The 54,545-nt window shown below is 70.9% G+C and carries 58 protein-coding genes (2 of these 58 only partly in view); 34 read left to right on the top strand and 24 right to left on the bottom strand.

From position 1 onward, the window contains the following. On the top strand, positions 1-310 hold the final stretch of the coding sequence (locus ASG80_RS11480) for a HipA domain-containing protein (RefSeq protein WP_235508281.1). It extends 950 nt beyond the left edge of the window; 310 of the gene's 1,260 nt are visible here — the last part of the coding sequence; the start codon falls outside the window, past its left edge; it ends in the stop codon at positions 308-310. 177 nt (positions 311-487) lie between these two features. Then, positions 488-757 (top strand): 30S ribosomal protein S15, encoded by a 270-nt coding sequence (gene rpsO, locus ASG80_RS11485; RefSeq protein WP_056730651.1) that lies wholly within the window; start codon positions 488-490, stop codon positions 755-757. Between the two features lie 223 nt (positions 758-980). Here rpsO and ASG80_RS11490 read toward each other — a convergent pair whose 3' ends face one another. Further along, complete coding sequence (locus ASG80_RS11490) at positions 981-1,526, bottom strand: CGNR zinc finger domain-containing protein (RefSeq protein WP_056730652.1); 546 nt, start codon at positions 1,524-1,526, stop codon at positions 981-983. A 93-nt stretch (positions 1,527-1,619) separates the two neighbouring features. On the opposite strand from ASG80_RS11490, the gene ASG80_RS11495 reads away from it, so the two are divergent. From ASG80_RS11495 to ASG80_RS11505, 3 genes are read left to right on the top strand one after another with little or no spacing between them, the layout of a single operon-like run. Beyond that, positions 1,620-2,618: a DMT family transporter gene (locus ASG80_RS11495; RefSeq protein WP_082590163.1), complete on the top strand. Its 999-nt coding sequence runs from the start codon at positions 1,620-1,622 to the stop codon at positions 2,616-2,618. A 9-nt stretch (positions 2,619-2,627) separates the two neighbouring features. After that, positions 2,628-3,515 carry an LLM class flavin-dependent oxidoreductase gene (locus tag ASG80_RS11500; protein WP_056730654.1) on the top strand — a complete coding sequence of 296 codons (888 nt, stop codon included), beginning with the start codon at positions 2,628-2,630 and terminating at the stop codon, positions 3,513-3,515. 38 nt (positions 3,516-3,553) lie between these two features. Next, positions 3,554-4,165 carry a hypothetical protein gene (locus tag ASG80_RS11505; protein WP_056730656.1) on the top strand — a complete coding sequence of 204 codons (612 nt, stop codon included), beginning with the start codon at positions 3,554-3,556 and terminating at the stop codon, positions 4,163-4,165. Positions 4,166-4,201: 36 nt separating this feature from the next. On the opposite strand, the gene trxA is transcribed toward ASG80_RS11505, so the two are convergent. Beyond that, positions 4,202-4,603, bottom strand: a complete 402-nt coding sequence (gene trxA / locus ASG80_RS11510; protein WP_056730658.1) for a thioredoxin — start codon at positions 4,601-4,603, stop codon at positions 4,202-4,204. Positions 4,604-4,733: 130 nt separating this feature from the next. Between trxA and ASG80_RS11515 the strand changes: the two genes are divergently transcribed. Beyond that, positions 4,734-5,705, top strand: a complete 972-nt coding sequence (locus tag ASG80_RS11515) for an alpha/beta fold hydrolase (protein WP_369816249.1) — start codon at positions 4,734-4,736, stop codon at positions 5,703-5,705. 19 nt (positions 5,706-5,724) lie between these two features. Here ASG80_RS11515 and ASG80_RS11520 read toward each other — a convergent pair whose 3' ends face one another. After that, the gene (locus ASG80_RS11520; RefSeq protein ID WP_082590165.1) at positions 5,725-6,525 is read right to left on the bottom strand and encodes a glycosyltransferase family 2 protein; all 801 of its coding nucleotides are present in this window, start codon (positions 6,523-6,525) and stop codon (positions 5,725-5,727) included. Between the two features lie 153 nt (positions 6,526-6,678). On the opposite strand from ASG80_RS11520, the gene ASG80_RS11525 reads away from it, so the two are divergent. The 4 genes from ASG80_RS11525 (at position 6,679) to ASG80_RS11540 (ending at position 11,089) form a co-directional block, all read left to right on the top strand. After that, complete coding sequence (locus ASG80_RS11525) at positions 6,679-8,298, top strand: M28 family peptidase (protein WP_056730660.1); 1,620 nt, start codon at positions 6,679-6,681, stop codon at positions 8,296-8,298. Positions 8,299-8,372: 74 nt separating this feature from the next. Then, positions 8,373-9,149, top strand: a complete 777-nt coding sequence (locus tag ASG80_RS11530) for a fructosamine kinase family protein (RefSeq protein ID WP_082590206.1) — start codon at positions 8,373-8,375, stop codon at positions 9,147-9,149. Positions 9,150-9,221: 72 nt separating this feature from the next. After that, positions 9,222-10,463, top strand: a complete 1,242-nt coding sequence (locus tag ASG80_RS11535; protein ID WP_056730662.1) for an LLM class flavin-dependent oxidoreductase — start codon at positions 9,222-9,224, stop codon at positions 10,461-10,463. Then, entirely contained in the window at positions 10,460-11,089 is a 630-nt protein-coding gene (locus ASG80_RS11540) for an FMN reductase (protein ID WP_056730663.1), read from the top strand. Before ASG80_RS11535 ends, ASG80_RS11540 begins: the two co-directional genes overlap by 4 nt. On the opposite strand, the gene ASG80_RS11545 is transcribed toward ASG80_RS11540, so the two are convergent. Further along, on the bottom strand, positions 11,064-11,705 hold the full coding sequence (locus ASG80_RS11545) for a DedA family protein (RefSeq protein WP_056730665.1): 642 nt from the start codon (positions 11,703-11,705) through the stop codon (positions 11,064-11,066). The two genes, ASG80_RS11540 and ASG80_RS11545, sit on opposite strands and share 26 nt — an antisense overlap. Positions 11,706-11,774: 69 nt before the next feature. Continuing rightward, complete coding sequence (locus ASG80_RS11550) at positions 11,775-12,101, bottom strand: hypothetical protein (RefSeq protein WP_056730667.1); 327 nt, start codon at positions 12,099-12,101, stop codon at positions 11,775-11,777. Positions 12,102-12,443: 342 nt separating this feature from the next. On the opposite strand from ASG80_RS11550, the gene ASG80_RS11555 reads away from it, so the two are divergent. Next, positions 12,444-12,935, top strand: a complete 492-nt coding sequence (locus tag ASG80_RS11555; protein ID WP_056730669.1) for a hypothetical protein — start codon at positions 12,444-12,446, stop codon at positions 12,933-12,935. Between the two features lie 87 nt (positions 12,936-13,022). Here ASG80_RS11555 and ASG80_RS11560 read toward each other — a convergent pair whose 3' ends face one another. Together ASG80_RS11560 and ASG80_RS11565 are read right to left on the bottom strand one after the other, a co-directional pair. Continuing rightward, positions 13,023-13,226, bottom strand: coding sequence for a dodecin family protein (locus ASG80_RS11560; RefSeq protein WP_056730671.1), 204 nt, complete (start codon positions 13,224-13,226; stop codon positions 13,023-13,025). Positions 13,227-13,337: 111 nt separating this feature from the next. Continuing rightward, positions 13,338-17,429, bottom strand: a complete 4,092-nt coding sequence (locus ASG80_RS11565; protein ID WP_162256622.1) for a DUF3376 domain-containing protein — start codon at positions 17,427-17,429, stop codon at positions 13,338-13,340. Between the two features lie 236 nt (positions 17,430-17,665). On the opposite strand from ASG80_RS11565, the gene ASG80_RS11570 reads away from it, so the two are divergent. Then, entirely contained in the window at positions 17,666-19,777 is a 2,112-nt protein-coding gene (locus ASG80_RS11570; protein ID WP_056730675.1) for a glycosyltransferase, read from the top strand. Positions 19,778-19,913: 136 nt separating this feature from the next. Here the strand turns inward: ASG80_RS11570 and ASG80_RS11575 are convergent, their stop codons facing one another. Both ASG80_RS11575 and ASG80_RS11580 read right to left on the bottom strand, forming a co-directional pair. Further along, positions 19,914-20,105, bottom strand: coding sequence for a DUF5302 domain-containing protein (locus ASG80_RS11575; RefSeq protein ID WP_056730677.1), 192 nt, complete (start codon positions 20,103-20,105; stop codon positions 19,914-19,916). A gap of 78 nt (positions 20,106-20,183) precedes the next feature. After that, positions 20,184-20,909 (bottom strand): metalloregulator ArsR/SmtB family transcription factor, encoded by a 726-nt coding sequence (locus ASG80_RS11580; RefSeq protein ID WP_235508282.1) that lies wholly within the window; start codon positions 20,907-20,909, stop codon positions 20,184-20,186. A gap of 96 nt (positions 20,910-21,005) precedes the next feature. Here ASG80_RS11580 and ASG80_RS11585 point away from each other — a divergent pair, with 96 nt between their 5' ends. Both ASG80_RS11585 and ASG80_RS11590 read left to right on the top strand, forming a co-directional pair. Then, positions 21,006-21,572: an OsmC family protein gene (locus ASG80_RS11585; RefSeq protein ID WP_056730682.1), complete on the top strand. Its 567-nt coding sequence runs from the start codon at positions 21,006-21,008 to the stop codon at positions 21,570-21,572. A 305-nt stretch (positions 21,573-21,877) separates the two neighbouring features. Beyond that, positions 21,878-24,163, top strand: coding sequence for a polyribonucleotide nucleotidyltransferase (locus ASG80_RS11590; protein WP_056730684.1), 2,286 nt, complete (start codon positions 21,878-21,880; stop codon positions 24,161-24,163). A gap of 82 nt (positions 24,164-24,245) precedes the next feature. On the opposite strand, the gene ASG80_RS11595 is transcribed toward ASG80_RS11590, so the two are convergent. Beyond that, positions 24,246-24,461 carry a hypothetical protein gene (locus tag ASG80_RS11595; protein WP_056730687.1) on the bottom strand — a complete coding sequence of 72 codons (216 nt, stop codon included), beginning with the start codon at positions 24,459-24,461 and terminating at the stop codon, positions 24,246-24,248. Further along, complete coding sequence (locus ASG80_RS11600; protein ID WP_056730690.1) at positions 24,458-25,120, bottom strand: transcriptional regulator; 663 nt, start codon at positions 25,118-25,120, stop codon at positions 24,458-24,460. Before ASG80_RS11600 ends, ASG80_RS11595 begins: the two co-directional genes overlap by 4 nt. Positions 25,121-25,177: 57 nt before the next feature. On the opposite strand from ASG80_RS11600, the gene ASG80_RS11605 reads away from it, so the two are divergent. Further along, positions 25,178-25,717, top strand: a complete 540-nt coding sequence (locus ASG80_RS11605; RefSeq protein WP_056730692.1) for a hypothetical protein — start codon at positions 25,178-25,180, stop codon at positions 25,715-25,717. On the opposite strand, the gene ASG80_RS11610 is transcribed toward ASG80_RS11605, so the two are convergent. Both ASG80_RS11610 and ASG80_RS11615 read right to left on the bottom strand, forming a co-directional pair. Beyond that, on the bottom strand, positions 25,704-26,594 hold the full coding sequence (locus ASG80_RS11610) for a RimK family alpha-L-glutamate ligase (RefSeq protein ID WP_056730694.1): 891 nt from the start codon (positions 26,592-26,594) through the stop codon (positions 25,704-25,706). The two genes, ASG80_RS11605 and ASG80_RS11610, sit on opposite strands and share 14 nt — an antisense overlap. 7 nt (positions 26,595-26,601) lie before the next feature. After that, on the bottom strand, positions 26,602-27,066 hold the full coding sequence (locus tag ASG80_RS11615) for an Lrp/AsnC family transcriptional regulator (protein ID WP_056730696.1): 465 nt from the start codon (positions 27,064-27,066) through the stop codon (positions 26,602-26,604). A 166-nt stretch (positions 27,067-27,232) separates the two neighbouring features. Here ASG80_RS11615 and pdhA point away from each other — a divergent pair, with 166 nt between their 5' ends. The 4 genes from pdhA to ASG80_RS11635 are packed head-to-tail and all read left to right on the top strand — an operon-like array spanning position 27,233 to position 31,220. Beyond that, positions 27,233-28,381, top strand: a complete 1,149-nt coding sequence (gene pdhA, locus ASG80_RS11620; protein ID WP_056730698.1) for a pyruvate dehydrogenase (acetyl-transferring) E1 component subunit alpha — start codon at positions 27,233-27,235, stop codon at positions 28,379-28,381. Continuing rightward, complete coding sequence (locus tag ASG80_RS11625; protein WP_056730700.1) at positions 28,378-29,388, top strand: alpha-ketoacid dehydrogenase subunit beta; 1,011 nt, start codon at positions 28,378-28,380, stop codon at positions 29,386-29,388. Before pdhA ends, ASG80_RS11625 begins: the two co-directional genes overlap by 4 nt. Before the next feature lie 5 nt (positions 29,389-29,393). Beyond that, a complete protein-coding gene (locus tag ASG80_RS11630; protein WP_056730703.1) occupies positions 29,394-30,884 on the top strand; it encodes a dihydrolipoamide acetyltransferase family protein in 1,491 nt (496 codons plus the stop codon). A 27-nt stretch (positions 30,885-30,911) separates the two neighbouring features. Continuing rightward, positions 30,912-31,220, top strand: coding sequence for a 4a-hydroxytetrahydrobiopterin dehydratase (locus ASG80_RS11635; protein ID WP_056730705.1), 309 nt, complete (start codon positions 30,912-30,914; stop codon positions 31,218-31,220). A 121-nt stretch (positions 31,221-31,341) separates the two neighbouring features. Here ASG80_RS11635 and ASG80_RS11640 read toward each other — a convergent pair whose 3' ends face one another. After that, a complete protein-coding gene (locus tag ASG80_RS11640) occupies positions 31,342-31,824 on the bottom strand; it encodes a GNAT family N-acetyltransferase (RefSeq protein WP_056730707.1) in 483 nt (160 codons plus the stop codon). Then, the gene (locus ASG80_RS11645; protein WP_056730709.1) at positions 31,803-32,441 is read right to left on the bottom strand and encodes a TetR/AcrR family transcriptional regulator; all 639 of its coding nucleotides are present in this window, start codon (positions 32,439-32,441) and stop codon (positions 31,803-31,805) included. Before ASG80_RS11645 ends, ASG80_RS11640 begins: the two co-directional genes overlap by 22 nt. A gap of 103 nt (positions 32,442-32,544) precedes the next feature. Between ASG80_RS11645 and ASG80_RS11650 the strand changes: the two genes are divergently transcribed. Continuing rightward, positions 32,545-34,152, top strand: a complete 1,608-nt coding sequence (locus ASG80_RS11650) for a carboxyl transferase domain-containing protein (protein ID WP_056730712.1) — start codon at positions 32,545-32,547, stop codon at positions 34,150-34,152. A gap of 6 nt (positions 34,153-34,158) precedes the next feature. On the opposite strand, the gene ASG80_RS11655 is transcribed toward ASG80_RS11650, so the two are convergent. Continuing rightward, the gene (locus tag ASG80_RS11655) at positions 34,159-34,884 is read right to left on the bottom strand and encodes an MBL fold metallo-hydrolase (protein WP_056730714.1); all 726 of its coding nucleotides are present in this window, start codon (positions 34,882-34,884) and stop codon (positions 34,159-34,161) included. Positions 34,885-34,943: 59 nt separating this feature from the next. Here ASG80_RS11655 and ASG80_RS11660 point away from each other — a divergent pair, with 59 nt between their 5' ends. The 8 genes from ASG80_RS11660 (at position 34,944) to ASG80_RS11695 (ending at position 43,833) form a co-directional block, all read left to right on the top strand. Further along, positions 34,944-35,546 carry a TetR/AcrR family transcriptional regulator gene (locus ASG80_RS11660; protein ID WP_235508283.1) on the top strand — a complete coding sequence of 201 codons (603 nt, stop codon included), beginning with the start codon at positions 34,944-34,946 and terminating at the stop codon, positions 35,544-35,546. Between the two features lie 146 nt (positions 35,547-35,692). Continuing rightward, positions 35,693-36,469: an electron transfer flavoprotein subunit beta/FixA family protein gene (locus ASG80_RS11665; RefSeq protein WP_056730718.1), complete on the top strand. Its 777-nt coding sequence runs from the start codon at positions 35,693-35,695 to the stop codon at positions 36,467-36,469. Between the two features lie 10 nt (positions 36,470-36,479). Further along, positions 36,480-37,466: an electron transfer flavoprotein subunit alpha/FixB family protein gene (locus ASG80_RS11670; RefSeq protein WP_056730720.1), complete on the top strand. Its 987-nt coding sequence runs from the start codon at positions 36,480-36,482 to the stop codon at positions 37,464-37,466. A 504-nt stretch (positions 37,467-37,970) separates the two neighbouring features. Next, positions 37,971-39,059: a cytochrome b/b6 domain-containing protein gene (locus ASG80_RS11675; protein WP_235508284.1), complete on the top strand. Its 1,089-nt coding sequence runs from the start codon at positions 37,971-37,973 to the stop codon at positions 39,057-39,059. Positions 39,060-39,253: 194 nt separating this feature from the next. Continuing rightward, on the top strand, positions 39,254-41,317 hold the full coding sequence (locus ASG80_RS11680) for a biotin carboxylase N-terminal domain-containing protein (protein WP_235508285.1): 2,064 nt from the start codon (positions 39,254-39,256) through the stop codon (positions 41,315-41,317). Positions 41,318-41,325: 8 nt separating this feature from the next. Then, entirely contained in the window at positions 41,326-42,486 is a 1,161-nt protein-coding gene (locus ASG80_RS11685; RefSeq protein WP_056730724.1) for an acyl-CoA dehydrogenase family protein, read from the top strand. Positions 42,487-42,496: 10 nt separating this feature from the next. Next, on the top strand, positions 42,497-43,018 hold the full coding sequence (locus ASG80_RS11690) for a MaoC family dehydratase (RefSeq protein ID WP_056730726.1): 522 nt from the start codon (positions 42,497-42,499) through the stop codon (positions 43,016-43,018). Beyond that, complete coding sequence (locus tag ASG80_RS11695; RefSeq protein ID WP_056730994.1) at positions 43,015-43,833, top strand: CoA ester lyase; 819 nt, start codon at positions 43,015-43,017, stop codon at positions 43,831-43,833. Before ASG80_RS11690 ends, ASG80_RS11695 begins: the two co-directional genes overlap by 4 nt. Positions 43,834-43,896: 63 nt before the next feature. On the opposite strand, the gene ASG80_RS11700 is transcribed toward ASG80_RS11695, so the two are convergent. Genes ASG80_RS11700 through ASG80_RS11710 form a run of 3 tightly spaced genes read right to left on the bottom strand, consistent with a single transcriptional unit; the run spans position 43,897 to position 46,397 of the window. After that, positions 43,897-44,694 carry an ABC transporter permease subunit gene (locus ASG80_RS11700; protein ID WP_056730728.1) on the bottom strand — a complete coding sequence of 266 codons (798 nt, stop codon included), beginning with the start codon at positions 44,692-44,694 and terminating at the stop codon, positions 43,897-43,899. Further along, complete coding sequence (locus ASG80_RS11705) at positions 44,691-45,620, bottom strand: ABC transporter ATP-binding protein (protein ID WP_056730730.1); 930 nt, start codon at positions 45,618-45,620, stop codon at positions 44,691-44,693. Before ASG80_RS11705 ends, ASG80_RS11700 begins: the two co-directional genes overlap by 4 nt. 51 nt (positions 45,621-45,671) lie before the next feature. Beyond that, on the bottom strand, positions 45,672-46,397 hold the full coding sequence (locus ASG80_RS11710; RefSeq protein ID WP_162256623.1) for a TetR family transcriptional regulator: 726 nt from the start codon (positions 46,395-46,397) through the stop codon (positions 45,672-45,674). Between the two features lie 210 nt (positions 46,398-46,607). On the opposite strand from ASG80_RS11710, the gene ASG80_RS11715 reads away from it, so the two are divergent. The 3 genes from ASG80_RS11715 to ASG80_RS11725 all read left to right on the top strand — a co-directional run bounded on the left by ASG80_RS11715 (position 46,608) and on the right by ASG80_RS11725 (position 49,793). Then, on the top strand, positions 46,608-47,699 hold the full coding sequence (locus ASG80_RS11715) for an aldo/keto reductase (RefSeq protein WP_235508286.1): 1,092 nt from the start codon (positions 46,608-46,610) through the stop codon (positions 47,697-47,699). Between the two features lie 67 nt (positions 47,700-47,766). After that, positions 47,767-49,152 (top strand): pitrilysin family protein, encoded by a 1,386-nt coding sequence (locus tag ASG80_RS11720; protein WP_056730734.1) that lies wholly within the window; start codon positions 47,767-47,769, stop codon positions 49,150-49,152. A 38-nt stretch (positions 49,153-49,190) separates the two neighbouring features. Further along, a complete protein-coding gene (locus ASG80_RS11725; protein ID WP_056730736.1) occupies positions 49,191-49,793 on the top strand; it encodes a histidine phosphatase family protein in 603 nt (200 codons plus the stop codon). Between the two features lie 22 nt (positions 49,794-49,815). Here ASG80_RS11725 and ASG80_RS11730 read toward each other — a convergent pair whose 3' ends face one another. Beyond that, positions 49,816-50,292, bottom strand: coding sequence for a GNAT family N-acetyltransferase (locus tag ASG80_RS11730; protein ID WP_056730738.1), 477 nt, complete (start codon positions 50,290-50,292; stop codon positions 49,816-49,818). Between the two features lie 67 nt (positions 50,293-50,359). Here ASG80_RS11730 and dapB point away from each other — a divergent pair, with 67 nt between their 5' ends. Together dapB and ASG80_RS11740 are read left to right on the top strand one after the other, a co-directional pair. After that, entirely contained in the window at positions 50,360-51,109 is a 750-nt protein-coding gene (gene dapB / locus ASG80_RS11735; RefSeq protein ID WP_056730998.1) for a 4-hydroxy-tetrahydrodipicolinate reductase, read from the top strand. Continuing rightward, positions 51,106-51,546 (top strand): hypothetical protein, encoded by a 441-nt coding sequence (locus tag ASG80_RS11740; RefSeq protein ID WP_056730740.1) that lies wholly within the window; start codon positions 51,106-51,108, stop codon positions 51,544-51,546. The genes dapB and ASG80_RS11740 overlap by 4 nt, the downstream gene beginning before the upstream one ends. Here the strand turns inward: ASG80_RS11740 and ASG80_RS11745 are convergent. Genes ASG80_RS11745 through ASG80_RS11760 form a run of 4 tightly spaced genes read right to left on the bottom strand, consistent with a single transcriptional unit; the run spans position 51,521 to position 53,790 of the window. Continuing rightward, positions 51,521-52,417: a TIGR01777 family oxidoreductase gene (locus ASG80_RS11745; protein WP_369816250.1), complete on the bottom strand. Its 897-nt coding sequence runs from the start codon at positions 52,415-52,417 to the stop codon at positions 51,521-51,523. The two genes, ASG80_RS11740 and ASG80_RS11745, sit on opposite strands and share 26 nt — an antisense overlap. A 9-nt stretch (positions 52,418-52,426) precedes the next feature. Beyond that, the gene (locus ASG80_RS11750) at positions 52,427-52,849 is read right to left on the bottom strand and encodes an OsmC family peroxiredoxin (protein WP_056730743.1); all 423 of its coding nucleotides are present in this window, start codon (positions 52,847-52,849) and stop codon (positions 52,427-52,429) included. A gap of 55 nt (positions 52,850-52,904) precedes the next feature. Continuing rightward, positions 52,905-53,363, bottom strand: a complete 459-nt coding sequence (locus ASG80_RS11755; RefSeq protein WP_056730744.1) for a DUF4395 domain-containing protein — start codon at positions 53,361-53,363, stop codon at positions 52,905-52,907. Then, the gene (locus ASG80_RS11760; RefSeq protein WP_056730746.1) at positions 53,350-53,790 is read right to left on the bottom strand and encodes a thioredoxin family protein; all 441 of its coding nucleotides are present in this window, start codon (positions 53,788-53,790) and stop codon (positions 53,350-53,352) included. The genes ASG80_RS11755 and ASG80_RS11760 overlap by 14 nt, the downstream gene beginning before the upstream one ends. 115 nt (positions 53,791-53,905) lie before the next feature. On the opposite strand from ASG80_RS11760, the gene ASG80_RS11765 reads away from it, so the two are divergent. Beyond that, a protein-coding gene (locus ASG80_RS11765; RefSeq protein WP_056730747.1) for a thymidylate synthase crosses the window boundary here: on the top strand, positions 53,906-54,545 show its 5' portion. The gene runs 170 nt beyond the window's last position; only the first 640 of its 810 coding nucleotides appear in the window; its start codon is at positions 53,906-53,908; its stop codon lies beyond the right edge, outside the window.

Raw genomic sequence — 54,545 nt, forward strand, 5'->3', positions numbered from 1 at the left:
CGCGACGCTCGCGCCCGCCTACGACCTCGTGCCACTGATGCATCAGCCGAACGATGGACGGCTGGCACTCGCTGTGAACGGCGTCTACCGTCACGCCGACGTGACGCTCGACGATCTCGAACGCGAGCTCGGATCGTGGTCCCCGAGGTTGTCAGAACTCGCCCGCCCGACCCTCGAGCGAATCGAGCAGTTCGTGGAGGAGGAGGTCCCGCACCCGGAGGCATACCCGGCGCTCCGCGATGACGTGGCCCGATTCACGCGGAACCTGCTCGACGGGCGACCTGCGGGGTGGGCTCGGAACGCCGGATGACTCGATACAGCGCCCGCCGACGTCACGCCACCCCTTCGCGGGAGCGCTGCCGCGCGTCCGCCCCGCAGCATCCCCTCTGGTAGACTTCTTCGGTTGCCGTCATGACGGCCGCGCATCAAGAGAGCCCAGGCACAAGGCCCCGGGCAGCGCGCAACGAAGAGAGAGGGGATCCCATCTATGGCACTTGAAGCCGATGTCAAGAAGGCGATCATCGAAGAGTACGCGACACACCCCGGTGACACTGGATCCCCCGAGGTCCAGATCGCGCTCCTCACGAAGCGAATCAAGGACCTCACCGAGCACCTGAAGGAGCACAAGCACGACCACCACTCGCGTCGTGGCCTGCTCCTCCTCGTCGGTCAGCGTCGTCGACTGCTCGGCTACCTCGCCGACGTCGACATCAGCCGCTACCGCTCGCTCATCGAGCGTCTCGGGCTGCGCCGCTAAGCGCGACAGACCGCGCGGCTCTCGCTGACACCGCGAACTTCTTGCGAAGGCCCCCGCCCTGCCGATCGAGCAGGGTCGGGGGCCTTCGTCATTCCCGGGCGGATGCCGCGAGGCTCAGATCAGCCCCTGATCCATGCCTGCCGCGATGCGGTCGAGCATGTCCTCGGCGCCCCGCTGCGCCGTATCGGGATCGGACGGCGTCTCGTCGCTCCGGGCGGCGGGCTCAGGCCGTGCGCGCCCGGTACGCCCGCACCGCCATGCGGTTGCCGCACCGCGTGCTGCAGAAGCGGCGCGAGGCGTTCTTCGAGAGGTCGACGTAGAGGCCCTCGCAGTCGTCGGCGCCGCAGACGCGCAGGCGGTCCATCTGGTCGGAGCGGATGACGTCGACGAGCGCCATCGCCGCCTCGACCAGGATGCGCCGGGCGAGCGGGGCGTCGAGCTCCGTCGCGTGGATGTGCCAGTCGATGTCGTCGTGACGCACCAGGCGGGGGAGGGCACGCGCCTCGGCGAGCAGGGCGTTGACGGCGTCGGCCGCATCGTCGCGGTCGAGCAGCCAGAGCGCGCGAAGGCGGGCGCGGGCGTCGCGCACCTCGCGGAGCTCGCGATCGTCGCCGTCGCGGCGGCCCGAGTACTTCCACGTGTCGAGCAGGGCATGAAGCTCAGCGGGCGTCGTCAGCTCGTCATCGCCCGAATCGGATGCCTCGGGCACCGTGTCGGCGAGTGCCGCCACGAAGCCGAGGGCGGCCTCCGTGTCATGGGTGAAAAACATTTGACTCCTGACGCACCGGTCCAGTAATGTAATGAGTATAGCGAGTTTCGGGCATGACATGGTTCGACTCGCCAGCGAACGGAGGAACGCCGGATGCGTGGTTCACGCGGCATCGTCGGAATCCTGCTCGGCCTCGCGGCCGGCCTCGCGTTCGGCGCGGGCGGCGCCATCGTGAAACCGCTGCTCGAATCGGGCTGGTCGCCCGGCGCCGCGGTGTTCTTCCGCGTGACGGTGGCGGCGCTCCTGCTTGCGGTGCCCGGCCTCATCGCGCTCAGGTTCGACTTGCGCCCCCTCTGGCGCGCGAAGTGGACCGTGCTCGTCTACGCCGTCATCGCCGTTGCCGGCGTGCAGCTCGCGTTCTACACGGCGATCTCGCGCATCCCCGTGAGCACCGCGCTGCTCATCGAGTACCTGGCGCCCGTGGCACTCGTCGCGTTCGCCTGGCTGCGCACGCGTCGCGCGCCACAGCTCGTCGTGCTCGCGGGCTCCGTCGTCGCGATCGCCGGCCTCGTGCTCGTCATCGGCCCCGCCGGCGGCGCGCTCGACCCGTTCGGCGTCGTGATCGCCGCGGTCGCCATGCTTGGCGTCGCCGTCTACTACGTGCTCGGCGAACGCGCAGACGTGGGGGTGCCGCCGATCGCCCTCGCCGCGGTCGGATGCGTCATCGGCAGTCTCGTGCTCGGACTGGCGGGTCTCACGGGGCTCGTGCCGTTCGAGGCCGCATTCACCGACGTCGCGTTCTTCGGCGGCTCCGCCCCCTGGTGGGTGCCGGTGCTGATGGTCGGCGCCATCTCCACCGCATTCGCCTACGTCGCCGGCATCCAGGCGATCCGCCTGCTCGGCGCGCGACTCTCCTCGTTCCTCGGCCTCTCCGAGGTCGTCTTCGCTGCGGTCGTGTCCTGGGCGCTCCTCGGCGAGGCGATCGGGCCGGTGCAGCTTCTCGGCGGCCTGCTCATCCTGGGCGGCATCGTGCTCGTGCGCCTCGAGCGCCGCGCGCCCGCGGCGGGGGCACGCGCCGTCGATGTCGATCTGGTGTCCGTGCCCGAGCGCGTGGTCCCGAGCGTCACGGGCCGACCGGCCGACGCGTCGTAGACTCGCGCCATGCGCTTCGGCATCGTCATCCTCCCGCAGGCCGACTGGCCCGAGGCCGCGCGCAGGTGGCGCGCGGCCGAGGACTACGGCTTCGACCACGCCTGGACCTACGACCACCTAGCGTGGCGCGGCCTCGCCGGCGAGCGGTGGCACGCCACCGTGCCCACGCTCACCGCGGCGGCCACGGTGACGAGCCGCATCCGGCTCGGCACATTCGTCGCGTCGCCGAACTTCCGGCATCCCGTGCCGTTCGCGAAGGACGTCGCGACGGTCGACCAGGTCTCTGGCGGCCGGGTGCTCCTCGGCCTCGGATCGGGCGGCATCGGCTTCGACGCCTACGTACTCGGCCAGCCCGAGCTCACCCCGCGACAGCGGTTCGCGCGCTTCGCCGAGTTCGCGGAGGCGCTCGACATGCTGCTCCGGTTCGAGCAGCCCGGCTCCGGCGGCATCTCCTTCGAGGGGGAGTGGTTCACGGCGTCGGGCGCACGTATGGTCGGCGAGCCGTCGCAGCATCCGCGGATGCCGCTGCACCTCGCCGCCATCGGACCGAAGGCCCTCGCGCTGGCCTCTCGCATCGGCGACGGCTGGGTCACGACCGCCGGCGTCGTCGACGACGACGCGGCGTGGTGGCGCACTGCCGGCGAGTCCATCGAGCGGCTGTACGACGCGTGCGCCGCGGTCGGACGAGACCCCGTCACGATCAGCCGCACCTTGTCGCTCGACTCGGAGGCCATGTACAGCCTGGCGACCGTCGGCGCGTTCGAGGACGCCGTGGGGCGCGCGGCGGAACTCGGCTACACCGACGTCGTCTCCCACTGGCCTCGCGACCACGGCCTCTACGCCGGCGACGAATCGGTGCTCGACGAAGTGGCGTCCCGGCTGCCCGCGCTGCGCTGACACGGGGTGCCCGCCCGCCGGGCGATAGCCTGAATCCCATGCCCGCGCCGCGTTCGAAGCCCCTGCTCGCCTGGGAGCCGTTCCCGCTGCTCGTGGTGATCGTGCTGCTGCTGTTCACGGGCGTGATCCGCCCCGACGCGCCCCCCGTGCTGTTCTGGCCGTTCGTGCTGGTGGTGCTCGCCGCGCTCGGGTGGTTCGTCGCCTCGCTCGTGCGCGCCACCCGACGCACGAACCCCGACCAGTGGGGCGATCTCTCGAGCCTCGACGGGCTCGACGTGATCGACGCCCCACGTCGGGAGCGGGTGGTGCGCTCGGTGGTTCCGGTCGAGGACACGAACCGGCATCAGCCCGCGATCGAGCTGGCGCGCCTGTTCGGCGGACCCGAGCAGCACGCGGTGCTCGTGCCGCGCGCGAGCCGCTGGCTCTCGCGGCGGTATCGCATCGGCGTGCAGCTGGTCGGCGGCGATCGCCCGCGGCACGCCGGGTTCCTGGGCCGGGTCGCGGAGGAGCGCTGGGTCGAGCTGCTCGACGGCATGCGCGAGCGCGGCGCCTTCGTGCGGGTCCCGGCGATCGTCACCGGGGAGTCACGCCCCTACGCCGTCGAGCTCGACTTCAGCGGGCTCGAAGCGCTCGAGGCGCCCGAGGGCTGACGGCGCGCCGCGGCATCCGCCCACCGGGGGCAGGACTCAGGAGGCCTCGCTGACCTGCGACGAGCCGACCGCCTGCTCCGTCTCCTGCCGAACCAGCTCGGCGCGCACGCGGTCCATGTCGAGTGCCCGCACCTGCGAGATGAGGTCGTCGAGCATGGGGCGAGGCAGGGCGCCCGCCTGCGCGAAGACGCCGATGCCGTCCTTGAACGCCATGATCGTGGGGATCGACGTGATGTTCATGGCGGCCGCGAGCTGCTGCTGGTCCTCCGTGTCGACCTTCGCGAAGGTCAGGTCGGGGTTCGCCTCGGACGCCGCCTCGTAGTTGGGCGCGAACTGGCGGCACGGGCCGCACCACTCCGCCCAGAAGTCGACGAAGACGGTGCCGCCGCCGAGGATCGTCTGCTCGAAGTTCTCAAGGGTCAGCGCGACGGTAGCCATGCGCACAGCCTACGTGGCCTCTCTGGGCACTCGTCATGTGTTCGCTGTGCGCGACCCATGAGCGAATGCCGCGGCGCCGACCGTCGCGTGCCCGCCCACTGGGGTGGCCGCGCACCGGTATCGTGAAGCCGTGGTCGCATTCGGAGGAGTGCTCGGTTCGTTCCGTCGGCGCGGCTCGTCACCCGACGACGCTGCGACGGAGCCGACGGATGCCACCGACACGGCGCGCGCGCTCGACGAGGCGATCCCCGACCTCGACTGGCGGGCGTTCCCGCCCGAAACCGAGGCGTCGAGCTTCGAGGCGCCGAGCGGCGCGCTCGCCCGCGTCGCGCTCGGCCCGGCGACCGGCCCGCGCGTCGTCCTCGTGCCCGGCGCCACCGGCTCGAAGGAGGACTTCGTGCTGATGATGCCGCTCCTCGCGGCGGCCGGGTACCGCGTCGAGTCCTACGACCTCGCCGGGCAGTACGAGTCGTGGGAAGCCGGCCCGTGGAACCTCGACCCGCCACGCCCGCGGTACGACGAGCGGCTCTTCCTCGACGACATGCTCGCCGTGCTCGATGACGGCGCGGGGCGAGCCCATGTGCTGGGCTACAGCTTCGCGGGAACGGTCGCCGAGCTCGCGCTGCTCGAGCGTCCGGATCGGTTCGCGAGCCTCACGCTGCTCAGCGCGCCGCCCGAGTCCGGTCAGGCGTTCCGCGGGGTGAAGCGCATCGGGCCGATCAGCGGATTCACCTCGCCACGGCAGGGCGCCGGGCTCATGCTCTGGGGCATCCGCAACAACTTCAACCGCGTGCCGCCGCGACGACTCGCGTTCGTGCGGGAACGCTTCGCGCTCACCCGCCGCGAGAGCGTCGACGACATCATCGGCCTCATGATGCAGACGCCCGACGTGCGCACCCGGCTCGCGGCGTCGCCCGTGCCGAAACTCGTGGCCGTCGGGGCGCACGACCTGTGGCCGCGCGAGCTGCACCAGCGGTTCGCCCGCGAGATCGGCGCACGCTTCGCGGTCTACCCGACGGGGCATAGCCCGTGCGAGACCGCACCGCACCAGCTCGTACGCGACATGATGGCGTTGTTCGGCGAGTCCGGCGTCACGCCGTAGCGCGGGCCACCCGCGAGCTTCACACGGGCAGCGGCTCCTCGCCGTCGCCATCGGCTTCGGCCGCCTCGGCGAGGATCGCCGGCGACAGGAGGTCGTCTCCGATGCGACGCACGGCGCGGCGCTCGAACGGCGGCCACGCGCGCCACTCCACGCCGAGCGTGTGGAAGGCCATGCGCACGCGGCGCGCGAGCTCGGAGACGCTGGCGAGCGGCCGCGCGGACACGCCCACGATGAGCGCCCGGTCGTACACGACGCTCATGCCCGGCTGCATCCACCAGGCGAGGTCGAGGTCGTCGTGCAGGTCGGCCCGGTCGCGGTGCACGATCTCGCGCAGGGCGAGCCAGGCGTCGGCTCGTATCGCGTAGTTCGAGCCGAAGATCGGCGGATGCCCGAGCAGGATCCCGATCCAGTAGAAGTACCCGCCGATGTAGATGTGGCGCGCGATCCAGCGGCGTGGCGCGGTGCCGCCGTAGAAGACGCCCGACCCGGTCACCACCGTCGGTCGGTCGCGCTGCGACATCCGCCGCTCGACCTGGGCGAGCCAGTCTGGCGCGGGCACCGAGTCCGCGTCGAGGCGCGCGAGCAGGTCGCCGGATGCCGCGTCGAGGCCGGCCGCCGTCGCGGGCCAGATACCGCGCAGCGGCTGGTCGACGACGCGAGCTCCTGCGGCCTGTGCGAATTCGGCCGTGGCATCCGTGGAGCCGTTGTCGACGACGATCACCTCGTCGGCCGGGCGGGTCTGCTGCGCGAGCGCGTCGAGGCACGCGGCGAGGAAGTCCGCGTCGTTCAGGCTCGGGATGATGACCGAAATCGTGCCCATCACGGCGAGTCTAGCCATCGGCCCACGCGCCCAACGCACGATTCGTGCGTCGCGGTCCCGGATGTCGAAACCGGGGTTCCCCTGCGCCACAGGGTTTCCCTAGGCTCTCGCCTCAACGGGCTCCAACGGCGGTGCCCGTCGGAAGGAATGACGATGTACCCATCTGCACCACTTTCCAGACGCGCCAAGACCGTTGCGATCGCGACGGCGGCGGCGTTCACCATCGCACTCGTCCCGGCCGGGGCGGCAGTCGCGGCGCCGGGGGCGCCCGCGGCGAAGTGCGACAACCAGAACAACAACACCGTCGCGAAGCTGCTGGAATGCGTCGACGCCGACGGCGCCACAGAGCACCTCGAGGCGCTCCAGGCCATCGCGGACGAGAACGACGGCACTCGTGCCGCCGGGCTGCCGGGCTACGAGGCGAGCGTCGACTACGTCGTGGACGTGCTCCAGGGCGTCGGCTGGGACGTCACGATCGACGAGTTCCCCTACACCTACGTCGGGCCGTCGTCGCTGACGCAGCTCACGCCGATCGAGGCCGAGTACCCGACCGGTCCCTTCACCGGAAGCGGACCCGGGAACGTGACGGCCGCCGTGACGCCCGTGGACCTCCAGCTCGGGCTCGGCAACACCAGCACCAGTGGATGCAACGACGCGGACTTCGCCGGCTTCCCGGCGGGGACGATCGCACTGATCCAGCGCGGAGGCTGCACGTTCGCCGACAAGGCGATCAAGGCCCAGACCGCCGGCGCCGCGGGCGTGGTCATCTTCAACCAGGGCGACCTCGCCACCGATGCGCGCATGAATCTCATCGTGGGAACCCTCGGCGGCCCGAACGTCGTCGGCATCCCGGTCGTCGGCGCGAGCTACGACCAGGGCGCCGCGCTCTCGCGGGCAGACTCGAGCGCCAACATCTTCGTGCCGCTGCCCGAGTCGCGTCCGCAGAAGAACATCATCGCGGAGCTGCCCGGCGTCAACGACGGCAACGTCGTGATGGCCGGTGCGCACCTCGACTCGGTCCAGGCCGGTCCGGGCATCAACGACAACGGCAGTGGCTCGGCGGCGCTGCTCGAGCTCGCCGAGAACATCTCGAAGCTCGAGCCGCAGAACACCATCCGGCTCGCCTGGTGGGGCGCCGAGGAGAGCGGCCTGGTCGGTTCGCGCGATTACGTCGCGGAGCTGAGCCAGCAGGAGAAGGACCGCATCGCGCTCTACCTCAACTTCGACATGGTCGCCTCGCCGAACTCCATCTTCATGGTGTACGACGGTGACGAGTCCGGCTGGCCCGCCCCGGCCGGCGTGCCGATCCCCGAGGGCTCGGTGCAGATCGAGGACCTCTTCGAGAGCTACTACACCTGGGCGGGCGTGCCGTACGACGACGCGCAGTTCAGCGGGCGGAGCGACTACGACGCGTTCATCCGCAGCGGGATCCCCGCGGGCGGCCTGTTCACGGGCGCCGAGGTCCAGAAGACCGAGGCCCAGGTGGCGATCTGGGGCGGCATCGCCGGTGAGTCCTACGACCAGTGCTACCACCAGGCGTGCGACACGATCGACAACGTGAATGAGGCGGCGTTCGACGTGAACGTGGACGCGATCGCGCTGGCCGTGCTCGCGTACTCGTACTCGACCGAGTCGGTGAACGGCATCGCGGGGGTGGACATCTCGGGCGGTCTCGACCTGCCGCTGCCGGCGGGACCCAAGGGCACCGTCAACGTTCCGAGCGGCGGCGGTCTCTCCCCCGACCACGATCACGGTCCGACCGAGACGGACTGAGCCCGGATCGATCGAACCCAGCGGGGCCCGTCGCGTCAGCGACGGGCCCCGCGCTCGTGCGCGAGACTGGGTCGGTGCAGACCATCGTGAAGCGCCGCGAGGACGCACCCGACGGGTTCTTCGAGGCCGAGGCGGCGGGGCTCGCGTGGCTCGCGGCCGCCGGGGCAGTCCGAACGGTCGGCGTCGCGGTAGTCTCGCCCGGCCGCATCGAGCTGGAGCGCGTCGACGAGGCACGTCCCGACCGGACGGCGGCGGCGGCGTTCGGCTCTGCCCTCGCTCGGACTCACGCGGCGGGCGCCCGCGCGTTCGGGTCTCCGCCCGACGGATGGGACGGTCCGCTCTTCATCGGCCGGCGTCCGCTGCCCGTGGCGAGCGAGCCGACCTGGGGCGCGTTCTATGCACGAGACCGGGTGCTGCCGTACCTCGAGATCGCCGAGGAGGTCGGGAACACGACGGCGACGGAGGGTCGGCTCGTCCGCACGGCGCTCGACGCCGTCGCCGCCGGCGCGTTCGACGACGGCGAGCCGCCGGCGCGGATCCACGGCGACCTGTGGAATGGCAACGTGCTCTGGTCGCCCGACGGCATCGTGCTCATCGACCCCGCGGCGCACGGCGGCCACCGCGAGACCGACCTCGCGATGCTCGACCTCTTCGGCTGCCCGTTCCTGGACGACGTGCTCGCGGCCTACGACGCGGCGGCGCCGCTGCGCCCAGGGTGGCGTGAGCGGATCCCGCTGCACCAGCTGCATCCGCTCGCCGTCCACGCCGCCGGCCACGGCCGGGGCTACGGCATCGCCCTGGCCGCGGCCGCCGAGGCCGTGTCGGAACTGGCCCGACGGATGCGGGAATAGATCAGGTGCGGCATCCGTTCGATACGATTGCATGCAAACGCATGGAGTACGACGAAAGCCCAGGAGGGCGAGATGCAGTTCGGAATCTTCACCGTCAGCGACATCACCCAGGACCCCACCACCGGTCGCACCCCGACCGAGCATGAGCGCATCCAGGCGACCCTGACGATCGCGAAGCACGCGGAGGAGGTCGGGCTCGACGTCTTCGCCCTCGGCGAGCACCACAACCCGCCGTTCTGGTCGTCCTCACCGACGACGACGCTCGCGTACATCGCCGGGCAGACCTCCACGCTCCAGCTCTCGACGGCGACCACGCTGATCACCACCAACGACCCGGTGAAGGTCGCCGAGGACTACGCGATGCTCCAGCACGTCTCGGGCGGTCGCGCCGACCTCATGCTCGGCCGCGGCAACACCGGGCCGGTCTACCCCTGGTTCGGCAAGGACATCCGGCAGGGCCTGCCGCTGACACTCGAGAACTACGAGCTGCTCCACCGGCTGTGGCGTGAGGACGTCGTGGACTGGTCCGGCAAGTTCCGCACGCCCCTGCAGGGCTTCACCTCGACGCCGCGTCCGCTCGACGGCGTGCCGCCGTTCGTGTGGCACGGCTCGATCCGCAGCCCCGAGATCGCCGAGCAGGCCGCCTTCTACGGCGACGGCTTCTTCGCGAACCACATCTTCTGGCCGGCCTCGCACACCGAGCGCATGATCGCGCTGTACCGCCAGCGCTACGAGCACCACGGCCATGGCACCGCCGCGCAGGCGATCGTGGGCCTCGGCGGCCAGGTCTTCATGCGCAAGAACTCGCAGGACGCGGTCAATGACTTCCGTCCGTACTTCGACAACGCCCCGGTGTACGGCCACGGGCCGAGCCTCGAGGAGTTCAGCCAGCAGACCCCGCTGACGGTCGGCAGCCCGCAGGAGGTCATCGACCGCACGCTCGGCTTCCGCGACTACGTCGGCGACTACCAGCGCCAGCTCTGGCTCCTCGACCACGCCGGCCTGCCGCTGAAGACGGTGCTCGAGCAGCTCGACCTGCTGGGCGGGGAGGTCGTCCCGGTGCTCCGGAAGGAGTTCGCGAAGGACCGCCCGGCCGACGTGCCCGATGCGCCGACCCACGCGTCGCTCGTGAGGGCGAAGTACGGCGACCAGGCGCCCCGCCAGGCGACGCCGAACGCGAACCGCGGCGACAACCTGACCGTGGGTTCCCCGTACCGGGACACGGCGTCGGTCGAGGCTGCGCAGTCCGGTTCGAGCCGGCAGGCCGGCGCGGCCTTCGGGCCCGCCGCGACCCGCAAGGAGGTCGTGCGATGAACGCCAAGCGCATCGTGGTCGTCTCCGCGGGTCTCAGCACCCCCAGCTCCACCCGCCAGCTGGCGGATCGACTCGCCGCCGATGCGGTGGGGATCCTCCGAGAGCGAGGGGTCGAGGTCGACGTGCAGACGTTCGAGCTGCGCGACCTCGCGCACGACATCACGAACCACCTCCTCATGGGTTTCGCGCCGCCGAAGCTGGAGGAGGCGCTCGACGCGGTGTCCTCGGCCGACGGACTCATCGCGGTCACGCCGATCTTCACCACGAGCTACGCGGGCCTGTTCAAGTCGTTCATCGACGTGATCGACCCGCAGGCGCTCACCGATCTGCCGGTGCTCATGGGCGCGACCGGTGGCACACCCAGGCATTCGCTCGCGATCGACTACGCCATCCGGCCGCTGTTCACCTACCTGCACGCGATCCCGGTCACGACGGGAGTGTTCGCCGCGACGGGCGACTGGGGCGGCGGTGACGACGGTGTCCGATCGTTGCCCGACCGCATCTTCCGCGGCGCGAAGGAGTTCGCCGACCTCGTCGAACAGACCGACAGGTCGGACTTCGTGAACGACCCGTTCGCGCTCGAGCGCCCGTTCGGGCACCTCATCGGCGGGCTGTCGGGGGAGTAGCCCCCGGTTCGTCATCGGGGCTGGGCGCGCGCCTGGCGTCGAGCCCCGCGACGGCCCGGTCGACGACGAGGCCGAGCACGATCGCGATCGGGATGGAGACCGCGACCGCGAGGAGCGGCACATCGCGGAGGGCACTGCCGACGATCGCGCCGACTGCGACGTTGTAGCACGCCCACGCCGTGCCGGCCGCGAACGAGAGCGGCAGGTAGCGGCGCAGCGGCACCTGGCCGGCACCGGCGGCGAGGTTCACCGCGATGCGCGCGAACGGCACGTAGCGCGCCGTGAACACGAGCACGGCCGTGCGTCGGTGCACGGTCCTGCGCACGCGCTCGATGGCGGCGCCGACCCGTCCCTCGTGCTGCCACCGCCAGCGGTCCAGGCCGATGCGGTACCCGATCAGGTAGCAGAGGCCGTCGCCGAGCACCGCCCCGGCTGCGGCCGCGGGCACGATCATGGCGAGCGGGGGAGCGCCGGTGGTCGCCCAGAGTGCGCCGAGGGCGACCACGGCGGTCTCGCTCGGCAGCACGACCAGGAAGGCGTCGCAGACCACGAGGGCGAAGAGCGCCGGGACGAGCCAGGGCGAGTCCGCGAATGCAGTGATCCAGGCGTCGTCCACCCGCCCGTTCTAGCGCCCCCGGGTGAACGGGAGGCGTCGCGCCGGGGTCCGTCCGCGATGCGGTTCCCGTCACATGCCGGGCACCTCGAGCGCCTCGTGGAGCTGGATCGTGCCGACCTCCAGGTGCGGATGCCCCTCCATGAGCGCTGCGGCGGCATCCGCGTCTGCGGCCTCCACGATCGAGTAGCCGGCCACGGTCGTCGTTGGAGTGGTCGTGCCGCCGCTGGTCACCGCGCGGGCCACGCCGAGGGGCGTCCCGAAGTCGAGGAGCGCCGGTCCAGTCCTCCCTGCCCAGTCGATCCACGCCTGCATGCCGGCCTCACCGGCCTCCTCGGACTGCTGCATCTGCTCCTCCGCGCCCACGTCGGCGTGGTAGAGCACCAGGTACTTCGTCATCTGCGCATTCCCTTCATCGGGCGGGCGCCGCGCCGGCGCGATGAGTCGCCGGTGACTCGTCCGCGTGGGGTTCACGGTACGCGCGATGCGCACCCTCGGGAAGGGACGCCGAGTGTCCGTGGATGCACCCTCGCGAGGCCTCGACGCCGGCGCGCTACCCCCAGTTATGGTGAGAAAATCTCACTAACCCTTCACGCATCGCCCTGTGTCGAGTACCCTGACCAGCGGGGGCGCGGCCGATGGCCGCGAATGCCGCGCGCATTCCGATCGGGGCGGATCACGAGGGTTCACGGCCTGTGCGGCCGGGCCACCCGTTCCACAACCCGATCGGAAGGAACCACTATGTCCATCCACCGCATCGCTGCGGCTGCTGCCGCCGCGCTCGCCGCCGTCGCGCTAGCAATCGGCGGCGCCGCACCCGCGTACGCAGGCAGCCCCCACTTCATCAAGCAAGCCACGACGGCGTCGCTCGACGGGACCTCACTGGTTGTCGACTTCAAGGAGGCCGGCCTCGAGTCGGGCTCGGTTGAGACCATCCAGGCCACCGCGCACCTCGACGCGACCTACTCGTGCGTCAACGGCGGCGGCAACGTTCCGGTTGACGCGAAGAAGACGACGATCTCCTCGGATGTCTCCGAGAGCGGGACCTTCACCGCAGGCAAGAACGGCAACGTGACCGGCTCGCTGACGCTCAGCGTGCCGGCGGCGGCAGACGCGCTCGACTGCCCGAACGGGCAGACAGCGACACTGATATCGGGAACCTGGTCGGACATCTCGATCGAGGACCTCACGAGCGGTGCGTTCCTCGCCATCCCCGGAAGCTTCAGCTTCTGATCACACCTCGAGTCGCATAGGACAGGGCGGGAAGGCTGCGGCCTTCCCGCCCTCGTGCGGTCGCCGTCGGACGGCGCCGTCCCGCGGTCACTCGAGGACGAAGCTGACCTCGAGTGTCACGGACCAGCCCGTGATCTTCCCTTCCGTCGCCTCGACCTTCTGCTCCTTGACCCACGCGCCGCTGACATGCCGCAGCGTCTGTGCGGCCCGGGCGATGCCGACCGCGACGGCGTCCTCGAAGCTCGTCTCCGAGCGGACGGTGATGGTGGTGACCCTTGCGACGGATGACATGGCGTTCCTCCTCGAACAGTCCGGTGTGCTTCAAGGCCCATCGTCCTCCGTTCGGGCGTCGAGCGCGAGAGGTCGACGCACGGATGCCGGAGCCGACGCCCCATCCTCGCCTCAGCGCACGGGAGTGATGACGTCGTCGTCTGCGCCCACCTCGTCGTGGGCGTCGATCGTCGGCTCCGACGGTGAGGTCACGATGGCGGGCGACGCGTCCGCGGGGGCTTGTGGTGTGCGCTCGGTCGGAGGCTCCCCGGCTCGTTCCGCACGTCGATCAGCTCGAGCGGTACGGCGCCTGCGTCGGCCGACGGTGGGAACCCGGGTGTCCGCCCAGTCCAGGTCGTGCACTCGGTCCTCGGGGCCGTCCTTGGTTCCCGTGGCCCATCCGCGCCACCATGGCGCCCACCAGAGCGCCGTGCCCGCACACCACCCGACCACGATCACATCGGCGACCTGGTTGACCACCGGTGGGAACGGCACCAGGGCGGCGGCGACGAGGATCGAAGCGAGCCCCGCGGCCGCTGCGGTGACCGTGACCGGCACGAGGATCCGCCATCGACGGCGGAATACGCCGGCGAGCATGGTCGCCGCGATCGCGCCGCCCACGAGGGCGGCGCCGAGCGCATGCCAGCCGACCGCCGACCATCCACTCCAGCTCGCCCACCCCGCCGGCTCATGCGGCAGCGGCGCGAGATGACCCGTCACCGCGATCGTCACGAGGATCGCGGCGATACCGGCGATCCCGGCGAGCGGCGTCGGCGACGATGTGCGCGCGAGTGTCGCGGGCACGGTCTGCATGGCATGCGCCGTCGCCTCGCCCGTCGCGATGAAGGCGATGAGGAGCGCCCAGAACAGCACGTTGTCCATCCCGTAGAGGACCTCGATGACGACGAGCCCGCCGGCGAGTGCCGCTGTCGCCCCCACGAGACCTGCCCGTGCCGCTCGTGCGCGTCGCTGTGCAGTTGCGATCACGCTCCGAGTCCAGCGTCGCGTACTCGTGTGGGCCAGGATCCGGCGATCCCGCCGCCTTCGCGCGGACGCAGCGGCCACCACGCGGATCATCATGAGCGCGGCCACCGCGATCACTCCCGCGAGAGACGCCACGACGGTCGAGTCGCCGGCCGACTGGGACTCGGGTGTCCACTCGATCATCGGCCACACAGTGAGGGCTGCGCACACGAGCAAGGCGTACAGGAGGATGAGCCTCGGTACCGAGATCAACGACGGCAGAAGGACCGCGACTGGTCGAACCAGCCAGTGCAGGAATCGCTTCGGCGAGGATGCGGGCAGGCCCTGCGTGAGCGCCGTCGACGCGGCACGGAGGGTGCGTGAGGCGATCGCCATCCGGTAGGAGTCGGCGAGGGCATCCAATCCCTGAGCGCCACGGACGAAGGTGGCGCGGATATCCCTGGGTTCGTCCTCCGACATCGTGGGCGGGATCGTGAGCAGATCGCGATCCGTGACGAGTTGCCGCAACAGTTCGTCGTGCACCAGACCGAGGAGCTGCGCCTCGGCCGCATCGGGGTCGATCTCGTCGATCTCGGCGGAGGCGGGCTCCACGGCATCCTGCTTCGACACAGCAGGCCGTTCGTCGGCCACCGACGGCAACGACGAGAGGAACTCGATCACGCCGGATGCCGCATCGAGCCGCCCCCACCACCAGTCGTTGCGACGCCAGTGCGCGCTCAGGAATCCCGCGAGATTCGCGGCCCTCAGCCCGGCGAGCTTCGCGGTCGAACGCAGCGACTGTTCGTCGAGGCAGTTTCCGACCGTGACGGCATCGAGCTCGTCGGCCGTATGCGCGAGGGCGGCGCGGTAGCCGCGGAGCAGCTGGTCCTCCATGAGCTTCCGATACTCGAGCGGCTGAGCGGGCTGCACGTCCGATCCGATGCGGTGGAACCGTACCGACGAGATCGGTTGCGGGATGCCGCTGCCGCCGAACAGGAGCGGGAGCTGCCGCGCGGGAAGCGCGACTCCGTCGGGCTGCATGAGACGCGACCAGGGTGTTCGCGACCACCGCTCATGTGCCAGTTCGTCGATCCGCGACGAGACGTCGAGGAGCCACCGAACGATGTCATCGAGGTGGGCCCACCTGTCGGCGAGATCGGTGTCGTCGACGGTGTCCGCCGCCGCCCAGCGCTCGACGACCCTTCGGGCTCCGGCGAGGCTCAGTGACGTGCCCGTCGTGAACTGCTGTCGCTGCAGCACCGCCTGCGCCTTGCGGAGGGTGGAGAGGATCGCTGCGTCGCGATCTCTCGCCGCGTCGCGCATGACGCGACTCAGCTTGCGCCGGGCCAGCGAACGCGGGGCACCTTCGGGCAGCGGTCCCATGGTGATCTGATCCGACTCCGGATCGGATCTATCGTGTCTCGGCGGGCGGAGCGAGTCGTCGAGTTGCCGGTCGAGATCGACGAGTCGACCCGCCTGGAACGCCGTCTGCTCGATGGCGCGCGTCCAGCTGAGGGCGGCGAGCGTCGCATCGACCAGGGCCTGGCGCCCTCGGGCCGTGGGCACCGTATGCGGCTGCACGTCGGTGGGATCCAAGTGGATCGCGTGACGTCGGAAGGCGGTTTCGACGTGCACGATGCCGAGGCGGTCGAGGGCGACCAGCTCAGGTCGCTTGCCGAGGTCGGTGCCGAGGATCCACTCGCCCGGGTGGAGCATCGCCGGGGCGAGCAGTTCGAAGTCGCTCGCGGCACGATACCGGGCGTAGGCCCGGGCCACCTCGGCCTCCCTCTGATCGTCCATCGCCCGGCCGTCGAGGCGCACCGCGAGCACCTCATTCCGCGCCTTCGCGACACTGGTCGTGGCGCGTACGAGGTCGACCTCCTCGATCTCGTCGTCACGGGACTCGCGCGCGCTGCGCTTGCGGAGCGATGCCGTCACCGTGCTCATGAGCCTCGAACCGACGTCGTTGCGGATCGTGGACGGATCGGTGCTGAAGACCGGCTTCGTCGATGACGGACCGAGCTCGGTGGCAGCCGTGGCATCACGCAGGAGGGTCGGCCGACCCTCCTCGTACACGGTCGGACGGCGGAAGAGCCCTGCGGTCTCCTTCGGTGACGGATCGAGGTAGAGGATCGCTCGGTTGCTGTGCTCGTCGGCTGGCATGTTCCGCACCGCATTCAGGGCACGATCGATCGGTATGTTGTCGAGGATGCCGCCGTCGGCGACGCGGAACGGCTGTGTCGCGGCATCCGAACGGTGGGCGTTGAAGACCATTCGCATGTCGGGCGCGTCGAGCGCCAAGCACGGGTCGCGCGGGGCGTCCCAGCCGTGCGCGGTCGCGAGTGCATGCGAGCCCGAGTAGATCAGGGCCGGCTCGAAGACGAACGGGAACGAGGACGTCGATCGCGCGGCATAGGCGATCCGGGCGATGTCGGCGAAGTCGCGCGCGGAGAGCTCGTCTGTGCCCCGCGGCGGGATGGCGCGGTCGTCGAGTTCGTCTCGACCACCCACGAACCGGAACTGCGCCCGCCCCTCCGCCGTGGTGCGATCGCTGCTGTCGACCGCGTCCAGGAGCGTCGCGGAGAGGTCCACGACGACCTGGTCGGCGCGAAGCGGACTCCCCGGACTGCGTTGTTCGATGATCCTGGTGATCGCGGTCGAGACCTCAGGCCAGAAGTAGTCGTCACCGCGCGCCACGGAGTCGAATCGGTGCGGCTTGCCGGTCTGCAGCAGCCCCCACGCAGAGCCCGTGGTCAACCAGGTGCTGAGGATCGTGTCGAATCCGACCCCCGCCCGCTGTGCGACCCCGTAGAGCACGCCGTTCAATCCACCGGCACTCGCACCCGCGAGCACGTCGAACTCGACACGGTCGTACCCACGCGACATCAGCAGCCGGGCGTAATGCTCCGCTCGCCGGATGAGGTGCTTGTCGGGGCCGCCGGAACGCCGTTCGGCATCGTCCGTCATGTGGAGCACGAGAGCTCGTGGTTCACCGTCGTCGTCGTAGATGCGGATTCGCCGCAGGATGTCGAGTTCCGCGATCGCGCCCCCGATCCACACGGCCAGACTCAGGCCGCCCTTCATCGCAAGTGCGACACGGAGTGTGCGTCGATGCCACGGTTTCAGGTCCCATATCGCCGCGGGCAGGACGCCGTCGTCTTGCGCCCTGGCCGCGGTATCGAGTTCGTGGAATGCGGCTTCGGTCTGAGCGCCCTCGAGGCGCAGGGTCACGAATCCGACGTTGCTGGCTTGCGCGCTCATGTTCGCCTCCCACATCAAAGAACATGAGGATTCATCGTGAGTGTAGGAAGCCCACCGGGTCACCACCTCCGGGGTACCACCTATTCATCCACGGCGGCGCGACGAAGGGTGATCGCGAGCCGAGAGAGAACTCACGGGGGACCGGACGGCGAACGGCATCCGACGAGTCGATGAATCCTCGGCGATCGGGCCCGATCCGGTCGTAGAGCGGCCCGCCGGTCGCTCACGCTGGAGTCGTGAAGGTCGCCCTCCTCGCAGAATCGTTCCTCCCGCACATGAACGGCGTGACGCACTCACTGCTGCAGGTGCTCCGCCACCTCGAACGACGCGGTCACGAGGCGGTCGTCGTCGCCCCCAGGTCGGGCCCGATCGACCAGTCGCTCTTCGGTGCCCGCGCGGTGCTCCTGCCGTCGATGCCGCTGCCGAGCTACCCCGACGTGCGCGTCACGCTCGCGACCGTGCGTCGCCTCTCGGCCGTGCTGCGCGAACACGGCGCCGACGTGATGCACCTCGCATCGCCGTTCGTGCTGGGCTGGCGGGGACTCGCCGCGGCGGAGCCGCTCGGCGTGCCATCCGTCGCGGTCTACCAGACCGACATCCCGTCCTACGCCGAGAAGTACGGCGTGCCCGGTGCGGCCCCGGCGCTCACGCGTCACCTCGGCCGGCTGCACCGCCGCGCGACGCTCACCCTCGCGCCCTCGAGCTCTGCGGTCGAACGGCTCGCTGCTGCCGGCGTGGACGACGACCAGGTGCGCATCTGGCGCCGCGGCGTCGACACCGAGCGGTTCGCCCCCTCGCGTCGCAGCGAACGCTGGCGCCGGAGCATCGCTGAGTCGGGCGAGGTGGTGGTCGGCTACGTGGGCAGGCTCGCCCCCGAGAAGCAGGTGGAGGACCTCCGCGCGATCGCCGACCTGCCTCGCACCCGGCTCGTCATCATCGGCGACGGCCCCTCGCGACCCGCACTCGAGCGGATGCTGCCCGAGGCTCGCTTCACCGGCTTCCTCGGGGGCGACGCGCTCGCCGAGGCGATGGCGAGCCTCGACGTGTTCGTGCACCCCGGCGAGAGCGAGACGTTCTGCCAGACCGTGCAGGAGGCACTCGCGAGCGGCGTTCCCGTGGTGGCCACCGGTCGGGGCGGGCCGCTCGACCTCGTGCGCTCGAGTGTCGACGGCTGGCTGTACCGGCCCGGCGACCTCGCCGAGTTCCGTGAGCGGGTGCGCGATCTGGTCGGCGATGACGCGAAGCGCCGTGCGTTCGGTGCCCGCGCACGCGAGGCCGTGCGCGGACGCGGTTGGGACGTGCTCGGCGACGAGCTCATCGGCCACTACGAGGACGTGATCGGTGCGCGCACGGCTGCCGTCGGCCTTCGCCGGGGGGCCCGTTCCGAACGTGCGAATGGGCCAGGCGAGGCGACGGGGGCCGCGATCGCCACGGCACCGGCGACCACGGCACCGCGCCCGTCGGAGCTGCGCCCGTCGGAGCCCGGAGCGCCCGCGGCCGGCTTCGACCTCGGCGGCGAGGCATCCGGAGTCGCAGCCTCGCCGTCGTGGCGACGATACGTGGCCGTCGGCGACTCGCTCACGGAAGGGCTGTGCGACGCGTCGCGCATGCCGGTTGGGGAATACCGGGGCTGGGCCGACCGGCTCGCCCTGCTTCTCGCGCTCGCGAGCCCGGCGTCCGAGCCGGTCGCCTATGCGAACGTGGCGGTGCGCAGCCGCAAGGTGGCCGACGCTGTCGATGTGCAGCTCCCACTCGCCGCGGCGAACGGCGCCGACCTCGTGAGCGTGCTGATCGGCGGCAACGACCTGGTCGGCCTTCGAGCGGATGCCGCAGCGCTGGCCGCGCGCCTCGGCGACGCGGTCGGCGCGGTGCGGGCGACGGGGGCCGACGTGCTGCTCGTGACCCCGTTCATGCCGAAGCGACCCGCGTCGCGGCTCTTCGTGTCGCGGTTCGCGGCCTTCGCCGAACGGCTCGCCGCGATCGCGGACGAGCAGGGAGCGATGCTGCTCGACGTCCGCTCCAGGGCGGAACTCGTCGACCGGGCGATGTGGGCGGAGGACCGGGTGCACCTGAACTCCGCCGGGCACCGCGTGCTCGCATACGCCGCCGCGCGGGTGCTCGGCGTCCGGGACGCAACGGCGCTGGGCGCGCTCGAGCGCGCCGTGCACGAGGACGACGAGATCGGAGACCGCCATGTCGGCGACGCCGAGTGGCTCGCGCGTCACGCGGCGCCGTGGATGGCCAGGCGGCTCCGCGGGCGTGCCGCAGGTGACGGGCGGGATCCGAAGCGCCCCGAGCTCGTGTCGGTGCTCGACATCGACGCGCTCCGTCGGACGACTGGATCCTGACCCGTCATACGGGCTCGGACGCGGGGTCGTTCAGGACTGTTCGGGGCGGGGCACTTCGGTGTCGCCGGTCAACGGCCCGGCGACGTAGACCCAGTAATCGGTGAAGGCCGGTCCGACAAGGTCGGGGCCGACCCCCTCAGCCAGACTTGCGGCGGAACTCGCGCTTGTGGTCGACGGGGCCGTGCGTCTGCTGGGCGCCGCCTCCGCCGTCGAGGTGCGACTCGCCCTCGCGCTGCTTCGAGGCCTTGTTCTTGCGCTCGAGCGCCTCACGGAACTTTCGCTTGGTCTCCTCGGAGGGGCCCGTCGTGCTCTGCTCGTCGGAAGTCATGCCTTCGAGTCTCGCACGGATGCCGCGGCCTCGCGTTCGCGGCGCCGGGACGGCGATCGGTCCGGCCGCGGTGTCGAGTCATTGCGCGTTCGTTCCGGCCTCCGGCTCTGCGTTTGTGAGCGACGCGCCTGTCTCGACGGGGAGTCCCGAGGCCGCCCACTCCGGATACCCGTCTTCCAGACGGACTGCGGTGAATCCCTCGCGATGCAAGGTCCGCACCGCTTCGTCGGCGAACACGCAGTACGGGCCTCGGCAGTACGCAACGATGTTGCTGCCCCTGGGTAGATCGTCCAGCCTCGCGGCGAGATCCCGAACGGGGATCGAGACGGCGTGCGCGATATGGCCCGACCAGTACTCGGGTGCGGGTCGCACATCGAGGACCACGACATCGCCGGCGGCCATCCGGTCGCTCAGCTCCTCGCGTGTCAGAACGTCCAACGTCGACCTGTCGCCCAGATACGCCGCGGCGAGTTCGTCGAGCTCGGCCACCTGCTCAGAAGCGACGCGGCGAATCGCAGCCCACAGCTCCGTCACCGAGGGGCCGGCCAGTCTGTAGTAGATACGTGTTCCCGCGCGTCGGGTGCGAACGAGGCCCGAACGCAACAGCTGCTGCAGGTGATGAGACGTGTTCGCGGTGCTCTGCCCGATCTCCATCGAGATCTCTTCGACGGCGCGCTCGCCCTGGGCCAGCACGTCGATGATCTCCGCTCGCCGCCCACTGCCGAGGGCTCCTGCAACCGACGCGAATGCATCGAACAGTGAATCCTTGGCCGCTCTGTCTCCCACTCGTCCGTCCTCCTGCACGTTATTCAAATGAGTGCTTGACAAGCTAGCCCGTGTGGGTATGAGATTCAAGTATTCAAGTGATGATTTGACTAGGTGGGAAAGAGGGCGAGTGAGATGGGTACGACCACCAGCAGCCGCAACGGCATCGATGTCGACCGTCTGGTTGCGACGGTAGAGGCGATCCGGTCCGATCCCGCGCTGGGGAGTTTCACCTTCAGTGCGTCCAGCACCTGGCGCGACGGCACGCATAACGTGGGTCGGATCGTCGGATTCACCCATGCCGGTGAGTCCGATGCATCCAGGACGGAGGGGTTCCAGCTCGAGGGGGATGAGCCACCGGTGCTCCTGGGCAACAATGCCGGCCCGAACGCCGTCGAGTTGCTGCTGCAGGCTCTCGCCTTCTGCTACGCGGTCGGGTACGTGGCGAACGCCGCCGCGCAGGGCATCGAGATCAGCGCCTTGGAGTTCCAGGTGGACGGTGACGTGGACGTCGGACCGTTCCTCGGCCTGGAGGGTCCGCGTCCCGGATTCACTGCCATTCGCGCACATGCGCGGGTATCCAGCCCGAACGCCACGCGCGAGCAGCTCACGGAGTTGTGCAGCTACGTCCAGAGCACATCGCCGGTTCGCGACAGCTTGGTCAACCCCATTCCGATCGAGACCACCATCGACATCGTCTGAATCGAGGGCGCATGACGCCGCCTCTGGGGCGCTCGCTGCACCCTCTGCTAGAGTTGCGTAGGTTGCCCTGTGGGTTTCCACAACTTCATAGAGCACCGACGGAGCAGGCTGGCAGAATGCTGGTCCCCTGTGGTGGATTACCAAACGGGCAGGTCGCGAGAGCGACACCGAGCGGATGGTGGACTTCTACTGGTGGCCAGCGCCCGCGATTCAACCTGAACGCTGAGTTCTGCCTGTTCCCCTGCTCCTGAGTAGCACTCGCCTGCCATCTGGGCTCGCGAGCCTAAACAAAGGAGAAAGACCTCTTGGAAGGTCCTGAAATCACGTTCGCCGAGACCGTCATCGACAATGGCAAGTTCGGCACCCGCACCATCCGCTTCGAGACCGGTCGCCTCGCCCAGCAGGCGCAGGGCTCCGCCGTCGCCTACATCGACGAGGAGACGATGCTGCTGTCGGCCACGTCCGTCTCGAAGCAGCCGAAGGAGCAGTTCGACTTCTTCCCGCTCACCATCGACGTCGAGGAGCGCATGTACGCGGCGGGCCGCATCCCCGGCTCGTTCTTCCGTCGTGAGGGCCGCCCGTCGACCGAGGCGATCCTCACCTGCCGGCTGATCGACCGCCCCCTTCGCCCCTCGTTCGTCGAGGGCCTCCGCAACGAGGTGCAGGTCGTCGTCACGGTGCTCGCCATCGAGCCCGACGAGTATTATGACGTGCTCGCGATCAACGCGGCGTCGCTCTCGACGCAGCTCTCGGGCCTGCCCTTCTCCGGCCCGGTCGGCGGCGTGCGCGTCGCGCTCATCGACGGCCAGTGGGTCGGCTTCCCCAAGTACTCGCAGATCGAGGAGGCCGTGTTCAGCATGGTCGTCGCCGGTCGCGTGGTCACCGAGGCCGACGGCTCGCAGGATGTCGCCATCATGATGATCGAGGCCGAGGCCACCGACAACGCGTGGAACCTCATCCAGGCCGGCGCGGTGAAGCCCGACGAGACGGTCATCGCCGAGGGCATCGAGGCGTCGAAGCCGTTCATCAAGCAGCTCGTCGAGGCGCAGCAGCAGGTCGCGGCCACCGCGGCCAAGCCCACCGCCGACTACCCGACGTTCCCGCCCTACCAGCAGTCGACGTACGACGTCGTCGCCGCGTTCGCGTATGACGAGCTGAAGCGCGTCTACCAGATCGCCGGCAAGGTCGAGCGCCAGGACGCCGACGACGAGCTCAAGGCCCGCGTCAAGGCGGAGGTCGCCGCGAAGGTCGAGAACGGCGAGCTCCCCGAGTCCGCCAACGGCGAGGTCGCCGCGGCCTACAAGTCGGCCACCAAGCTCGTGGTGCGTTCGCGCGTGCTCGAGGAGGGCGTCCGCATCGACGGCCGCGGTCTCGCCGACATCCGCCCGCTCGACGCCGAGGTGCAGGTCGTGCCCCGCGTGCACGGCTCGGCCATCTTCCAGCGCGGTGAGACCCAGATCCTGGGCGTCACGACGCTGAACATGCTGAAGCTCGAGCAGCAGATCGACTCGCTGTCGCCGGTCACCAAGAAGCGCTACATGCACAACTACAACTTCCCGCCCTACTCGACCGGTGAGACCGGCCGGGTCGGGTCGCCGAAGCGTCGCGAGATCGGGCACGGCGCACTCGCCGAGCGCGCGCTCGTGCCGGTGCTGCCCACGCGCGACGAGTTCCCCTACGCGATCCGCCAGGTCTCGGAGGCGCTCGGTTCCAACGGCTCGACCTCGATGGGCTCCGTCTGCGCGTCGACGCTCTCGCTCCTCAACGCGGGCGTGCCGCTACGCGCACCGGTCGCCGGCATCGCGATGGGCCTCATCTCCGACACGGTGGACGGTGAGACCCGCTACGCGGCCCTCACTGACATCCTCGGCGCGGAGGACGCGCTCGGCGACATGGACTTCAAGGTCGCCGGCACGTCGGAGTTCGTCACCGCGATCCAGCTCGACACGAAGCTCGACGGCATTCCCGCCTCGGTGCTCGCCGGCGCGCTGACGCAGGCGAAGGACGCCCGCACGACGATCCTCGCCGTGCTGAACGCCGCGATCGAGGGTCCAGACGAGATGGCTCCGACGGCCCCGCGCGTGATCAGCGTGCAGATCCCGGTCGACAAGATCGGCGAGCTGATCGGCCCGAAGGGCAAGACGATCAACGCGATCCAGGACGAGACCGGCGCCGAGATCTCCATCGAGGAGGACGGCACCGTCTACATCGGCGCGACCGACGGCCCCTCGGCCGAGGCCGCCCGCGCCCAGGTCAACGCGATCGCCAACCCGACGAACCCCGAGGTCGGTGAACAGTTCCTCGGCACGGTCGTGAAGATCGCCGCCTTCGGCGCGTTCATCTCCCTGCTGCCCGGCAAGGACGGCCTGCTGCACATCTCCGAGGTGCGCAAGCTCGCCGGCGGCAAGCGCGTGGAGAACGTCGACGACGTGCTCGGCGTCGGCCAGAAGATCCTCGTCGAGATCACCAAGATCGACGACCGCGGCAAGCTCTCGCTCGCCCCGGTGCTGGCCGAGGAGGCCGACACCAACGGCCGCGAGGCCGGTGTGCACGCCGAGGAGCCCGCCGAGGGCGCCGAGGTCGAGGTCTAGTCCTCGGGTCTCACCACTCGCACGCAGATGCCCCGCCCGATACGTTCGGGCGGGGCATCCGTCGTTTCAGCTGGGAGTGCACTCAGAGCGGCAGGTACCCGGCGCTGCGGATGATCGCGTCGCGCTCGGCCAGGGCAGCCTCGGCGGCGGCCCGCGCCTCGAGTCGACGCAGCAGGCGATCGCGGTCGGTGCGACGGGTGGCGCGCTGCAGGCCCCAGCTCGCCAGGCCGAGACCGCTGCGCACCGCCCAGCCGGAGAGCAGTCCGGAGCCGGGGGAGGAGAGGAGAGCGGTGTTCATCGTTGCCCCTTCGGTGAGGTGTCGTCGGTCGGTTCCCCGCGCACGAGCGGGAAGGCGTTGATGTGGATCTGCACCGGGCGCGAACCCGGCGTGGGCGTGCGCTTGTACGCGTCGATGTACTTCATGAGCACGGCATCGAGGTCGGCGACGAGGCCGCTCAGCTGCTCGGGGGTGAGGCGCAGGTTGATGGTGTCGCTCGTCGCGATGTCGAGCCACTCGGCGCTGAAGACGTGCTCGCCCTCCGCGACGAACTCGTGGAAGTTCTGATCGCGCGAGCGGAACCACTCGTCCTCGACGAGCCTCACCGCGAGACGCTCCGCACTCCCGGGCGGCAGTGAACGGGCGTCGGGGATCGCGATCGAGCCCGGGGTGCGCTCCCACCAGCGTTCGCGGCCCTTGCCGCGCGTCGTGTCCTCGCGCACGAGGCCGGCGCGTTCGAGCTGCCGCAGGTGGTAGCTCGTCGACCCGCTCGACTCGCCGAGCCGCTCGGCGAGTCCGCTCGCGGTCAGCGGGCCGTACGCCGAGAGCTCGTCGTAGATGCGGACGCGCAGCGGGTGGGCGAGGGACTTCAGGCTCGCGCTCGGGATCACGTGATCGATGCCGGGGTGCCGTGAGCTGCTCGGCTGTGCCGCGAGGTCATCGGAGTTCGTTGTCGCCATAATGCAAAGATACCTCTGCAAAGAAACAGTTGCAAGGATGTCTTTGCAGCAGATTGTTTGCAACTTCGGCGACGGCGGGCGTGGGCGTTCGAGCGCCTGCTCGCCGGCCCCACGACGGCCGTCCGGGCGACCGCCGTCGGCGCCTACGTCGCGGCGAGCCTGCTCACGCTCGCCGGCGCCCTCCGCCTCTCGAGCCCGGGCACGCTCTCGTACATCGCGAGCCTCGACGCGGAATGGGGCCGCACCGGCTACCTCGTGATGCACCTGGTCGGCACGCAGGGTGCCACGGCAGGCGCGCGCGCCGCGATCGCCGCGTGGATGCTCGGCGTACTGGTGCTCGCGGTGCGCCGACGGGTCCTCCCCGGTGGGGTGCTCGCCCTCACGCCCGTGCCGGTCGTGCTCCTGCTCACCGTGCTCGGTCCGCTCCTCGCCGGCGCCATCGAGGACGGCGTGCTGGGCAGCATCCTCTGGCTCGTGATCATGGCCACGTTCTTCCTGGGGGTGCCCGTCTGGTGCGCCGTGGTCGCGAGCCTCGTGCTCGCCCGACGCCGCCGTGCGATGCCCGAGCCGACCGGCGAGCCGGTCACCCGCGAGTGAGCCGTGCGATCGTCGCGTCGGCGAGGCGCTCGGCGCTGCCCGGGGCGAGGTCGAAGTACAGCATCGGCTCGATGAGCTCCAGTTCGAGCACGGCGAGCCGGCCGTCGATGCGCACGACGTCGAAGCGGGCATAGAGAAGGTCGAAGGGCGGCCGCGCCAGCATCGCCTCGACCTGCGCGGCATCATCGGCGTCGGCATCCGTCGCGTCGACCGTGCCGCCGTAGATCCCGTGCGCCCGGAAGTCGCCCGAGGCGGGTCGCTTGCGCAGGACGTGGCTCAGCGCGCCGCCGACGAAGATGAACGAGAGCTCCCCCTCGTCGAGGATGGCGTCCGCGAATGGCTGCACCATCACCTCGTCGTCGGGCAGGAGCGCCCCGAGCACACGCGGGAGTGTCGCGGCGCTCGCCCGTACGACACCGGAGCCCCCCACGCCCACGGCGGGCTTCAGCACGAGCTCGTCCCAGCCCGCGTCGGCGATCGACGCGCGGATCGCGGGCGCGTCGGCGGCCGTTCCACGCACCAGCGGCACGATCGGCACGCCCAGCCGTTCCAGGTCGTCGAGGTAGTGCTTGTCGGTGTTCCAGCGCACCGCGTCCGCCGGATTGAGCAAGGTGCAGCGCGAGTGGTCGATCGCCGCCGTCACCTCGAGGAAGCGTGGCAGGTGGTCGACGTAGTCCCAGGTGCTCCGCAGCACGGCGGCGTCGTAGGCGTCCCAGTCGGCATCCCGGTCGGTCCAGGCAACGGGCTCGGCATCGACGCCCCGCCCCACGAGCGCGTCGAGGAGCCCCCGGTCGTCCGCGAAGAGGGCGTCGACGTCGGGGATCTCCCAGGTGACGAAGCTGGGGAGCCGTTGGCAACGCAGCACTGCGACGCGCATCGGGAGGTCACGTCCTCCGATCGAGCAGCGGCTTCAGGCGGAACGGGATGAGCTCGCCCATCGCGAGCGAGGTCTCGGTGCGCTCGACGCCCTCGATCGCGAGGATCTCGCCGTCGATGCGGAACAGGTCGTGAGCGTCGCGGCACACCACCCGCACGAGCAGGTCCACCGAGCCCGACAGGCCGTGCGCCTGGATGACCTCGGGGATCTCGGCGATCTCGTCCACGACCTCGGCGAGCTGCTTCTGCCGCACGTGCACCGACACGAACGCCTCGAGCGGATAGCCGAGCGGCACCGGGTCGATGCTGCGTTCGAACGACAGGAACGCACCGGATGCCTCGAGCCGGTTCATCCTCGCCTGCACCGTGTTCCGCGAGAGCGCGAGGCGGTCGGCGAGCGCGACCACGGTGGCTCGCGGGTCGGCGGCGAGCGCCGTGAGCAGCGCTCGGTCGACCGCGTCGTAGCCGTTCATATCGCCACACGATAGCACCGCTCAGGGGACGGTCAGTTGGCAACATGCTCAATCGTCCCGCCCATACTTGAGCTGAGTGAGCGATCGACGTACGCTCACGGTATCCGGCAGAGTCGCCGGGCGCGGGCAGCTCACGAGGCGTGCCCGCCGACAGCGAGGATCGACGATGACCCCATCCGACCGAGACGCGACCGGGCTCCTCACCCGGCCCGACCACTTCGTACAGCTCGTCAGCCCAGCCGGCGAACGCCGTGCCGACGCGGAGTTCGACCCGTGGGTCGCCGACGTCGACGCGGCAGCCCTCGGAAGGCTGTACCGGGACATGGCGATCGTGCGTCGTCTCGACGCCGAGGCCACCGCCCTGCAGCGCCAGGGGGAGCTGGGGCTCTGGCCGCCGCTGGCCGGCCAGGAGGCCGCCCAGATCGGTTCGGCGCGCGCGCTGCGCGATGACGACTTCGTGTTCACGAGCTATCGCGAGCACGCCGTGGCGTGGTGCCGCGGCGTCGGCCCCGCCGAGCTGCTCACCGTGTGGCGGGGGTCCGCAGCATCCGGCTGGGACCCGTTCGAACGCGGCATCGCCGTGCCCCAGATCATCATCGGCGCCCAGGCGCTGCATGCGACCGGCTATGCGATGGGCCTGACATGGGAGGGGTCGGATGCCGCCACGATCGCGTACTTCGGCGACGGCGCCACGAGCGAGGGCGACGTGAACGAGGCCCTCGTGTTCGCCGCGAGCTTCGACGCCCCGGTGGTCTTCTTCTGCCAGAACAACCAGTGGGCGATCTCGGAGCCTGTCGGCCTGCAGTCGAAGCAGCCGCTCGCGCGCCGCGCCGACGGCTTCGGGATGCCCGGCATCCGGGTCGACGGCAACGACGTGCTCGCCGTGCTGGCGGCCACCCGCATCGCGCTCGACCGCGCCCGCCGCGGCGAGGGCCCGACGTTCATCGAGGCGGTCACCTACCGGCTCGGCCCGCACACCACCGCCGACGACCCGAAGCGCTACCGCACCGACGACGAGCTCGCCGAGTGGCAGGCGCGCGACCCGCTCACGCGCGTGCTCACGCTCCTCGCGACCACCGGGATCGACGCCGACGCCCTCGAGCGCGAGGTCGCGGAGGAGGCGAACCGTGCGGCTGCGGAGCTCCGTGCGGCTGTCACGACCATCCCCGACCCCGAGCCCATGTCCGTGTTCGACCACGTGTACGCCGAGCCGAACAGTCACCTGGCACGCCAGCGGGATCACTACGCGCGCTACCTCGCCATGTTCGACGACGCGGATGCCGCGGCATCCGGTGCCGAAGGAGGCGCCCGATGACCACGCTCACCCTCGGCAAGGCCCTGAACGCCGGAATGCGGCGCGCCCTGGCCGCCGACGAGAAGGTCGTGCTGATGGGCGAGGACATCGGCACGCTCGGCGGCGTGTTCCGCGTCACCGACGGCCTGAAGGCCGAGTTCGGCGCGCACCGAGTCGTCGACACCCCGCTCTCCGAGGCGGGCATCGTGGGCACCGCGGTCGGGCTCGCCTACAAGGGCTTCCGGCCCCTCGTCGAGATCCAGTTCGACGGGTTCGTGTATCCCGCCTTCGACCAGCTCGTCACCCAGGTGGCGAAGCTCCACTACCGCTCCCGGGGCACGGTGCGGATGCCGCTCACCATCCGCGTGCCGTTCGGCGGGGGCATCGGCGCGGCCGAGCACCACTCCGAGTCGCCCGAGGCGTACTTCGCGCACACGGCGGGCCTGCGGGTCGTGGCATGCTCGAACCCCGCCGACGCCTACGTGATGATCCAGCAGGCCATCGCGAGCGACGATCCCGTGCTGTTCCTGGAGCCGAAGCGGCGCTACCACGTGAAGGGCGAGGTCGACGAGACGGCGAGCCTCGCCGACGCGAAGCCGATGGGCGTCGCGTCGGTCGTGGCATCCGGCACCGACGTCACGCTCGTGACCTACGGCGCCCTCGTGCAGACCGCGCACGACGCGGCGATCGCCGCGTCGGAGGACGGCGTGTCGATCGAGGTCATCGACCTGCGCTCGCTCGCCCCCGTCGACTACGCGACGGTCGAGGCGTCCGTACGTCGCACGGGGCGCCTCGTCATCACGCACGAGGCCGGGCAGCAGGGCGGCGTCGGCGCCGAGCTCGCTGCGAGCGTCACCGAGCGGTGCTTCGAGTTCCTCGAGGCGGCGCCGGTGCGCGTCACGGGTCACGACATCCCGTACCCGCCCGCGAAGCTCGAGCGGCATCACCTGCCCGACCTCGACCGGATCCTCGACGGGGTCGACCGCGTGCTCGGCCGCCCGAACTCGCTGAGCGGAGTGGAGGCGTGAGCGGCATGATCAAGGAGTTCCCGCTGCCCGACCTCGGCGAGGGCCTGACCGAATCCGAGATCGTCGCCTGGCGCGTCGCGGTGGGCGATCATGTCGAACTGAACCAGATCATCGCCGACATCGAGACGGCGAAGGCGGTCGTCGAGCTGCCGTCGCCGTACGCCGGCGTCATCACGGCGCTGCATGCGGCCGAGGGCGAGACCGTGAACGTCGGCGAGCCGCTCTTCTCCTGCGACACGGGCGACGGTTCCGAGACCGGCGTCACCGCGGATGGCCCGGCGGGCGTCGCGGCCACAGCCGCCGTCACCGAGGCGGATGCCGCCGGGCCAATGGCGCCGCCCGCGGCGGGCGAGGCCGCCGAGGCGCCCGCGGCGCCCGGCGCCGGTGAGCGCGACGCCGCACCCGGACCCAACCTGGTCGGCTACGGCGCGCGCGACGAGGGCGGGCCGAAGCGCCGTGCCCGCCGAACGGCCGCCCTTGCCGCCGACCTCGTGCCGGCGGTACCCGCCGGAGGCGACACCACCACCGACCTCGACGCCGCGCCGGCCGCCGGTACGCGCGAGGCGACGGTCGCGACGCCGACCGATCTCTCGACGGGCGCGCCGGAGCGTCCGCGCTCGACGCCGCCGGTGCGCAAGCTCGCACGGGACCTCGGCATCGACCTCGCCGAGGTGACCGGCTCCGGGGAGCGCGGGCTCATCACCCGCGCGGACGTGGAGGCCGCGGCATCCGGTGCCGGGGCTCGACCCGAGGGTGCGGCTGAGACAGCCGAGATGGTGCCCGGAGTGGAGCGTCCGGCCGAGACCCGAATCCCGATCAAGGGCGTGCGCAAGCACACCGCGGCGGCGATGGTGCGCAGCGCCTTCACCGCCCCGCACGTGACCGAGTTCCTCACGATCGACGTCACGGCGACCATGGAGCTGCTCCGCGGCATCCGCGAGGACCGGGCCTTCGCCGGGCACAAGGTGACGCCGCTCACGGTGGTCGCGAAGGCGGTGTGCCTCGCCGCGCGCCGCACGCCCGAAGTGAACTCCCGCTGGGACGAGGCTGCACAGGAGATCATCCAGTACGGCGGCGTGAACCTCGGCATCGCCGCCGCGACCGGCCGCGGGCTCGTGGTGCCGAACGTCAAGGGCGCCGAGCGGATGACGCTCATCGAGCTCGCCGACGCCATCGCCGCACTCGCCGAGACTGCGCGCGCCGGCCGCACGCCGCCCGCCGACCTCATGGGCGGGACCATCTCGATCACGAACATCGGCGTCTTCGGCATCGACGCGGGCACGCCGATCCTGAACCCGGGGGAGGCCGCGATCCTCGCCATGGGCGCGGTGCGCCGCCAGCCATGGGAGCATCGGGGCGAGATCGCACTCCGCGAGGTCATGACGCTGTCGTTGTCGTTCGACCACCGGCTCGTCGACGGCGAGCAGGGGTCCCGGTTCCTGGCGGATGTCGCGGCGATCCTCCGCGAGCCGGGACGGGCGCTCACCATGGCGTGACGTCTCGATCGGCGGGAGGATGAGCACATGGAAGGACGCAGCATCCTCTCGCCGAGCGACACCGCGAGCGAACTCGACGGCACGGCGTTCCGGCACACCCAGTCGCATCTGATCGGTGTCTTCACGACCGCCGACTTCGCCAGCGCGGTGCGCTTGCTCGATGCCGTCGCCGTGGTCGCCGACGAGCTGAACCACCACCCCGATGTCCGCCTCGCCTGGGGGCACGTCGAGTTCGCACTGACGTCGCATGACGCCGGCGGCGTGACGTCACGCGATCTCGACCTCGCACGGCGCATCGGCGCGATCGCCGGCGACCTCGGGGCGACCGCGACGTAGGGCGTATCCGCGGGGGCCGGTCACCAGGGTGAAGCACGACGGTGCCGGGACCGACGTCGACGACATCGTCGTCCAGACCCATCGGCCACGTCCGGCGAGGAAGACGTACGACTCCTCGCGCTCAGTCGAGCCGGTAGATCAGTTCCTCGATCTCGGCCTCCCGCGCATTCGCGTAGCTGCGCTCGCGGCCGACGCGACGGAACCCGAGCTTCTCGAGCACCGCGATCGAGGCGACGTTGTCGGCGGCCACCCGCACACGCACCGGGCGCTCATGCAGCGCGTCCAGGAAGAGGCGCACGGCGCGGGTCGCGATGTGCCGGCCCCAGTGCGGCCGGTCGATCCAGTAGGTGATCTCGGCGGTGCCGTCCTCGTACCAGCGGGCGACGCTGCCCACGATCTCGCCGTCGGCGCGCACCGTCCGCGCATCGATCGCCGGGTCGGCGAGCAGGCGCCGCCAGTGCGCGTCGAACATCGCCCGGTCGCTCGGATCGGGCGGCGTGAAGGCGGCCATCTGCACCGCCGCCTCGTCCTGCTCGATGGTGAACAGTGCATCGAGATCCCCGTCGCGGGTCGCGCGCAGGGTCACGACATGAGGCTCGCCCATGTCATCTCCTCAAGGATGCCGCGGATGGTGCCGTCGGCAGGTCGGCGCCCGGGGATGCGGGCGCTGTGCGGAGTGGAGTTCAGCAGTCCGAAGGCGGCGTGTGCCCGGAACCTGAGCTCCGTCTCGGCCCGATCGGGCCGGAGTCGGGAGAGGGTGTCGACCCAGTGCTCGACGTAGCGCCGCTGCAGCGAGCGCACCTCGTGCCGTGCGCTGCGATCGAGCTGCTCGAGTTCGCGGTCCTGCACGATGATGACGTCGGCCTCGCCGAGCGCGAAGTCGACGTGGAAGCGGATGAGTGCGCGAAGTGCCGTGGCCGGATCGGACGCGTCACGGAGCACGCGCTCGGCGCCGTCGAGGAGCGACTGGCTCGCGCCCTGGAGGATCGCGGCGAGGACGGCGGCCTTGCCGGGGAAGTGGCGGTACACGGCCGGCCCGCTGACGCCGACGGCGGCGCCGAGATCCTCGATGGTGACGCCGGGGTAGCCGCGTTCGGCGAAGAGCGTGGCGGCCGCACTGAGGATCGCGGCACGGCGATCCGCCTTCTGCCGCCCGCGCTCGGTGCGGGGGGCCGTGTCGGCCACGGGGGCGGTGCCCGCCTCGTCGAGGGTGCTTGCCATGTCGGTGAGTGCTCGCTAACATCGGGAATCGAGTTAGTGCACACTAACCGAAATGGCGTGCCGGGCACAAGTGGCGCGCCGTCGACGAAGACGGGCGGAGCGGATGACGACTCTCACGACGGGCATCGACCCCTCGACTGACGCAGCGCAGCGCAACGCCGCCGGCCACGCGGAGCTCGTGCGCGAGCTCCGCGAGAGACTCGCACAGGCCGCGCTCGGCGGTCCCGAGAGCTCGCGCGAACGGCACGTCGCCAGGGGCAAGCTGCTGCCCCGCGACCGCGTCGACCGCCTGCTCGACGAGGGGAGTCCCTTCCTCGAGCTGTCGCCGCTCGCCGCCGACGGCATGTACGGCGGGGACTCGCCCGGCGCCGGCATCATCGCGGGCGTCGGACTCGTGCACGGACGCCCGGTCGTGGTCGTGTGCAACGACGCGACCGTGAAGGGCGGCACGTACTACCCGATCACCGTGAAGAAGCACCTCCGGGCCCAGGAGGTCGCGAAGGAGCACCGCCTGCCGTGCGTCTACCTCGTGGACTCGGGGGGCGCGTTCCTGCCCCTGCAGGACGAGGTGTTTCCCGACCGCGAGCACTTCGGCCGGATCTTCTTCAACCAGGCGCAGCTGTCGTCGCTGCGCATCCCGCAACTCGCGGCGGTGCTCGGCTCGTGCACGGCGGGCGGCGCGTACGTGCCCGCGATGAGCGACGAGACGGTGATCGTCCGGAACCAGGGCACCATCTTCCTCGGTGGGCCGCCGCTCGTGAAGGCCGCGATCGGAGAGGTCGTGACGCCCGAGGAGCTCGGAGGCGGCGACCTGCACGCGCGGGTGTCGGGCGTCACCGACCACCTCGCCGACGACGACGAGCACGCCCTCGAGCTCGTGCGCGACATGGTGGCCACCCTGCCCGCGCAACCCGAGCGAGCCTGGGCGGTGCGCGAGTCCCGACCGCCGGCGGTCGACCCTGCCGGCCTCACGGCCGCCGTGCCCGTCGACGTGCAGCAGCCGTACGACGTGCGGGAGGTCATCGCGCGGCTCGTCGACGGCAGCGAGTTCTCCGAGTTCAAGGCCGAGTACGGCGACACGCTCGTCACCGGCTTCGCACGCCTCGACGGACACCCGATCGGCATCGTCGCGAACAACGGCGTGCTGTTCAGCGAGTCCGCCATGAAGGGCGCGCACTTCATCGAGCTGTGCGACCAGCGCGGCATCCCGCTGGTGTTCCTGCAGAACATCTCGGGCTTCATGGTGGGCCGCGACGCCGAGGCGGGCGGCATCGCCAAGCACGGCGCGAAGATGGTCACCGCGGTCGCGACGACGCGCGTGCCGAAGTTCACGGTCGTCATCGGCGGCTCGTTCGGTGCGGGCAACTACTCGATGTGCGGTCGCGCGTACTCGCCCCGGTTCCTCTGGATGTGGCCGAACGCGCGCATCTCGGTGATGGGCGGCGAGCAGGCGGCATCCGTGCTCTCGACCGTGAAGCGCGACCAGCTCGCGGTGCGGGGCGAGGAGTGGTCGGATGCCGCGGAGCAGGCGTTCAAGGCGCCGATCCGCGAGCAGTACGAGCACCAGGGGAGCCCGTACCACTCGACGGCGAGGCTGTGGGACGACGGCATCATCGATCCCGCCGACACCCGCACCGTGCTGGCGATGGCGCTGGAGCTCGCGAGCCGCACGCCCCTTCCGGAGCCCGCGTTCGGCCTCTTCAGGATGTGAAGGGCCTCACGACGTCGCAGTCGACGCCGCCTGGGTGACGAGGCGCACGGCCTCGTCGACTCCGCCGTTCCACGGCGTGCCGTGGCCGGGCAGCACCCACGTCGCCCCGAGGCCGACGAGGCGCTGCAGCGAGGCGATGGCGCCCGCCGGATCGTCGGTGAAGGGTGCGGGCAGGGGGCCCTCGGCGCCCGTGAGCACGTGCCGCGTCGTGAGCGCGTCGCCGACGAACACGGCGTCGGCGGCGGGCACGTGGATCGCGATGCTCCCGGGGGAGTGACCGGGCAGGGCGATGACGCGCGGTGAGCCGGGCAGGTCGAGCAGGTCGCCATCGTGTACGGCGACCACCTCCGCGACCGGAGTGGTGCGCAGCCCGTTCTTCCGCACCGCATACCAGAGGAAGCGGGTCGTCGGGCCGACCTTGACATGGCCCCACTCGGGCTTGGTCGACTCCTCGCCGCGTGCACGCGCGGCATCCGCCTCGTGCACGTACACCGGCACGCCGTGTTCGCGGCGCAGCCGCTCGGCGAAGCCGATGTGATCGCTGTCGCCGTGGGTCAGCACCACCCCGCGCACGTCGTCGACGGAGCGACCCATGGCGTCGAGCTCTGAGACGAGCTCCTTCCAGTGCCCGGCGAGCCCGGCATCGATCACGGTGACGCCCTCGGGCGTGTCGACGAGGTACACGGCGACGATGTCGTTGCCGATGCGGTGGAGGGACGGGCCGAGTTGCATCGTGGGTTCCTCGCTTTGCAGAAGTCGGGTGGTTATGATGGCTATGTTACATAGCCATCATGGCTATGGTCAATAGCCACCAGACGAACGGATCGCCGATGCCGACACCCGACCGCACCTCCCTCGACGAGATCGTCTCCACGGGCCGCGCGCTCGTGGAATCCGACGGCCTCAGGGGCCTCACCATGCAGGCGGTCGCCGACCGCGTCGGCGTGCGGGCGCCATCGCTCTACAAGCGCGTACGCGACCGACGTGAGCTCGTCGCGCTCATCGCCGACGCGACCGTGCGCGAGCTCGGCGACCGGCTCGACGCCGCCGCCGCGGGCGAGCCCGATCCGCGACGGGCGCTGGCGGCGCTCGCGCGCGCGGCGAGGTCGTTCGCGCGCGAGCGGCCGGTCGCGTTCGGGCTCGTGTTCACCCCAGGCGCCGATCTCGACCTCGATCCCGAGTCGCTCGCGCGGGCGAGCGCCGCGGTGATCCGCATCGCGGCCGAGCTCGCGGGCGAGGATCGCGCCCTCGATGCGGCGCGCACGGTGACCGCCTGGCTGAACGGGTTCGTCGGCATGGAGCTCTCGGGTGCGTTCCGCCTCGGCGGCGAGGTCGACCGCGCGTTCGAGTTCGGCATCGCGAGCCTCACGGGCGCTCTGACCCTGCGTGGGTGAGCCGCGTCAGGGGCGCCTCTTGCCATTTCAGTTAGCGGGCACTAACATCGGATCCGGTTAGTGCGCGCTAACTGTGAGCGCGCGAGGCAACGTCGCAGAGAGGCGCGGATGGTCATGCTCATGAGCACGCCCGGGACCCGGGCCCGATGAAGATCATCGTCCTCGTGAAGGAGGTCCCCGACACCTACGGGGAGCGCAAGCTCGACCTCGAGACGGGGCTCGCCGATCGCGCCGCAAGCGAGGCCGTGCTCGACGAGATCAGTGAGCGGGCCCTCGAGGTGGCACTCGCATACGCCGACTCGCACGACGACGCCGAGGTCGTCGTCATGTCGATGGCCGCCGAGAGCGCTGCGGCGACGATCCGCAAGGGCCTGGCGATGGGAGCGGCATCGGCGGTGCACATCACCGACCCCGGTCTGGCAGCCGCAGATCTGGGACTCACCGCGCGCACCCTCGCCGTGGCGATCCGACGCACCGGGTTCGATCTCGTCATCACGGGCAACCTCTCGACCGACGGCAGCGGCGGTGTGGTCCCCGCAATGCTGGCCGAGCTGCTCGAGGTGCCGAACGCGACCGCCCTCTCATCGGTCGAGATCGCGGCCGGCTCGGTGTCGGGAACGCGCAACGCCGACGGTGCCACCATGCGCGTGAGCGCCAGGCTGCCCGCGGTCATCTCGATCACCGAGGCGCTCCCCGATGCTCGCTTCCCGAACTTCAAGGGCATCATGGCCGCGAAGAAGAAGCCGTTCGAGACGCTGAGTGCCGCTGATCTCGGCATCGAACCGCACGATCTCTCGGTCGCCGTGTCGATCATGACCGCCATCGCCGAGAAACCCCCGCGCGCGGCGGGCGTCAAGATCACCGATGAGGGCGACGGTGGCACGAGGATCGCCGAGTTCCTGATCGAGAACCGGCTGGCCTGAGAGGACGATCATGACCGACTACCCCGCAGACTCGATCCTCGTCCTGCTCGAGACCACGCCGAACGGTGAGCTCGCGACGAGCGCGGCGGGCCTCCTCGGCGCCGCCTCGCGCATCGGCACGCCCGTGGCGCTCGCCGTCATCGCGCCCAGCCAGGCGCAAGCGCTCGCCGAGCAGGCTGCCGCTACCGGGGCCGAGAGGGTGCTCGTCTTCGAGACGAACTCGACGCAGGCCGAGCTGACGATCCCGCACGTCGACGCACTCGCAGCCGCCGCCGCGGTCGTCGTCCCTCACGCTGTGCTCATCTCGAACTCGATCGACGGCCGCGATATCGCAGGCCGCTTCGCAGCCCGCACGAGCGCCCCGATCGCCGTCGACGCGATCGGCGTCTCGCGCGACGACGAGGGCATCGTCGCCCACCACTCCGTCTACGGCGGTGCGTACAACGTCGACTCCGCGGCGACCTTCGGACCGCTCGTCGTGACCGTGCGTCAGGGCGCCATCGATGCGCGCGCAGAAGCACGGCCCGTTGCGCTCGAGTCGCTCGAGGTGCCGGCCTCGGGCGCGGCGTCCGCGGCCATCGAGTCGGTCGAGGCCGTGACCGAGACGTCGAGCCGACCCGAACTGCGGGGAGCGACGAGGGTCGTCTCGGGCGGTCGCGGCCTCGGCTCAGCCGAGAAGTTCGCGCTCGTCGAAGATCTCGCCGACGCGCTCGGCGCCGCCGTCGGCGCATCGCGCGCAGCTGTCGACGCCGGCTACATCCCGGCGAACCACCAGGTCGGGCAGACTGGAGTCTCGGTATCGCCGCAGCTGTACATCGCGCTCGGCATCTCGGGTGCGATCCAGCACCGCACCGGCATGCAGACGGCCAAGAACATCGTCGCCGTGAACAAGGACCCCGACGCGCCGATCTTCGAGGTCGCCGATTTCGGCGTCGTCGGCGATGTCTTCACTGTGGTGCCGCAGCTGATCAGCGCCCTCGCCGAGCGGAAGCGGTGACCAGTGGCCGCCCACGCGCGGAACCTGCGCAGGGGACTGCCTCGCCAACGCGGCGGTGACGCCTGGCCTCCACTCGGCGAAGCGCCCGGCGAACTCGTCGCTGCGTCGGCTGAGACCCCCACGGCCGCTGCGGCGCCGATTGCGGCAGCACCTGCTGCGTCGACGCCGGTCACTACTGCCGTCGTCGCCGCACCGGCATCGGGTCGTCGGCTTCGAAGCGGGCTTCCGCGGGTGGCGGGTGGCCGGCCGTGGCCGGAGGCCGGCGAGGCGCCCATTGCTGCGAACGTCGAGGCGACGGATGCCGCGGCCGTCCCGCAGCCCGCAGTCATCGCGGAGCCGACAGCGGCGCCAGCCGCGCCGATGCCGGTAGCACCGCAACCCGCCGGTGCCGCCGCGTCATTGGCGGCGACCGGCGGTGGACTTCGCCGCGGGCTCCCCCGAGTCGCCGGGGGAGACCCGTGGCCGGTGCCGTCGGCGGTCGCACCAGTCGCAGGGTCCGCGCCCGTGGCGCCGGCCGTTGCCGAACCGCTCGCGGAGGCCGTGGTGCCACATTCCGCCGCACCGTCCCGCGCGGCGTCCGCGGCAACAGAGCCTGCTGAACCCACTGAACGTGCTGAACCTGCTGAGCCCGCCGAGCACATCGCGCCGGCTGCAGCGGCGAGCGCCCCCTCACGGCCGGTCACGAAGCGGTACGGCCCGCTGACCCCCAAGCAGTGGGTGGGGGCATCCGTCGTCGGCATTCTCGCGATCATCGGCGCCGCGACCATCGTCGTGCAGCTCACGCGGTGGTTCATCGGGCTGGACTTCATGCAGGACTTCCTCGCGAGCTACCCCGGCGAGACGCCCCTGCCCGAGGGCGCCCCCGTGGGCTTGCCGGCGTGGCTCGGATGGCAGCACTTCTTCAATGTCTTCCTGATCGTGTTGATCATCCGCTCGGGGTTGCAGGTGCGCACCGAGAAGCGACCGGCGGCGTACTGGACGCCGCGGTGGTCGAAGAGCGGGCAGGGCAAGATCAGCCTGAACCTGTGGTTCCACCAGTCCCTCGACATCCTGTGGCTGGTGAACGGCATCATCTTCGTCGTGCTGCTGTTCGCGACCGGTCAGTGGATGCGCGTCGTGCCGACGAGTTGGGCGGTCATTCCGAACGCGGTTTCAGCCGGCCTGCAGTACCTCTCGCTGGACTGGCCGCTCGAGAACGGCTGGGTCAACTACAACAGCCTCCAGGTGCTGACCTACTTCGCGACGATCTTCATCGCGGCGCCGCTCGCGGCGCTGACCGGGGTGCGCATGTCGGGGTTGTGGCCGAAGAACGCCACGGCACTCAATCGCATCTATCCCGTGGAGTGGGCGCGCGCCGTGCACTTCCCGGTGATGCTGTACTTCGTCGCCTTCATCGTGGTGCACGTCGCGCTCGTCTTCCTGACCGGGGCGCTGCGCAACCTCAACCACATGTACGCGGCTCAGGACGCCGAAGACTGGCTGGGCTTCTCGATCTTCGTCGCCTCGCTCGTGGTCATCGCGGCGGCGTGGATCGCCGCCCGTCCGACGCTGCTCGCGCCGATCGCGGGGGTGTTCGGCAAGGTCGGCCGGTAGCCCCGCGGCGAGACCCACGAAGGGTGTGCATCCGCGACGCGCCTGCCTCGAGGTGGGCGCCCGTGGACCTCCCGGTGATCGAGTCGACGCGGGCGCTTGTCATTTCAGTTAGCGACCGCTAACATCTACTCCAGTTAGTGCGCACTAACTGGAGTCGCGCGGACGAGGTCGCAGAGAGGCGGATGGTCACGCTCATGAGCCCGCCCGATCGTGCATCCGAACCGATGCCGCACGCCGCCCCGCGCCCCTTCGACCGAGTGCTCGTCGCCAACCGCGGCGAGATCGCCGTTCGTGTCATCCGCACGCTGCGCCGCCTCGGCATCCGATCGATCGCCGTCTACTCCGACGCCGACGCCGACGCGCCGCACGCGCGGCTCGCCGACGAGGCCGTGCGCATCGGGCCGGCGCCTGCGACCGAGAGCTACCTCGACCCTGAGCGAATCATCGCCGCCGCCCTCGAGTCAGGAGCAGAGGCCGTTCACCCGGGCTACGGATTCCTCTCGGAGCATGCCGGTTTCGCCGAGGCTTGCCGCGATGCGGGCTTGGTGTTCGTCGGTCCGGGCATCGAAGCGCTCGAGGTGATGGGCGACAAGATCCGCGCGAAGCGGCACGTCGAGGCATCCGGTGTGCCGACCGTGCCCGGCGTCGCCGACGCCGCACTCGACGACGCGGCCCTCGTCGCCGCGTCCGCGTCCGTGGGCTTCCCGCTGCTCGTCAAGCCGTCGGCCGGCGGCGGCGGCAAGGGCATGCAGATCGCCCGCGATGCCGACGAACTCGCCGCCGCACTGCCTGCGGCCCGCCGCATCGCGCTCGCCGCCTTCGGCGACGACACGCTCCTCATCGAGCGTCTCATCGAGCGGCCGCGCCACATCGAGGTGCAGGTGCTCGCCGACGCCCACGGCGCCGTCGTGCACCTCGGCGAGCGCGAGTGCTCGCTGCAGCGTCGTCACCAGAAGGTCATCGAGGAGTCGCCCTCGCCGCTACTCGATGCCGCGACGCGGTCGCGCATCGGACAGGCCGCGTGCGACGCCGCCCGCAGTGTCGACTACCTCGGCGCGGGCACGGTCGAGTTCCTGGTGTCGGATGCCGCGCCCGACGAGTTCTTCTTCATCGAGATGAACACCCGGCTCCAGGTCGAGCACCCCGTGACGGAGCTCGTCACCGGCGTCGACCTGGTGGAGCAGCAGCTTCGGATCGCCTCTGGCGAGCCGCTCGCGTTCACGCAGCAGGAGATCCGGCTGCAGGGGCACGCGATCGAGGCCCGCGTCTATGCGGAGACGCCGCACCGCGGTTTCCTGCCGTCCACGGGTGCGGTGCTCGCATGGCGTGCCCCGCAGGGCGAGGGCGTGCGAGTCGACGCGGGCATCGACGAGGGCCTCGAGATCACCGCCCACTACGACCCGATGATCGCCAAGGTGATCGCGTACGGCTCCGACCGCGCACAGGCCCTCGACCGACTCGACCGCGCACTCGCCGACACCGTCGTGCTGGGCGTCGACACGAACATCGCCTTCCTCCGGCGCCTGCTCGCCGATACCGCGGTGCGCTCCGGCGACCTCGACACCGGACTCATCGACCGGATGCCCGAGGGCGATCTCGCCGGCCTGTCGCCTGCGCTCGTCGACGCGGCAGCGCGCCGATTCGCGCGTGAGGAGGTCGCCGACCGGCTCGCGTCGGCCGCCACCGGACCGAGGGCTTGGCAGTCGGCGACGGGCTGGCGTCCGGGATCCGTACACCGGCCCGAGGTACTGATCGCCCCGCGCGATCATCCGCACGACATCCGCACGGTCGTGGCGGAGCCCGATGGCGCCGCACCCACCCGCCCCGGCGACGAGGTCGTACGGGTCGGCGACGACCGTTCGGTCTGGGTGCACCGCGATGGCGAGTCGGCCGCCTTCGTGCGCATCGACCGTCGTGCCCACGCCGAGCACCGCCGCGCCGCGACCGAACGCGGAGGCGGCCTCGCCGCCGAGCCCGACCTGCGCTCACCCATGCCGGGAACCGTCACCGCGGTCTTCGCCGTGGACGGCGACACCGTCGAGGAGGGCGACGCCATCGTCGCCATCGAGGCGATGAAGATGGAGCATCGCGTCGTCGCCACGTTCGACGGCATCGTGCGGCTCAGCGTCGCCGTGGGCGACCTCGTGAGTCGCGACCAGGCGGTCGCACGCATCGAGCCGCACTCCGTGGCATCCGAACCCGAGTCGATCGACGGCCCTCACGAGGGCGCCGTCGCGAACGCATCCCACCAGGAATGAGGAGCACCATGCAGGACCTGACCGACGAGGAACAGCAGCTGTACGACATGGTCTGCGAGTTCGCCGACACCGTGGTCGCGCCGCAGTCGTACGAGGCCGACCGCACCCACACGCTGTCGATGGACGTCGTCGCGCAGATGGGCGAACTCGGGCTCTTCGGCCTGCCGTTCCCCGAGGAGCACGGCGGCCAGGGCGGCGACTACATGGCGCTGTGCCTCGCGATCGAGGCCCTCGCCCGCGTCGACCAGTCGATCGCGATCACGCTCGAGGCGGCCGTCGGCCTGGGTGCCATGCCGATCTATCGTCACGGCACCGACGAGCAGAAGGCCGAGTACCTTCCCGACCTCGTCGCCGGGCGCGCACTCGCCGGGTTCGGCCTGACGGAGTCCGAGGCCGGGTCCGACGCCGGGGCGACCCGCACGACGGCGGTGCTCGACGGCGAAGAGTGGGTCATCAACGGCTCGAAGCAGTTCATCACCAACTCGGGCACGCCGATCACGAAGTTCGTCACGGTCACGGCGGTGACCGGCGAGCGCGAGCGCCCCGACGGCTCGGTCTCGAAGGAGCTCTCGACGATCATCGTGCCGAACGGAACGCCGGGATTCACCGTCGCGCCGGGCTACGACAAGTCGGGCTGGCGCGCCTCCGACACGCATCCGCTCACGTTCGACGACGTGCGGGTGCCGGTCGCCAACCTGCTCGGCGAACGCGGTCGCGGCTTCGCCAACTTCCTGCGCACGCTCGACGAGGGTCGGATCGCGATCGCCGCGCTGGCGACCGGCGTCGCTCAGGGCTGCCTCGACGAGGCGCTCAGCTACGCCAAGACGCGCAACGTCTTCGGCGTGCCGATCGCGTCGCACCAGTACGTCGCCTTCACCATCGCCCAGATGCAGGCCCGCGTCTACACCGCACGGCTCGCCTGGCACGACGCCGCCCGCCGCGTCGATGCAGACCTTCCGTTCAAGAAGGAGGCCGCGATGGCGAAGCTCATCTCGAGCGACGCCGCCATGCTCAACTCCCGGGACGCCACGCAGATCTTCGGCGGCATGGGCTTCATGAACGAGAGCCTCGTGGCGAGGCACTACCGTGACTCGAAGATCCTCGAGATCGGCGAGGGCACGAACGAGGTGCAGCTCATGGTCATCGCACGCGAGCTGGGCATCGGCTAGGAGGTTCACCATGACGGATGCCCCAATGCGCGAAGTCGTGCAGCGCGGGCTCTGGTACGAGGAGTTCGAGGAGGGCGTGCGCTACCTGCATCGCCCAGGACGCACGGTCACCGAGGCCGACAATGTGCTGTTCACCACCCTCACCATGAACCCGCAGCCGCTCCACCTCGACGCGGCGTGGTCGGCCGGTCAGCCGTTCGGGCAGCGACTCGTGAACTCGCTCTTCACGCTGTCGACGCTCGTGGGCCAGTCGGTCGGCCAGCTCACGCAGGGCACGCTCGTGGCGAACCTCGGATTCGGCGAGGTGGCGTTCCCGCACCCGGTCTTCGTCGGCGACACCCTCTACGGCGAGAGCGTCGTCACGTCCAAGCGCGAATCGGCGTCGCGCCCGGGCCAGGGGCTCGTGGTGCTCGCGCACACGGCGCGCAACCAGGACGGCGTCGTGGTCGCGACCGCATCGCGCACCATGCTCGTGTGGACGCGCGAGGCCGGCGAGCGGCAGCCGGCCGCAGGCGGCGCGGCGAGCGCATGACGCATCCGCCGTTCCGATTCGGCCCGGCGCTGCTCTTCTGCCCGGCCGACCGGCCCGACCGCTTCGCGAAGGCGGCTGAGCGATCCGACGCGGTGATCCTCGACCTCGAGGATGCTGTCGCCGACGACGCCAAGCATGCCGCCCGGCTCGCGCTCCTCGCAGCGACGCTCGACCCCGAGCGCGTGATCGTGCGCGTGAACCCAGCGTCCAGCGCCCACTTCGCCGACGACGTCGCCGCCCTCGCGACGACGGAGTACCGCACGGTGATGCTCGCCAAGTGCGAGGACACCGCCGACCTCGTCGACCTCGAGGAGTTCGAGGTGATCGCCCTGTGCGAGACCGCCAGGGGCGTGCTCGCCGCGGTTGAGGTCGCGGCCCTGCCCAACGTGTCGGCGCTCATGTGGGGGGCAGAGGACCTCGTCGCGTCGCTCGGCGGATCGTCGAGCCGTCACGCCGACGGCCGCTACCGGGATGTCGCGACGCACGCCAGGTCCCAGGTGCTGCTCGCGGCGGGTGCGCACGGCGTCGCCGCGATCGACACGGTCCACCTCGAGATCGCCGACGCCGCGGGCCTGCGCGCCGAGGCGGAGGACGCGGCCGCGCTCGGATTCGCGGCGACCGCCTGCATCCACCCCTCGCAGGTCGCGGTCGTGCGGGAGGCGTACCGCCCCGATCCCGAGCGGCTCGAGTGGGCGCGCGCCGTGCTCGCGACCGCGGCATCCGAGCCCGGGGTGTTCGTGTTCCGCGGGGACATGGTCGATGCTCCGGTCCTGCGGCAGGCCGAGGCGCTCGTCCGGCGTGCCGGGCGGCCCTGACCGCACGCCTCAACGAGCGGATGCCACGACGCGACGCCGCGGCATCCGCTCGGTCGAGGCCTCTCAGATCGCGACGTCCCGTCGCCGGAACACGAGCCAGCCCACGAGGAGGAAGAGCGCGGCAACGCCGTAGACGAGCCAGATGCGCCAGTCCCACCCCTCGGTGACCGGGTCGGCGCCGTAGGCCCAGCTGAACGGCGAGAATTCGTGCAGCCAATTCAGGTCCTCGGTCTGGTTGCCGAGCGCGTTGACGGTGTAGCCGTACACCGCGACGGCGGCGCCGGCGCCGAGCGACCAGCTGCGTCGCCCGGTGACGCCGCCGACGGCGATCGATGCCGACGCGGCCAACAGGCCGAGGCCGACGAACGCCCCGGCGGCGGCGAACAGCGGAGCGACCTCGACCCCGAGGTCGCTCGGCCCGTTCAGCGCGAGCACCATCACGACGGCGACGAGGCCCAGCCATGCCAGCTTGACCGCAACCGCCGCCGTCCGCTCGGCGTAGAGCTGGCCGCGCGTGACGCCGTGCGCGAGCGTGAGCTCGAGTTGGCCGGTCTCCTCGTCGTTCGCGATGGCGCCGGTGCCCCAGCCGACGGCGGCGATCGAGATCATCACCAAGCCGACGAGGCCGAAGAACGTGGCCTGCACGTATCCGGCGCCGGTCGCGATCTGGTCGTACCCGAGCGTGTTCACGAGCTCGGGCGGAAGCGAGGCGATCATCTCCTCGAACTGCCCGTTCGAGGCGAGCGACGAGTAGACGGGCAGGTAGATGGCGAGGATGGCGACGATGCCCGCGCTCCAGCCGAGGAGCCCGCGCCAGCCGTCGAAGAGCGTGCGGCGGAAGAGGGGCAGCACGCGCTTCATCGGACTTCATCCTCGCCGTAGAACCCCAGGACGGCTTCCTCGAGGTCGGGCTCCTCGATCGTCACGTCGATCACGTCGAGCGTGGCGACCGCCTTCACGAACGCGTCGACGTGCGAGTTGAGCACCGCCATGAGGGCGACGGCGCCCTCGCGGTCGAGTCGGGTGGTCAGCTCCTCGAGCCCCGGCACCCGGGCGAGCACGGCTCGCGCGCGCGGCACCTGCGACTCCTCCACCACCACGCGCACCCGACGCAGCGCCGTCTCGCGCAGCTCCGCGACGGTCGCCTGCTTCACGATGCGGCCCTCGCGGAGGATGGCGACCTGGTCGGCCGTCTGCTGCACCTCGCTCAGCACATGCGAGCTGAGGAACACGGTCTGCCCGGCGGCCTTCGCGTCGCGCAGCATGCCGTGGAACTCCTGTTGCACGAGCGGGTCGAGCCCGCTCGTCGGCTCGTCGAGCACCAGCAGCTCGGGCTCGTGCATGAACGCCTGGATGAGCCCGAGCTTCTGCTTGTTGCCCTTGGAGAGGCTGCGCGCCGGCCTGGAGAGGTCGAGGTCGAGCCGGTCGGCGAGATCCTCCGCCGCGCCGCGCCGCACCGGTCCCGAGATCTCGGCATAGTGGGCGAGCAACTCACGCCCGCGCACCCGGCTCGCGAGGTGCAGCTCGCCCGGGAGGTAGCCGATGCGGCGGCGCAGCGCCGCACTGCCGGCCCGCGGCGCCTTGCCGAGCACGCGGACCTCGCCGGCGGTCGGACGGATGATGTCGAGCAGCAGGCGCATCGTGGTGGTCTTGCCGGCGCCGTTGGGGCCGATCACGCCGAACACCAGCCCGCGGGGGATGTCGAGGTCGATGCCGTGCAGGGCCGGGGTCGAGCCGTAGCGCTTGGTCAGGCCGCGTGTCGAGACGGCGGCAGTGGGTTCGGTCATCTCTGGTCCTTTCAGGGTCGAATGAGGGACGGATGCCGCGTTGCGGGCCCCTCACCAGGTGTCGGGTCGACCGTGCGTCGGGGGATCGGGGTCCTGGTTCGGGTTGCCGGGTCCCTTGTCGGATCGCGGTTCGCTCCCCGTCGGGGCGACACCCCTGAGCGCTTCGTCGGCGGCGTCGAGCATGCGGGAGTCGGCGTAGAGGCCGTGCGTGTAGAGCTCGAGCATGGGCCGGGTCATCCGCCGGATCGTTGCAGAACTCGCGAACGGCGTGCCCATCGCGCGCGCGAGCTGGTCGCGCAGGAGCAGCGGCGCGAGACCGTGGACGGTGATGATCAGGGCCCGCATCCCGGGATCGGAGCTCTCGCGCATCGACCCGTCGGCGACGCCGGCGTCGAGCATCGCGGCAGTGTCGTGCACGAGACGGTCGAAGAGCCGGTTGCCGCCCTCGGTGCCATCGGCCAGCATCGTCGCGAAATAGTCGATGTAGGGCCGGAAGCGCTCTGGGTCGTCGAGCCACTCCCGGATGGTGGCGGCGACCTCGGGCGCCGCAACCCGGGTCTTCTCGCCGATGAGTTGCGTCGCGAGCCAGTCGTCGCACGCGTGCCGCAGGGCCTCCTTCGACCCGAAGTGGTGGATGACGAGGGCCGGGCTGACGCCCGCGTCGGCGGCGATCTCCCGGACACTGGTGCGGTCGTACCCCTGCGCGCCGAAGCGCGCGATCGCCGCATCCCGGATCCGGGCCGACGCGGTCGCGTCCTCGAACGGGACTGAACGCACGTTCATGATCCTAAACACGTGTTCAATCCTTCGCAACCACACGTCCCCAGATCAGGGGCCATAGCATGGCGTTCGCCTCCATTTCGGGGGACACGCCGCTCAGTCAATGCAAACGATTCGGTAACGGTTGGGAAGGGTTCACCCTGTCTTCCGGGGTACAGGTACCCCGAGGACGTATTCTCAGAGTCAATCCTGGGGAGGAGGGGGCGCGTGGCACGACGGCACAGCTACCGGGCCCACGCGGCGAGCGTCGCGGGGGCGACGCTCGTCGATGGCGTGATGACGGCGTCGATGGACGACACGACGAGCGTCACGGCGTCACCCACGCCGACCCTGCGCGTCGAGACCGTCGAGTCGAACACCCTGTCGGGGCCGATCACGGTGCCGGTGCGCACGACGCTCGGAGGGACCGATCTCGCGGCGCACCCGCTCGCACTCGGCGGCAGCACATTCGGGTGGACGCTGGGGCCGGACGACGCGTTCGCCGTGCTCGACCGCTTCGCCGGCACCGGCGGCGACCTCCTCGACACGGCCGACAGCTACGCGGCCGGGCGCAGCGAGTCGATCATCGGCTCATGGATGCGCTCGCGGCACACGCGTGACCGCATGCGGGTCATGACCAAGGTCGGCCGCCACCCCGACCACGAGGGCCTCGCCCCGGTCGACATCCGTGCCGCGGTCGACGACTCGCTGCTCCGACTCGGCACCGACCGCATCGACGTGCTGTTCTTCCACGGCGACGACCCCCGGGTTCCCCTCGAGGAGAGCCTCGGCGCCGTCGACGCCCTCATCGGCCAGGGCAAGGTGCTCGCGATCGGCGCCTCCGACTTCTCACCCGAACGCCTCATCGAGGCGCGCGTGCTCGCGGCGAACGGACTGCCGCGCTTCGAACTCCTCACGACCCGCTACAACCTCATGGAGCGACGCCCTTTCGAGGGTGCCACCGAACTCGTGGCGCACGCGCAGGGCGTCGCCGTGCTGCCGTACTTCGCGCTCGCGAACGGCTTCCTCGGCGGGCAGGTGCGGCGGCGCTCCGAGGTTCGCCGCGACGCCCGCGGCGAGCGGCTCGCCCGCCACCTCGGCCGTCGCGGTCACCGCGTGCTGGCGGCGCTCGACGAGATCGCCTTCGCGCATGGGGTCCAGCCCGCGACGATCGCGCTCGCGTGGCTCCTCGCGAAGCCCACGGTGGCGGCGCCGGTGGCGAGCGCCACGCGGCCCGACCAGGTCGACGCGCTCATCGCCGCGGCATCCGTGGAACTGCACCGCTCGGACCTCGTCGAGCTCGACCGCGCGTCCGCCTGACGCGCGCAGGCGCGCCGTTGCGCCGTCGCCCTGCCCGATCCGGCCGGGGTGACATAGGCTGGACGGGATGAACGGCGCCGTCGACCTCCCACTCGGCCAGGCCGAACTCTCCTTCACGGCAGCAGGCGACGCGCGAGTCCGGCGCAGTGTGCTCCGGTCGGGCGTTCGGGTGCTCAGCGAACAGGTGCCCGGCAGTCGCAGCGTCACCGTCGGCTTCTGGGTCGCCGTGGGCTCGCGCGACGAGCACTACGCGGATGCCACGCACCCCGCCACCTACGGCTCCACGCACTTCCTCGAGCACCTGCTCTTCAAGGGCACCACGAGCCGCTCCGCGCTCGACATCGCGATCTCCTTCGACGCCGTCGGCGGCGAGCACAATGCGCTCACCGCGAAGGAGTACACGTGCTACTACGCCAAGGTGCAGGACCGCGACCTGCCCATGGCGGTCGACGTGCTCGCCGACATGTTCACGTCGTCGCTGCTCGATCCGGTCGAGTTCGACAACGAGCGCGGCGTCATCCTCGAGGAGCTCTCGATGGCCGGCGACGACCCTGCGGACGTCGCGAACGAACGCTTCTTCGAGGCGGTGCTGGGGCAGCACCCGCTCGGCCGGCCGATCGGCGGCAGCCCAGAGACGATCCGTGCCGCAACGCGGGACGCGGTGCGGGAGCACTACCGGGCGAACTACCGTCCGCAGGACCTCGTCGTCACGGTGGCCGGGGCGGTCGACCACGACGTGCTCCTCACGGAGCTCGAGGTCGCCCTCACCAGACACGGATGGGACCTCTCGATCGAGGGAGCGCCCGTCGAGCGCCGAACCACCGAGCCCGCCGAGCTCGCGCCGGGCACCGCGCTCACCGTGGTGCCGCGCCCCACCGAGCAGGTGAACCTGCTGCTCGGCGTGCCGGGGCTCGTGGCCACCGACGAGCGGCGCTCCACCATGAGCGTGCTCAACGCGATCTTCGGCTCCGGCATGTCGTCGCGGCTGTTCCAGCAGGTGCGTGAGCGCCGCGGCCTCGCCTATTCCGTGTACTCGTTCGCGCCCGGCTACTCCGACGCGGGCCTGTTCGGGATGTACGCCGGGTGCGCCCCGGCGAAGGCCGGCACCGTCGCGGCGCTCATGCGCACCGAACTCGAGCGGGTCGCCGAGCACGGCGTCACGGCCGACGAGCTGCGTCGCGCCGGCGGACAGCTGGGCGGCGCCTCGGCGCTCGCGCTCGAGGACTCCGACACTCGGATGTCCCGGCTCGGGCGGGCCGAGCTCACGCTCGGCGAGTTCGCCGACCTCGATGAGGCCCTCCGCCGCATCGCACTCGTCACGGTCGACGACGTGCAGGCGCTGGCGGCGGACCTCGTATCCTGGCCCTTCTCGCTGGTCGCCGTCGGCGCGACCGACGAGGCGGCCTTTCGTGGTGCGGTCGACGAGATCGCACCCAGCACCGACGTCGCCTGACGCCGGCACCGATCGACGCAGTACAGGAAAGCGGAACCGTGCCCCACCATCTCTACCTCGTCCGCCACGGCGAGCAGCTCGACGCCGAGCACGGCATGCCCGACGGGCCCCTCTCCCCGCGCGGGCGCCGCCAGGCGGAGCTCCTCGGCGAGCGCCTCGGCGGCGTTCCGTTCGACAACGCGTGGCACTCGCCGTTGCAGCGCGCCGCCGAGACGGCTGCGATCATCGCGTCGAAGATGCCGGCGCTGAAGCCGGAGCCGTCGGCGCTGCTGTTCGACTGCATCCCGTCGGGCCCCGCACCCGAGACGCCGAAGGTCTACGACCCGTTCTTCGGATCCGTGACCGAGGCCGAGATCGAGGCGGGCAGCGCGCAGATGGCCGACGCCGCGTCCGAGTTCCTGCGATCGCACCGCGAGGACCGCCACGACCTGCTCATCACGCACAACTTCGTGATCGCGTGGCTCGTGCGGGAGGCCCTCGGCGCGCCCGAGTGGCGCTGGCTGTCGATCACCCAGGGCAACTGCGGGCTCACCGTGCTCACGCAGAAGTCCGGGCGCCCGTGGAGCCTGTTCGTGCACAACGACATGGCCCACCTGCCACCGGAGCTGCGCACGGGGTTGCCGGAGCAGTACGCACTCTGAGGGCCGTGCCGCCGCGGCGGGCTCAGTCCACGCGCTTGCCGTACCAGTGCGTCGCGTTCGGGTTCGCGTTGTACGGCTCGATGCCGACGTAGCCGCTGGAGCGATAGAGGCCGCCGGCGGCCTCCAGGCTCGCGTTCGTGTCGAGCACGAGCTCCTGGGCCCCGAATTCCACCGCGCGGTGCTCGAGCTCCTGGAGGAGCCGGCGACCGGCGCCCCGGCCGCGGGCGGCGGGGGCGAGCCAGAGGTGCTTCACCTCGAAACGCACCTCGTACGTGTCGGGTCGCCGCTGGATGCGGCGCACGCCGCCGCATCCGATCACCTCGCCGTGCTCCTCGACCACGAGGAACACGCCCGCCGGGGGCGTGAACTGCTGGGCCGTCGGGTAGGTCGGACGGTACTCGCCCTGCTCGGCGGGGAAGCCCGCCGCACGCTCCGCGAAGTACGCCTGCAGCAGGGCCAGCGCTTCGGCGCTCGTGACGTCGACCTCTCGGAACCGCATTCCACCAGCCTATGCGGGCCGCATGAGCAGGCCGGTCGGCGTGCGTGCGCTTGCTAGGGTGAAGCACGTGACGATACGGGTCGCCGTGGCCGGAGCCACGGGCAAGATGGGGCGTTTGGCGATCGGGCTCATCGAGGCATCCGACGACCTCGAACTGCACGCGGCGCTCGACTCGCGCTCGAGCCTCGACGAGATGCTCGGCGCCGACGTCGCCCTCGACGTCACGCACCCCGCGGCCAGCGCCGGCATCGTGGAGTTCGCCACCGGAGCCGGCATCCCGATCGTCGTCGGCACGTCGGGTTGGTCGAGCGACCGCATCGCCGAGATCGCCCAGTTCGTGCGCGGCCACGAGGACGCTGGCGCGGTGCTGTTCATCCCCAACTTCTCCATCGGCAGCGTGCTCGGCACCGCCTTCTCCGCGCTCGCGGCCCGCTTCTTCGACTCCATCGAGATCGTCGAGGCGCACCATTCGGGCAAGGTCGACTCGCCGTCCGGCACCGCGGTGCGCACCGCCGAGCTGATCGGCGATGCGCGCGCCGCGGTCGGGCCGGTGTCGGCGCCGCACGCCGACCAGCGTGCCCGCGGCCAGCTCGTCTCGGGCGTGCCCGTGCACAGCCTGCGCCTCTCGGGCATGCTCGCCGAGCAGCGGGTCGTCCTCGGGGGCGAGGGCGAGACGCTCACCATCGCGCACTCCACCGTGTCGTCGTCGGCCTATGTGCAGGGCATCCTGCTCGCGCTGCGACGCGCGCCTGCGGCATCCGGCGTCGTCGTCGGCCTCGACGCCCTGCTCGACCTGGGCCTCCCGGGCGCTTCATGACCGCCAAGGCGGGCGCGATCCTCATGGCCGTGCTGCTCGCGCTCTACCTCGCGCTCGTGGGCTGGCGTGCGGTGCAGTTCGTCGCCACGGGGGAGCCGGCCGCGGTGGGCATCGGCGTCGCGCTCATCGTGTTGCCGACCATCGCCGCGTGGGCGCTGTGGCGCGAGATCGCGTTCGGCGTGCGCTCGCAGGCTCTCGTGCGCCGCCTCGAGGCCGAGGGCGGCATCGACCTCGGCATCCCGGTGAAGCCCAGCGGCCGCCCCGAGCGCGCGGCGGCGGATGCCGCGTTCCCGGCGTTTCGCGAGGCAGCAGAGGCCGAGCCCGACTCCTGGCGCGCGTGGCTGCGGCTCGGGCTCGCCTACGACGCGTCGGGCGACCGTCGCCGCGCGAGGGGAGCGGTGCGGCGGGCGATCACGCTCGAGCGCGCGGAGCACTGAGCATCGCGTCGAGTGCAGCCTCGACCGTGACGTGCTCGAACCGGAACCCGTCGTCGATCAGGCGCTGGGGCCGCACCTTCTGGCTCGAGAGGAGGAGCTCGTCGGCGGCACGGCCGAGCGCGAGTTCGAGCATCCGCTCTGGCACGGCGAACGTGTAGGGCCGATGCATCCGCTCGGCCATCGCCGTCATCACGCGGTCCGCGGTCGCGGGCGTCGGGCCGGCGAGATTCACGGGCCCCGAGAGCTTCGAGGTGAGCAGGTGCGCGATCGCCGACACCTCGTCGTGGACCGAGATCCACGGCCAATGCTGCCCGCCGGTGCCGAGGCGGCTCGAGAGGCCGAAGCGGGTGAGGGTGCCCACGCGTTGCATGGCCCCGCCGTGCCCGACGACGATGCCGGTGCGGAACACGGCGGTGCGGGTGTCATCGGGCGCGAGGGCGGCCGCGGCCTCCCACCGCGCGACGACCTCGGCGAGGAATCCGGAGCCCGCGCTCGAGAACTCGGTGAGCAGCTCGCCGGGCCGGTCGCCGTAGAAGCCCACGGCCGACGCGCTCAGGAACACGGCCGGGGGGCGTCGCGCCTTGCGCATGGCGTCGGCGAGCGTGCGCGTCGCGGTCACGCGGGAGTCGTTGATCTCGCCGCGGTAGGTCTTCGTCCACGGCAGGCGCGCGAGCGGTGCTCCTGAGAGGTTCACGACCGCGTCGACGCGGTCCATCACCGTGAAGTCGATGATGCCCGCCCCCGGCGACCAGGCGGCCTCATCGGGGCCCTGCGCACGACGACGCACCAGGCGCACGACCTCGTGGCCGTCGGCGGTCAGTCGCTCGACGAGGGCGGTTCCGATGAAGCCGGACGCGCCGGCGACGAGCACGTGCACGGTCTAGGCGAGCTCGGCTTCGATCGTGATCGGGATGGAGAGCGCCCCCGAGATCGGGCAGTTCACCTTCGCGTCCTCGGCGATCGCCTCGAACCGCTCCTCGGTGATGCCGGGCACGCGGGCACTGACGAGCAGGTGGCTGCCGAGCACGCCCTTGCCCGCCTCGAACGTGACGGCGGCGGTGGTCTGGATGCTCTCGGGCGGGGTCCCTGCCTGTGTGAGCGCGTGTGAGAGCGCCATCGAGAAGCACAACGAATGCGCGGCGGCGAGGAGCTCCTCGGGGTTCGTCGTGTTCGCGACGCCCTCGGCACGTGCTTTCCAGTTCACTTGGAACGTCGCGAGCCCCGACGAATCGAGTGCGACGTTGCCGGAACCTTCGATGAGCGTGCCGGTCCAGACGGTCGTCGCTTCACTCGTGACTGCCATGGGATCCTCTTCCTCGCGCCGGGATCCCAGCCTAGCTCGGTGGATGCCGCAGGCGTCAGGTCCTGGGGATGACGCGCGCCCGCACGAGGAGCAGGTACAGCTGGCAGCCGAGGCAGTACCCGAACGCGGCGTTGAGGAAGGCTGCGACGAACGCGAGGGAGGCCGCGATCGGCACCGCGGCGGTGAGGCCGGCGGCACCGAGGATGACGCCGATGATCGTGACGGCGAAGCCGACGCCCTGGGCGAACGTCGGCGGGCGCGGGTCCTCCAGCTCGTCGGGCGGAGCGAGACGAGGTCGCACGAGGCGCTGGAAGACGAGGCCGAACGGATTGCGGCGCACGCCGGCGAAGGCGCTCCACGCGAAGACCGCGCTCACGATGGCCAGGAGGATCCAGGCGGCGATGTCCGCCCCGCCGAAGCCGAGCACGGCGACGACGAGCAGCAGGACGGCGGTGATCGCCGCGGTGAAGCGCGGGCCGCGCGGATCGATGCCGGCGGGCTCAGGACGTGACACGGGACCTCCCGGTGAGTGTGTCGAGGCGGTGACGCACGTCGTGTGCGCGGGGCACTCCTCCGATGCGCGCCGTGGCGGCGCCGCGGGCGTCGAGGATCAGCGTGGTCGGCGTCTGGAGCACGTGGAAGCGGTCGGCGAGGTCGGGGCGATGCGTGAGGTCGACCTCGACGTGCCGGACGCCCGTGTAGTCGCCCGCGATGGACACGAGCTGCCTGGCGGTCGCAGGGCAGCGGCTGCAGTAGGCGGTGGAGAACTGCACGAGCGTGGCGGACGCGCCGAGCGCGTCGGCGCCGAGGCCGAGGTCGGACGTGACCGTCTCGTCGCGCGCCGCGCGTGCGCGTCCGGTTCGGGACCGCCAGGCGAGGCCGATCGCCGTGGCGCCCACGGGCAGCGCGACGCCCGCGATGAGCGCCGGGAGCCAGTCCATGCCGCGATGCTACGTCGGCGCGCCGCCCGCCGGCCCCGTGTGACGGAGGATGACGCGGGGCGGCTCGCCAGCGGCATCCGCCCGCTCGTCGCCGGTCGGGGTTAGCATCGACGCGATGGCCGAGACGATTCCCACGCCCTACGAAGACCTCCTGCGCGACGTGCTCGAGCACGGTACGCACAAGACCGATCGCACGGGCACCGGCACGCGCAGCGTGTTCGGCCGGCAGCTGCGGTTCGACCTCTCGCAGGGTTTCCCGCTCGTCACGACGAAGCGCGTGCACTTCAAGTCGATCGCCTACGAGCTGCTCTGGTTCCTCCGGGGCGAGTCGAACGTCGGGTGGCTGCGGGAGCACGGCGTCACCATCTGGGATGAGTGGGCGGATGCCTCGGGCGAGCTCGGCCCCGTCTACGGCGTGCAGTGGCGGTCGTGGCCGACGCCCTCCGGCGCGACCATCGACCAGATCACGCAGGTCATCGATCAGATCCGCACGAACCCCGACTCGCGCCGCCTCATCGTCACGGCGTGGAACCCGGCCGACATCCCCGACATGGCGCTCGCGCCGTGCCACGCGCTCTTCCAGTTCTACGTCGCCGACGGACGCCTGTCGTGCCAGCTCTACCAGCGCAGCGCCGACCTCTTCCTCGGCGTGCCGTTCAATATCGCCTCCTATGCGCTGCTCACCCACATGGTCGCCCAGCAGGCCGGCCTCGAGGTCGGCGACTTCGTGTGGACGGGCGGCGACTGCCACATCT

The sequence above is a fragment of the Agromyces sp. Soil535 genome, assembly GCF_001428255.1.
Lineage (GTDB): Bacteria > Actinomycetota > Actinomycetes > Actinomycetales > Microbacteriaceae > Agromyces.

Excerpts from the sequence above, each read along its gene's own strand:
- rpsO (WP_056730651.1), top strand. The coding sequence starts at position 488 with ATGGCACTTGAAGCCGATGTCAAGAAGGCGATCATCGAAGAGTACGCG.
- ASG80_RS11490 (WP_056730652.1), bottom strand. The coding sequence starts at position 1,526 with ATGTTTTTCACCCATGACACGGAGGCCGCCCTCGGCTTCGTGGCGGCA.
- ASG80_RS11495 (WP_082590163.1), top strand. The coding sequence starts at position 1,620 with ATGCGTGGTTCACGCGGCATCGTCGGAATCCTGCTCGGCCTCGCGGCC.
- ASG80_RS11500 (WP_056730654.1), top strand. The coding sequence starts at position 2,628 with ATGCGCTTCGGCATCGTCATCCTCCCGCAGGCCGACTGGCCCGAGGCC.
- ASG80_RS11505 (WP_056730656.1), top strand. The coding sequence starts at position 3,554 with ATGCCCGCGCCGCGTTCGAAGCCCCTGCTCGCCTGGGAGCCGTTCCCG.
- trxA (WP_056730658.1), bottom strand. The coding sequence starts at position 4,603 with ATGGCTACCGTCGCGCTGACCCTTGAGAACTTCGAGCAGACGATCCTC.
- ASG80_RS11520 (WP_082590165.1), bottom strand. The coding sequence starts at position 6,525 with ATGGGCACGATTTCGGTCATCATCCCGAGCCTGAACGACGCGGACTTC.
- ASG80_RS11525 (WP_056730660.1), top strand. The coding sequence starts at position 6,679 with ATGTACCCATCTGCACCACTTTCCAGACGCGCCAAGACCGTTGCGATC.
- ASG80_RS11535 (WP_056730662.1), top strand. The coding sequence starts at position 9,222 with ATGCAGTTCGGAATCTTCACCGTCAGCGACATCACCCAGGACCCCACC.
- ASG80_RS11540 (WP_056730663.1), top strand. The coding sequence starts at position 10,460 with ATGAACGCCAAGCGCATCGTGGTCGTCTCCGCGGGTCTCAGCACCCCC.
- ASG80_RS11550 (WP_056730667.1), bottom strand. The coding sequence starts at position 12,101 with ATGACGAAGTACCTGGTGCTCTACCACGCCGACGTGGGCGCGGAGGAG.
- ASG80_RS11555 (WP_056730669.1), top strand. The coding sequence starts at position 12,444 with ATGTCCATCCACCGCATCGCTGCGGCTGCTGCCGCCGCGCTCGCCGCC.
- ASG80_RS11560 (WP_056730671.1), bottom strand. The coding sequence starts at position 13,226 with ATGTCATCCGTCGCAAGGGTCACCACCATCACCGTCCGCTCGGAGACG.
- ASG80_RS11565 (WP_162256622.1), bottom strand. The coding sequence starts at position 17,429 with ATGAGCGCGCAAGCCAGCAACGTCGGATTCGTGACCCTGCGCCTCGAG.
- ASG80_RS11575 (WP_056730677.1), bottom strand. The coding sequence starts at position 20,105 with ATGACTTCCGACGAGCAGAGCACGACGGGCCCCTCCGAGGAGACCAAG.
- ASG80_RS11585 (WP_056730682.1), top strand. The coding sequence starts at position 21,006 with ATGGGTACGACCACCAGCAGCCGCAACGGCATCGATGTCGACCGTCTG.
- ASG80_RS11595 (WP_056730687.1), bottom strand. The coding sequence starts at position 24,461 with ATGAACACCGCTCTCCTCTCCTCCCCCGGCTCCGGACTGCTCTCCGGC.
- ASG80_RS11600 (WP_056730690.1), bottom strand. The coding sequence starts at position 25,120 with ATGGCGACAACGAACTCCGATGACCTCGCGGCACAGCCGAGCAGCTCA.
- ASG80_RS11610 (WP_056730694.1), bottom strand. The coding sequence starts at position 26,594 with ATGCGCGTCGCAGTGCTGCGTTGCCAACGGCTCCCCAGCTTCGTCACC.
- ASG80_RS11615 (WP_056730696.1), bottom strand. The coding sequence starts at position 27,066 with ATGAACGGCTACGACGCGGTCGACCGAGCGCTGCTCACGGCGCTCGCC.
- pdhA (WP_056730698.1), top strand. The coding sequence starts at position 27,233 with ATGACCCCATCCGACCGAGACGCGACCGGGCTCCTCACCCGGCCCGAC.
- ASG80_RS11625 (WP_056730700.1), top strand. The coding sequence starts at position 28,378 with ATGACCACGCTCACCCTCGGCAAGGCCCTGAACGCCGGAATGCGGCGC.
- ASG80_RS11630 (WP_056730703.1), top strand. The coding sequence starts at position 29,394 with ATGATCAAGGAGTTCCCGCTGCCCGACCTCGGCGAGGGCCTGACCGAA.
- ASG80_RS11635 (WP_056730705.1), top strand. The coding sequence starts at position 30,912 with ATGGAAGGACGCAGCATCCTCTCGCCGAGCGACACCGCGAGCGAACTC.
- ASG80_RS11640 (WP_056730707.1), bottom strand. The coding sequence starts at position 31,824 with ATGGGCGAGCCTCATGTCGTGACCCTGCGCGCGACCCGCGACGGGGAT.
- ASG80_RS11645 (WP_056730709.1), bottom strand. The coding sequence starts at position 32,441 with ATGGCAAGCACCCTCGACGAGGCGGGCACCGCCCCCGTGGCCGACACG.
- ASG80_RS11650 (WP_056730712.1), top strand. The coding sequence starts at position 32,545 with ATGACGACTCTCACGACGGGCATCGACCCCTCGACTGACGCAGCGCAG.
- ASG80_RS11655 (WP_056730714.1), bottom strand. The coding sequence starts at position 34,884 with ATGCAACTCGGCCCGTCCCTCCACCGCATCGGCAACGACATCGTCGCC.
- ASG80_RS11660 (WP_235508283.1), top strand. The coding sequence starts at position 34,944 with ATGGCTATGGTCAATAGCCACCAGACGAACGGATCGCCGATGCCGACA.
- ASG80_RS11665 (WP_056730718.1), top strand. The coding sequence starts at position 35,693 with ATGAAGATCATCGTCCTCGTGAAGGAGGTCCCCGACACCTACGGGGAG.
- ASG80_RS11670 (WP_056730720.1), top strand. The coding sequence starts at position 36,480 with ATGACCGACTACCCCGCAGACTCGATCCTCGTCCTGCTCGAGACCACG.
- ASG80_RS11680 (WP_235508285.1), top strand. The coding sequence starts at position 39,254 with ATGAGCCCGCCCGATCGTGCATCCGAACCGATGCCGCACGCCGCCCCG.
- ASG80_RS11685 (WP_056730724.1), top strand. The coding sequence starts at position 41,326 with ATGCAGGACCTGACCGACGAGGAACAGCAGCTGTACGACATGGTCTGC.
- ASG80_RS11690 (WP_056730726.1), top strand. The coding sequence starts at position 42,497 with ATGACGGATGCCCCAATGCGCGAAGTCGTGCAGCGCGGGCTCTGGTAC.
- ASG80_RS11695 (WP_056730994.1), top strand. The coding sequence starts at position 43,015 with ATGACGCATCCGCCGTTCCGATTCGGCCCGGCGCTGCTCTTCTGCCCG.
- ASG80_RS11700 (WP_056730728.1), bottom strand. The coding sequence starts at position 44,694 with ATGAAGCGCGTGCTGCCCCTCTTCCGCCGCACGCTCTTCGACGGCTGG.
- ASG80_RS11705 (WP_056730730.1), bottom strand. The coding sequence starts at position 45,620 with ATGACCGAACCCACTGCCGCCGTCTCGACACGCGGCCTGACCAAGCGC.
- ASG80_RS11720 (WP_056730734.1), top strand. The coding sequence starts at position 47,767 with ATGAACGGCGCCGTCGACCTCCCACTCGGCCAGGCCGAACTCTCCTTC.
- ASG80_RS11730 (WP_056730738.1), bottom strand. The coding sequence starts at position 50,292 with ATGCGGTTCCGAGAGGTCGACGTCACGAGCGCCGAAGCGCTGGCCCTG.
- ASG80_RS11740 (WP_056730740.1), top strand. The coding sequence starts at position 51,106 with ATGACCGCCAAGGCGGGCGCGATCCTCATGGCCGTGCTGCTCGCGCTC.
- ASG80_RS11750 (WP_056730743.1), bottom strand. The coding sequence starts at position 52,849 with ATGGCAGTCACGAGTGAAGCGACGACCGTCTGGACCGGCACGCTCATC.
- ASG80_RS11760 (WP_056730746.1), bottom strand. The coding sequence starts at position 53,790 with ATGGACTGGCTCCCGGCGCTCATCGCGGGCGTCGCGCTGCCCGTGGGC.